The sequence below is a fragment of the Thiosocius teredinicola genome (assembly GCF_002009425.1).
GTDB lineage: Bacteria > Pseudomonadota > Gammaproteobacteria > Chromatiales > Chromatiaceae > Thiosocius > Thiosocius teredinicola.
In genome coordinates this window covers 3,528,503-3,584,000 of sequence record NZ_CP019936.1, presented here as the reverse complement: position 1 = coordinate 3,584,000, position 55,498 = coordinate 3,528,503, and the positions used below count along the sequence as shown (strand labels likewise).

Annotated in this window: 58 protein-coding genes (2 of these 58 cut by a window edge); 39 read left to right on the top strand and 19 right to left on the bottom strand. The window is 61.0% G+C overall.

What is annotated here, in order from left to right; translation table 11 throughout:
- Positions 1 to 9, bottom strand: the start of a protein-coding gene (locus B1781_RS16965; RefSeq protein ID WP_078120794.1) for a DUF3050 domain-containing protein. Its footprint begins 765 nt before the window's first position; only the first 9 of its 774 coding nucleotides appear in the window; the start codon lies at positions 7 to 9; the stop codon falls past the left edge of the window.
- A gap of 212 nt (positions 10 to 221) precedes the next feature.
- On the opposite strand from B1781_RS16965, the gene dcd reads away from it, so the two are divergent.
- Positions 222 to 818, top strand: coding sequence for a dCTP deaminase (gene dcd / locus B1781_RS16960; RefSeq protein WP_078120793.1), 597 nt, complete (start codon positions 222 to 224; stop codon positions 816 to 818).
- On the opposite strand, the gene B1781_RS16955 is transcribed toward dcd, so the two are convergent.
- The 3 genes from B1781_RS16955 to purM are packed head-to-tail and all read right to left on the bottom strand — an operon-like array spanning position 790 to position 3,250.
- The gene (locus B1781_RS16955) at positions 790 to 1,536 is read right to left on the bottom strand and encodes a DUF3108 domain-containing protein (protein WP_078120792.1); all 747 of its coding nucleotides are present in this window, start codon (positions 1,534 to 1,536) and stop codon (positions 790 to 792) included. The two genes, dcd and B1781_RS16955, sit on opposite strands and share 29 nt — an antisense overlap.
- Positions 1,530 to 2,177 (bottom strand): phosphoribosylglycinamide formyltransferase, encoded by a 648-nt coding sequence (purN, locus tag B1781_RS16950; RefSeq protein ID WP_078120791.1) that lies wholly within the window; start codon positions 2,175 to 2,177, stop codon positions 1,530 to 1,532. Before purN ends, B1781_RS16955 begins: the two co-directional genes overlap by 7 nt.
- On the bottom strand, positions 2,174 to 3,250 hold the full coding sequence (gene purM, locus B1781_RS16945; protein ID WP_078120790.1) for a phosphoribosylformylglycinamidine cyclo-ligase: 1,077 nt from the start codon (positions 3,248 to 3,250) through the stop codon (positions 2,174 to 2,176). Before purM ends, purN begins: the two co-directional genes overlap by 4 nt.
- Positions 3,251 to 3,479: 229 nt before the next feature.
- Between purM and B1781_RS16940 the strand changes: the two genes are divergently transcribed.
- The 4 genes from B1781_RS16940 to B1781_RS16925 are packed head-to-tail and all read left to right on the top strand — an operon-like array spanning position 3,480 to position 6,768.
- Positions 3,480 to 4,541, top strand: coding sequence for a DUF2066 domain-containing protein (locus tag B1781_RS16940; protein ID WP_164513438.1), 1,062 nt, complete (start codon positions 3,480 to 3,482; stop codon positions 4,539 to 4,541).
- A 27-nt stretch (positions 4,542 to 4,568) separates the two neighbouring features.
- The gene (locus B1781_RS16935) at positions 4,569 to 5,135 is read left to right on the top strand and encodes a CDP-alcohol phosphatidyltransferase family protein (protein ID WP_078120788.1); all 567 of its coding nucleotides are present in this window, start codon (positions 4,569 to 4,571) and stop codon (positions 5,133 to 5,135) included.
- The gene (locus B1781_RS16930; RefSeq protein ID WP_078122112.1) at positions 5,128 to 6,219 is read left to right on the top strand and encodes an AI-2E family transporter; all 1,092 of its coding nucleotides are present in this window, start codon (positions 5,128 to 5,130) and stop codon (positions 6,217 to 6,219) included. Before B1781_RS16935 ends, B1781_RS16930 begins: the two co-directional genes overlap by 8 nt.
- Before the next feature lie 48 nt (positions 6,220 to 6,267).
- Complete coding sequence (locus B1781_RS16925) at positions 6,268 to 6,768, top strand: NUDIX domain-containing protein (protein ID WP_164513437.1); 501 nt, start codon at positions 6,268 to 6,270, stop codon at positions 6,766 to 6,768.
- Between the two features lie 29 nt (positions 6,769 to 6,797).
- Here the strand turns inward: B1781_RS16925 and hda are convergent, their stop codons facing one another.
- The 4 genes from hda to arsC are packed head-to-tail and all read right to left on the bottom strand — an operon-like array spanning position 6,798 to position 8,786.
- Complete coding sequence (gene hda / locus B1781_RS16920; RefSeq protein ID WP_078120786.1) at positions 6,798 to 7,493, bottom strand: DnaA regulatory inactivator Hda; 696 nt, start codon at positions 7,491 to 7,493, stop codon at positions 6,798 to 6,800.
- The gene (locus tag B1781_RS16915; protein WP_078120785.1) at positions 7,490 to 7,843 is read right to left on the bottom strand and encodes a DUF2069 domain-containing protein; all 354 of its coding nucleotides are present in this window, start codon (positions 7,841 to 7,843) and stop codon (positions 7,490 to 7,492) included. Before B1781_RS16915 ends, hda begins: the two co-directional genes overlap by 4 nt.
- On the bottom strand, positions 7,840 to 8,439 hold the full coding sequence (gene wrbA, locus B1781_RS16910) for an NAD(P)H:quinone oxidoreductase (protein WP_078120784.1): 600 nt from the start codon (positions 8,437 to 8,439) through the stop codon (positions 7,840 to 7,842). Before wrbA ends, B1781_RS16915 begins: the two co-directional genes overlap by 4 nt.
- Complete coding sequence (arsC, locus tag B1781_RS16905) at positions 8,439 to 8,786, bottom strand: arsenate reductase (glutaredoxin) (protein ID WP_078120783.1); 348 nt, start codon at positions 8,784 to 8,786, stop codon at positions 8,439 to 8,441. The genes wrbA and arsC overlap by 1 nt, the downstream gene beginning before the upstream one ends.
- A gap of 65 nt (positions 8,787 to 8,851) precedes the next feature.
- Between arsC and B1781_RS16900 the strand changes: the two genes are divergently transcribed.
- Complete coding sequence (locus B1781_RS16900) at positions 8,852 to 10,141, top strand: virulence factor BrkB family protein (RefSeq protein WP_078120782.1); 1,290 nt, start codon at positions 8,852 to 8,854, stop codon at positions 10,139 to 10,141.
- Here B1781_RS16900 and B1781_RS16895 read toward each other — a convergent pair whose 3' ends face one another.
- Positions 10,142 to 11,644 carry a hypothetical protein gene (locus tag B1781_RS16895; protein ID WP_125932144.1) on the bottom strand — a complete coding sequence of 501 codons (1,503 nt, stop codon included), beginning with the start codon at positions 11,642 to 11,644 and terminating at the stop codon, positions 10,142 to 10,144.
- 201 nt (positions 11,645 to 11,845) lie between these two features.
- On the opposite strand from B1781_RS16895, the gene B1781_RS16890 reads away from it, so the two are divergent.
- Genes B1781_RS16890 through B1781_RS16870 form a run of 5 tightly spaced genes read left to right on the top strand, consistent with a single transcriptional unit; the run spans position 11,846 to position 15,213 of the window.
- On the top strand, positions 11,846 to 12,346 hold the full coding sequence (locus B1781_RS16890; RefSeq protein WP_078120780.1) for a TlpA family protein disulfide reductase: 501 nt from the start codon (positions 11,846 to 11,848) through the stop codon (positions 12,344 to 12,346).
- Positions 12,346 to 12,870, top strand: coding sequence for a thioredoxin family protein (locus tag B1781_RS16885; RefSeq protein WP_408646376.1), 525 nt, complete (start codon positions 12,346 to 12,348; stop codon positions 12,868 to 12,870). The genes B1781_RS16890 and B1781_RS16885 overlap by 1 nt, the downstream gene beginning before the upstream one ends.
- The gene (locus B1781_RS16880; RefSeq protein WP_078120778.1) at positions 12,870 to 14,168 is read left to right on the top strand and encodes a TolC family protein; all 1,299 of its coding nucleotides are present in this window, start codon (positions 12,870 to 12,872) and stop codon (positions 14,166 to 14,168) included. The genes B1781_RS16885 and B1781_RS16880 overlap by 1 nt, the downstream gene beginning before the upstream one ends.
- On the top strand, positions 14,165 to 14,944 hold the full coding sequence (locus tag B1781_RS16875; protein WP_078120777.1) for an efflux RND transporter periplasmic adaptor subunit: 780 nt from the start codon (positions 14,165 to 14,167) through the stop codon (positions 14,942 to 14,944). The genes B1781_RS16880 and B1781_RS16875 overlap by 4 nt, the downstream gene beginning before the upstream one ends.
- Positions 14,945 to 14,946: 2 nt before the next feature.
- The gene (locus B1781_RS16870; protein WP_078120776.1) at positions 14,947 to 15,213 is read left to right on the top strand and encodes an acylphosphatase; all 267 of its coding nucleotides are present in this window, start codon (positions 14,947 to 14,949) and stop codon (positions 15,211 to 15,213) included.
- A gap of 48 nt (positions 15,214 to 15,261) precedes the next feature.
- Here the strand turns inward: B1781_RS16870 and B1781_RS16865 are convergent, their stop codons facing one another.
- Both B1781_RS16865 and cpdA read right to left on the bottom strand, forming a co-directional pair.
- The gene (locus B1781_RS16865; RefSeq protein WP_164513436.1) at positions 15,262 to 16,080 is read right to left on the bottom strand and encodes a hypothetical protein; all 819 of its coding nucleotides are present in this window, start codon (positions 16,078 to 16,080) and stop codon (positions 15,262 to 15,264) included.
- Positions 16,081 to 16,263: 183 nt separating this feature from the next.
- Positions 16,264 to 17,112, bottom strand: a complete 849-nt coding sequence (gene cpdA / locus B1781_RS16860) for a 3',5'-cyclic-AMP phosphodiesterase (protein WP_078120774.1) — start codon at positions 17,110 to 17,112, stop codon at positions 16,264 to 16,266.
- 122 nt (positions 17,113 to 17,234) lie between these two features.
- Here cpdA and B1781_RS16855 point away from each other — a divergent pair, with 122 nt between their 5' ends.
- The 4 genes from B1781_RS16855 (at position 17,235) to B1781_RS16840 (ending at position 20,814) form a co-directional block, all read left to right on the top strand.
- On the top strand, positions 17,235 to 18,161 hold the full coding sequence (locus B1781_RS16855; RefSeq protein WP_078120773.1) for a hydrogen peroxide-inducible genes activator: 927 nt from the start codon (positions 17,235 to 17,237) through the stop codon (positions 18,159 to 18,161).
- Positions 18,162 to 18,360: 199 nt separating this feature from the next.
- Positions 18,361 to 18,780: a rubrerythrin family protein gene (locus tag B1781_RS16850; RefSeq protein ID WP_078120772.1), complete on the top strand. Its 420-nt coding sequence runs from the start codon at positions 18,361 to 18,363 to the stop codon at positions 18,778 to 18,780.
- Between the two features lie 89 nt (positions 18,781 to 18,869).
- Positions 18,870 to 20,198 carry a heterodisulfide reductase-related iron-sulfur binding cluster gene (locus B1781_RS16845; RefSeq protein ID WP_078120771.1) on the top strand — a complete coding sequence of 443 codons (1,329 nt, stop codon included), beginning with the start codon at positions 18,870 to 18,872 and terminating at the stop codon, positions 20,196 to 20,198.
- Positions 20,199 to 20,229: 31 nt separating this feature from the next.
- A complete protein-coding gene (locus B1781_RS16840; RefSeq protein WP_078122111.1) occupies positions 20,230 to 20,814 on the top strand; it encodes a DUF3501 family protein in 585 nt (194 codons plus the stop codon).
- 73 nt (positions 20,815 to 20,887) lie between these two features.
- Here the strand turns inward: B1781_RS16840 and fabA are convergent, their stop codons facing one another.
- Positions 20,888 to 21,403, bottom strand: coding sequence for a 3-hydroxyacyl-[acyl-carrier-protein] dehydratase FabA (gene fabA / locus B1781_RS16835; protein WP_078120770.1), 516 nt, complete (start codon positions 21,401 to 21,403; stop codon positions 20,888 to 20,890).
- A gap of 151 nt (positions 21,404 to 21,554) precedes the next feature.
- Here fabA and B1781_RS16830 point away from each other — a divergent pair, with 151 nt between their 5' ends.
- Entirely contained in the window at positions 21,555 to 22,913 is a 1,359-nt protein-coding gene (locus tag B1781_RS16830) for a PAS domain-containing sensor histidine kinase (protein WP_078120769.1), read from the top strand.
- Between the two features lie 77 nt (positions 22,914 to 22,990).
- Positions 22,991 to 23,914 carry a response regulator gene (locus tag B1781_RS16825; protein WP_078120768.1) on the top strand — a complete coding sequence of 308 codons (924 nt, stop codon included), beginning with the start codon at positions 22,991 to 22,993 and terminating at the stop codon, positions 23,912 to 23,914.
- A 33-nt stretch (positions 23,915 to 23,947) separates the two neighbouring features.
- On the opposite strand, the gene B1781_RS16820 is transcribed toward B1781_RS16825, so the two are convergent.
- Positions 23,948 to 25,678, bottom strand: coding sequence for a proline--tRNA ligase (locus tag B1781_RS16820; RefSeq protein ID WP_078120767.1), 1,731 nt, complete (start codon positions 25,676 to 25,678; stop codon positions 23,948 to 23,950).
- Positions 25,679 to 25,825: 147 nt separating this feature from the next.
- Between B1781_RS16820 and B1781_RS16815 the strand changes: the two genes are divergently transcribed.
- The 8 genes from B1781_RS16815 to phoU all read left to right on the top strand — a co-directional run bounded on the left by B1781_RS16815 (position 25,826) and on the right by phoU (position 34,880).
- Complete coding sequence (locus tag B1781_RS16815; RefSeq protein ID WP_078120766.1) at positions 25,826 to 26,521, top strand: transglutaminase-like cysteine peptidase; 696 nt, start codon at positions 25,826 to 25,828, stop codon at positions 26,519 to 26,521.
- Between the two features lie 16 nt (positions 26,522 to 26,537).
- Entirely contained in the window at positions 26,538 to 28,481 is a 1,944-nt protein-coding gene (locus B1781_RS16810; protein ID WP_078120765.1) for a bifunctional diguanylate cyclase/phosphodiesterase, read from the top strand.
- Positions 28,482 to 28,667: 186 nt separating this feature from the next.
- The gene (locus B1781_RS16805) at positions 28,668 to 29,015 is read left to right on the top strand and encodes a hypothetical protein (protein WP_125932142.1); all 348 of its coding nucleotides are present in this window, start codon (positions 28,668 to 28,670) and stop codon (positions 29,013 to 29,015) included.
- A 352-nt stretch (positions 29,016 to 29,367) separates the two neighbouring features.
- Positions 29,368 to 30,438, top strand: coding sequence for a PstS family phosphate ABC transporter substrate-binding protein (locus B1781_RS16800; protein ID WP_078120763.1), 1,071 nt, complete (start codon positions 29,368 to 29,370; stop codon positions 30,436 to 30,438).
- Between the two features lie 99 nt (positions 30,439 to 30,537).
- Entirely contained in the window at positions 30,538 to 31,926 is a 1,389-nt protein-coding gene (gene pstC / locus B1781_RS16795) for a phosphate ABC transporter permease subunit PstC (protein WP_078120762.1), read from the top strand.
- 7 nt (positions 31,927 to 31,933) lie between these two features.
- Positions 31,934 to 33,232: a phosphate ABC transporter permease PstA gene (gene pstA, locus B1781_RS16790; RefSeq protein WP_078120761.1), complete on the top strand. Its 1,299-nt coding sequence runs from the start codon at positions 31,934 to 31,936 to the stop codon at positions 33,230 to 33,232.
- A gap of 26 nt (positions 33,233 to 33,258) precedes the next feature.
- The gene (pstB, locus tag B1781_RS16785; RefSeq protein WP_078122110.1) at positions 33,259 to 34,134 is read left to right on the top strand and encodes a phosphate ABC transporter ATP-binding protein PstB; all 876 of its coding nucleotides are present in this window, start codon (positions 33,259 to 33,261) and stop codon (positions 34,132 to 34,134) included.
- A 23-nt stretch (positions 34,135 to 34,157) separates the two neighbouring features.
- Complete coding sequence (phoU, locus tag B1781_RS16780; RefSeq protein WP_164513435.1) at positions 34,158 to 34,880, top strand: phosphate signaling complex protein PhoU; 723 nt, start codon at positions 34,158 to 34,160, stop codon at positions 34,878 to 34,880.
- 72 nt (positions 34,881 to 34,952) lie between these two features.
- On the opposite strand, the gene B1781_RS16775 is transcribed toward phoU, so the two are convergent.
- A complete protein-coding gene (locus B1781_RS16775; protein ID WP_078120759.1) occupies positions 34,953 to 35,270 on the bottom strand; it encodes a hypothetical protein in 318 nt (105 codons plus the stop codon).
- A gap of 82 nt (positions 35,271 to 35,352) precedes the next feature.
- On the opposite strand from B1781_RS16775, the gene B1781_RS16770 reads away from it, so the two are divergent.
- Complete coding sequence (locus B1781_RS16770) at positions 35,353 to 35,658, top strand: hypothetical protein (protein ID WP_078120758.1); 306 nt, start codon at positions 35,353 to 35,355, stop codon at positions 35,656 to 35,658.
- Positions 35,655 to 36,467 (top strand): exodeoxyribonuclease III, encoded by an 813-nt coding sequence (gene xthA, locus B1781_RS16765; protein WP_078120757.1) that lies wholly within the window; start codon positions 35,655 to 35,657, stop codon positions 36,465 to 36,467. The genes B1781_RS16770 and xthA overlap by 4 nt, the downstream gene beginning before the upstream one ends.
- A gap of 13 nt (positions 36,468 to 36,480) precedes the next feature.
- Here xthA and mtaB read toward each other — a convergent pair whose 3' ends face one another.
- The gene (gene mtaB / locus B1781_RS16760; protein ID WP_078120756.1) at positions 36,481 to 37,767 is read right to left on the bottom strand and encodes a tRNA (N(6)-L-threonylcarbamoyladenosine(37)-C(2))-methylthiotransferase MtaB; all 1,287 of its coding nucleotides are present in this window, start codon (positions 37,765 to 37,767) and stop codon (positions 36,481 to 36,483) included.
- A 74-nt stretch (positions 37,768 to 37,841) separates the two neighbouring features.
- Here mtaB and rmuC point away from each other — a divergent pair, with 74 nt between their 5' ends.
- Positions 37,842 to 39,371 (top strand): DNA recombination protein RmuC, encoded by a 1,530-nt coding sequence (gene rmuC, locus B1781_RS16755; RefSeq protein WP_078120755.1) that lies wholly within the window; start codon positions 37,842 to 37,844, stop codon positions 39,369 to 39,371.
- A 12-nt stretch (positions 39,372 to 39,383) separates the two neighbouring features.
- Here rmuC and B1781_RS16750 read toward each other — a convergent pair whose 3' ends face one another.
- Positions 39,384 to 39,842, bottom strand: coding sequence for a DUF4124 domain-containing protein (locus tag B1781_RS16750; protein ID WP_078120754.1), 459 nt, complete (start codon positions 39,840 to 39,842; stop codon positions 39,384 to 39,386).
- A 152-nt stretch (positions 39,843 to 39,994) separates the two neighbouring features.
- Between B1781_RS16750 and B1781_RS16745 the strand changes: the two genes are divergently transcribed.
- From B1781_RS16745 to B1781_RS16705, 9 genes are all read left to right on the top strand, one after another.
- On the top strand, positions 39,995 to 41,728 hold the full coding sequence (locus B1781_RS16745; RefSeq protein WP_078122109.1) for an acetolactate synthase 3 large subunit: 1,734 nt from the start codon (positions 39,995 to 39,997) through the stop codon (positions 41,726 to 41,728).
- Positions 41,728 to 42,219 (top strand): acetolactate synthase small subunit, encoded by a 492-nt coding sequence (gene ilvN, locus B1781_RS16740; protein WP_078120753.1) that lies wholly within the window; start codon positions 41,728 to 41,730, stop codon positions 42,217 to 42,219. Before B1781_RS16745 ends, ilvN begins: the two co-directional genes overlap by 1 nt.
- A gap of 108 nt (positions 42,220 to 42,327) precedes the next feature.
- Positions 42,328 to 43,338 (top strand): ketol-acid reductoisomerase, encoded by a 1,011-nt coding sequence (gene ilvC, locus B1781_RS16735; RefSeq protein ID WP_078122108.1) that lies wholly within the window; start codon positions 42,328 to 42,330, stop codon positions 43,336 to 43,338.
- Positions 43,339 to 43,426: 88 nt separating this feature from the next.
- A complete protein-coding gene (gene pssA / locus B1781_RS16730; protein ID WP_078120752.1) occupies positions 43,427 to 44,200 on the top strand; it encodes a CDP-diacylglycerol--serine O-phosphatidyltransferase in 774 nt (257 codons plus the stop codon).
- A 175-nt stretch (positions 44,201 to 44,375) separates the two neighbouring features.
- On the top strand, positions 44,376 to 45,923 hold the full coding sequence (locus B1781_RS16725) for a 2-isopropylmalate synthase (protein ID WP_078120751.1): 1,548 nt from the start codon (positions 44,376 to 44,378) through the stop codon (positions 45,921 to 45,923).
- The gene (locus B1781_RS16720) at positions 45,920 to 46,765 is read left to right on the top strand and encodes a uracil-DNA glycosylase (protein WP_408646375.1); all 846 of its coding nucleotides are present in this window, start codon (positions 45,920 to 45,922) and stop codon (positions 46,763 to 46,765) included. The genes B1781_RS16725 and B1781_RS16720 overlap by 4 nt, the downstream gene beginning before the upstream one ends.
- Before the next feature lie 68 nt (positions 46,766 to 46,833).
- Positions 46,834 to 47,301 (top strand): ribosomal protein S18-alanine N-acetyltransferase, encoded by a 468-nt coding sequence (gene rimI / locus B1781_RS16715; protein ID WP_078120749.1) that lies wholly within the window; start codon positions 46,834 to 46,836, stop codon positions 47,299 to 47,301.
- 95 nt (positions 47,302 to 47,396) lie between these two features.
- Positions 47,397 to 48,977, top strand: a complete 1,581-nt coding sequence (locus B1781_RS16710; RefSeq protein WP_078120748.1) for a peptide chain release factor 3 — start codon at positions 47,397 to 47,399, stop codon at positions 48,975 to 48,977.
- A gap of 56 nt (positions 48,978 to 49,033) precedes the next feature.
- Positions 49,034 to 49,264: a BolA family protein gene (locus B1781_RS16705; protein ID WP_078120747.1), complete on the top strand. Its 231-nt coding sequence runs from the start codon at positions 49,034 to 49,036 to the stop codon at positions 49,262 to 49,264.
- Positions 49,265 to 49,304: 40 nt separating this feature from the next.
- Here B1781_RS16705 and B1781_RS16700 read toward each other — a convergent pair whose 3' ends face one another.
- Positions 49,305 to 50,081, bottom strand: a complete 777-nt coding sequence (locus B1781_RS16700; protein WP_078120746.1) for a hypothetical protein — start codon at positions 50,079 to 50,081, stop codon at positions 49,305 to 49,307.
- 487 nt (positions 50,082 to 50,568) lie between these two features.
- On the opposite strand from B1781_RS16700, the gene B1781_RS16695 reads away from it, so the two are divergent.
- The gene (locus B1781_RS16695; protein ID WP_164513434.1) at positions 50,569 to 51,444 is read left to right on the top strand and encodes a PEP-CTERM sorting domain-containing protein; all 876 of its coding nucleotides are present in this window, start codon (positions 50,569 to 50,571) and stop codon (positions 51,442 to 51,444) included.
- A gap of 133 nt (positions 51,445 to 51,577) precedes the next feature.
- Here B1781_RS16695 and B1781_RS16690 read toward each other — a convergent pair whose 3' ends face one another.
- Positions 51,578 to 52,438, bottom strand: a complete 861-nt coding sequence (locus B1781_RS16690) for a ThiF family adenylyltransferase (RefSeq protein ID WP_078120744.1) — start codon at positions 52,436 to 52,438, stop codon at positions 51,578 to 51,580.
- A gap of 102 nt (positions 52,439 to 52,540) precedes the next feature.
- Between B1781_RS16690 and prsT the strand changes: the two genes are divergently transcribed.
- Positions 52,541 to 55,309: an XrtA/PEP-CTERM system TPR-repeat protein PrsT gene (gene prsT, locus B1781_RS16685; RefSeq protein ID WP_078120743.1), complete on the top strand. Its 2,769-nt coding sequence runs from the start codon at positions 52,541 to 52,543 to the stop codon at positions 55,307 to 55,309.
- A 39-nt stretch (positions 55,310 to 55,348) separates the two neighbouring features.
- Here the strand turns inward: prsT and B1781_RS16680 are convergent, their stop codons facing one another.
- Positions 55,349 to 55,498: the end of a PEP-CTERM/exosortase system-associated acyltransferase gene (locus B1781_RS16680; protein WP_078120742.1), read on the bottom strand. The gene runs 582 nt beyond the window's last position; the window shows 150 of its 732 coding nt (coding positions 583–732); the start codon falls outside the window, past its right edge; the stop codon is at positions 55,349 to 55,351.

Sequence of the window (55,498 nt, the reverse complement as noted above, 5' to 3'; positions counted from 1 at the left end):
TGATGGCATGGCGGTGATACTTCTGTGCGTTGACGAATATTGGGGTGTCGGCGTCATTGTCTCCTCGGCGCGACGCCACCGGCCAGCAAAAATACTGCGATCGCAGGCGCGAAAAAAGCCGCGGATTGCGGTGTTTCCGGCGTCCGGTCGCGGCTGCGGCCGGTAAATCGCCTGCGTGGTGTACACTTTGCGCCGCGACGCCGATGGGAGGCCAAATCGACATGAGACTCTGCGACAGCGACATTATCGACGCACTGAATGCCGGTCGGATCAGTGTCGAACCGCGTCCGGACGACCGTTCGGTCAGTGGTGTCAGCATCGATCTGCGCCTTGGTCATCGCTTTCGCGTGTTCAGTTCGCACACCATTCCCTTCATCGACCTTTCCGGCAGCCGCGAGCAGGTCAACCAAGCGGTGGAGAAGGTGATGGGCGATGAAATCTACATCAGCGAGCAGGACACCTTCGTGCTGCACCCGGGAGAGCTGGCGCTCGGCATCACCTTGGAATCGCTTACCCTGCCGGATGACCTGGTCGGCTGGCTGGATGGTCGCTCGAGCCTGGCGCGGCTCGGCCTGATGGTGCATGTAACCGCGCACCGCATCGATCCGGGCTGGAGCGGCAACATCGTGCTGGAGTTTTTCAACTCCGGAAAACTGCCGCTGGCTTTGCGCCCCGGCATGGCGATCGGCGCGATGAGTTTTGAGTCGATGACCGGTCCGGCGCAACGTCCCTATACCAAGCGGCTTGATGCCAAGTACCGTGGCCAGAGCGGTCCGGTCGCAAGTCGGATCAGCGAGGATCGCTCGGAGTCGGGCTGAGCGTTTCCAACTGCATATCGATCGAGTTGCCTTCCCAGCGTTGCGAAACACGTAGCGGCAGTGCTGCGGTCGACGTATCGAACCACAGTTCGCGCGTTATGGCAGGGTCCGGCCCGCTGCGTCGGATCACGATCGCCTGAGTGCTGCCCAGCGGGGTTTCCAGCGTTTCTCGTCGTATCACTTCGAGCAGGTTGTCTTCCGTCACCTCAGGCGACGCGATTTTCAATTGCATGCTGCCTTCGCCGGCCAGGGCGAGCTGCCTGGCAGCCAGCAGGTAGCTAAGCTGATCCTGGGTGCCGGCAGCGAGGCCGACCCGGCGGAAGGCGTCGCCGCTCTTGATGTGCATGCCGCCATCGTCCCAATCGAATTCCAGATTGACCGCCTTGACCGCTTGATCGCGCATGACGCTGTAGTGAAAGCGCTGTGGCATGACACTGCCTTGCACGAATCCGCCCTCGCTGATCTCGAGGATCTCTTCGTTCTCCGCGATAGTGCTCATCTGACCGGCCGGAACGGTGAGTGCTTCGATCCGGTAGTGGCCGGCGGCGTCGACGGTGACGATAAACAACGCGTTGCCGACCCACATATCGTTGAAGGTCAGCCGGTAGGTCACCTCGGAGGATAGCGGTGCCGGCGGGCGTTGTTGTGGCTCGTCGCTACAGGCGGCGAGCAGCACGCCGATGACGGTCGCGAGAAGCCATCTCGTTCGTTTCAGCATTGTACCGGGGCCGTGATGGGTGAGCCGTGCAACCAGACGGTGTGGTCGCGCAGTTGCAGCGTACCCTCGGCGAACCAGTTGACCACCTGCGGCAACAGCTCGTGTTCGCGTTGCAGCACGCGTTCGGCCAGCACCGATTCGCTATCGTCCGCCCGCACAGCGACGCGAACCTGCGCGACAACCGGGCCGCCATCGAGTTCGTCGGTGACGAAATGCACGCTGGCGCCATGCTCGCTGACCCCGGCCTCGAGCGCACGCCGATGGGTATGCAGCCCCTGAAATGCCGGCAACAAAGACGGGTGGATGTTGATCATGCGTCCGGCATAGTGATTGACGAAGTCTGACGTCAGGATGCGCATAAAGCCCGCCAGCACGACCAGACCGGGTTCGAAGCTGTCGATTTCCCTGGCCAGGGCCTCGTCGAACGCCGCGCGGTCGGCGAACTGCGTATGTTCGATGACCCGGGTCGGGATGTGCGCATCGTTCGCGCGTGCCAGCCCGGCGGCGTCGCTGCGGTTGCTGATCACGCCGCGGATCACGAAACGGCCATCCTGCTGCGCGGCGTCGATCAACGCCTGCAGGTTACTGCCGTTGCCCGAGATCAATACGACGATGGGTAACTTACCATCGGCTTGGGTCATGAGTTGTTGGAGGCGCCCCTGTAGCGAACGCAGGGCGTCTCGCAGTCACAACGGGTGATTTCACCGATGCGGAACACCGTTTCGCCTTGCTCCTCGAGGATGCCCACGGCTTTCTCTACCGACGCCTCGGGCACACAAACCACCATGCCGATTCCGCAGTTGAAGGTCCGCAGCATCTCGGCATCGTCGATTTTGCCTGACTTCTGCAGCCATTCGAAAACCGCCGGCAGCTTCCAGCTATCGCGATGGATCATTGCGCAGCTGTGGGTCGGCAACACGCGTGGCAGGTTCTCAGTGAGACCGCCGCCGGTGATATGCGCGAACGCATGTACGTCGACCTTGGCCAGCAGCGCGAGCAGCGCTTTCACATAGATGCGGGTGGGAGCCAGCAGGGCTTCGCCGAGCGGTTTGCCGTCCAGCGTCTCATTGAGATCGGCGCCGCTGACTTCGATCACCTTGCGGATCAACGAATAGCCGTTGGAGTGCGGCCCCGAGGATGCCAGGCCCAGCAGCGCATCGCCGACCGCGACGCGATCGGGTTGCAGGATGCGTGATTTTTCGACGATGCCGACCGCGAAGCCCGCCAGGTCGTAGTCGCCTTCGGCGTACATCCCCGGCATCTCGGCCGTCTCGCCGCCGGTCAGCGCACAACCGGCCTGCTCGCAGCCGCGCGCGATACCGCTGACCACATCGGCTGCGGTATCCACGTCCAGTTTGCCGGTGGCGTAGTAGTCGAGGAAGAACAGTGGTTCGGCACCGGCCACAACGATGTCGTTGACGCACATCGCCACCAGGTCGATGCCGATCGTGTCGTGCTTGCCCAACTGCATAGCCAGTTTGAGCTTGGTGCCGACGCCGTCGGTGCCCGAGACCAGCACCGGTTCCTTGTAGCGGTCGACCGGCAGTTCGAACAGCGCGCCGAATCCGCCGATACTCGAAAGTACCCCCGGTCTGAAGGTGTTCTTGACGATCGGCTTGATGCGCTCGACCAGCGCATTGCCGGCGTCGATATCGACACCCGCCTGGGCGTAGCTGAGACCGTCGTTCGGCGGGGTGGGGGAATGGTCGCTCAAGGGGGGGCTCCGCGCTGCAACTGCAAAACGCGCATTTTACCCTGTGCCGATCTGGTCGACCACGTCACATGTGGCGCCAACGCTCGGTCCGCGATCGGGCCGCGCAAACAGCCTCGACCGGGCCCGGCGCACTTGCTGCAGGTTATCGAATGCAGATCGCTCGCCGGCCCTTTCGGCTGGTACACTGCGCGCCATGCAAATCTCAGTAAAGCATTGTGTTGCGGTCATATTGTTGATTTTGCTCCCGCTTTCGGCGATCGCCGCCGAAGAGTGGTACAGCGCCGAGATGCCGGTCGCCGACGAGGGCAACGAGGCGCGGAACACCGCATTGGGGCAGCTGTTGCTGCAGGTCATGCAGCGCGTCAGCGGCAGGCTGGACATCGGCGAGGCGCCCGGTGCCCAGGCGGTGATTGCGGCCGCCCCGTCGCTGGTGCAGCAGTACCGCTATCGCAGCGACGAGCAAGACGGCCAGATGCTGCGTTACCTGTGGGCGCGTTTTGACCCGAGTGCGGTCGACCGACGGATGCGCGAACAGCAACTGCCGGTCTGGTCGCGTCGGCCACGTGTGCTGATGTGGGTGGCGATGCAGCAGGGCAACGAACGCAGCCTGCTGAACTTCGACAACGACACGCGTGCGCGCGAAGCGGTTCTGGCGCAGGCAAAACTGCGTGGCATGCCGTTGCAGTTGCCGCTGATGGACCTGCAGGACCAGGCGGCGATGAGCACAGCGGATCTATGGTCAATGTTCGCCGACGGCATCCAGAAAGCATCGGAACGCTATCCCTACGACGCCATTCTGATCGGTCGTCTGCGCTCGACCGGGCGCGACCAATGGGCCGGTGACTGGTCGCTGTGGGACGAGGCCGGCATTCACCCCTTCGATGCGCGCCCCGGTGAGCTGGGCGAGGCGCTCGCCGATGCCGTGACCAAGACGATTGACCTGCACGCCAGTCGCTTCGTACCTGCGGTGAGCGCCGGTGGCGGTAGTGTGGTTACGGTACAGTTCATGGGGGTTACGGAATTGGCGAGCTACGGCCGTTTGCTTGCCTACCTCGAAAGCCTCGACAGCGTTGCGCGCGTCTCGCTGCGGTCGGTCGACAACGACAGCTATACCTTCGAGTTCGCCTTGCGCGACAGCGTTCAAAGCCTGGTCGACGCGCTCGGCGATGCGCCGAACCTGGCCGCCGAAATCGGGCCACTGGAACAGGTTCCCAGCGCGACCGGTGAGACGGCCGAAGCCGGCAAGCCTCCCGCCACGAGGGCCGATTATTACTATCGCCTGTTAAACTGACCCGCCTGCAGCGACACAAGGAACCTGATGAACGCTTACCTGCGCCATTTGCCGAACGCGATCAGCGTGGCGCGCATCATTCTGGTTGGGCCGATCGTACTCGCGTTGCTCGAGCGCAAGTTCGAGACGGCGATCTGGCTGTTTCTGGTGGCCGGCGCGTCGGACGGACTCGACGGGTTTCTTGCCAAGCGTTTCGGTTGGAGTTCGCGTCTCGGCGGCATTCTCGATGCCCTGGCCGACAAGTTGCTGCTGATCTCGACATTCATCTGTCTGTGGTGGCTGGAGGTGTTCCCTTGGTGGCTGGTCGCCAGCGTGCTGGCGCGGGATCTGATCATCGTGGTCGGCGCCACCGTGTACAACTTCCGTGTCGAGACGGTGCAGCCCGAGCCGAGTGTGGTCAGCAAGTTGAACACCTTTCTGCAGATCGCATTGGCGGCGGTGGGTGTAGTGCAACTGGGTTTTGGTGGCATTCCCGGCGTCGTGATTCAGTTGTTGATTGCGGCGGTGATGGTCACGATCGTGCTCAGCGGCGCCGGGTATGTACGGGAATGGAGCCGCCGCGCGCGCGAGGGAGGAACGCATGGCCATGAGTGATTCGCAGAAACTGTGGTTTATGGGCTGGTTGCTGCTCAGCGCAGTGCTGCTGTACCTGTTGTCGCCGATCCTGATGCCGTTCGTGATCTCTGCGCTGCTCGCCTATCTCGGCGATCCGCTGGTCGATCGCCTAGAAGAACGCGGCGTGAAACGCACACCGGGCGTCGCGCTGGTGTTCGTCGTACTGTTTATTTTGTTGACGGTTCTGCTGTTGCTGTTGATACCGCGGATCGAGGCGCAGATCAGCCAGTTGATACAGAAGCTTCCCGGGTATGTCGATTGGATTCGCGGCAACGTGGTGCCGCATCTGCAGGGCCTGTTGCCCGAGGAATCGGCAACGCTGGATTTCGCCACCATCCAGAAGGCATTGGGCAAGCACTGGCGTGAAGCCGGCGGGATCGTCGCCAACGTGTGGGGATCCATCTCGGGATCGGGCATGGCGTTGTTGGGCTGGATCGCCAATCTGGTCCTGATCCCGGTGCTCACCTTTTACCTGCTGCGTGACTGGGATCCGCTGGTGGCCGGGGTGCGCACCTTGCTGCCGCGCAGCAGCGAGCCGACGATCGTCAAGCTGGCCAAGGAATCCGACGAGGTGCTCGGTGCGTTCCTGCGTGGCCAGGTGCTGGTGATGTTTGCACTCGGGGTGATCTATACCACCGGGTTGTGGTTCGTCGGCCTCGAACTCGCACTGCTGATCGGTATGTTCGCCGGTCTGGTCAGTTTTGTCCCTTACCTGGGCTTGATCGTCGGTATCCTGATCGCGGGCGTCGCGTCGATTCTGCAAGCGCGTGGGTTCGGCGATCTGCCGTGGGTCGTGCTGGTGTTCGTCGTCGGGCAGATGCTCGAAGGCATGGTGCTGACGCCGCGTCTCGTCGGCGAACGTATCGGGCTGCATCCGGTGGCGGTTATCTTTGCCGTCATGGCCGGCGGCCAACTCTATGGCTTCTTCGGCATTCTGCTGGCGCTGCCGGTCGCCGCCGTGGCGATGGTGTTGGTCAGGCATGTGGTCGAACAGTATCGCAACAGCGATTGGTACGGCCCCGAAGAGTACGGCGGTGAACGCGAGGATGCAGACGCGCAATAGCCGTCAGGTATGGCATTCAGTCGCTGTCGGTGCGTTACGGTCCATCGCATGAATGATCACTCCCCGCTCAAGCCGCCGCCCGGTGCGCGCATCCAGACACCGATCCGCAATACCGTGCGCGCCTTGCTGATTCATCAGAATCGCGTGTTGCTGTTGCGTAAACGATGGCCGGATGGCAGCGAACGATTCAGCCTGCCGGGTGGTGGTCAGGAAATCGGCGAGGCGCTGCACGAAACCCTGCTGCGCGAATGTTTCGAGGAGATCGGTGCACAGGTCGAGATCGTTGGCCTGGCGCATGTCGCGAACAGCTACCGTTTGCGTGATGCCAAGGAATCGCTGTATCGACAGCACGTCGAGTTCATCTTTCGTTGCAAACTGCCGGCCGCCTACCAGCCGACAACCGGCAGCCAACCCGATAAGTACCAGGTAGGTGTCGAATGGGTTGGCCTGCACCGGCTGGACGATATCGAGCTGCGACCCGGCGGTCTGAAACGCGTTATCCGCGGTGCGGCGCTGGGCAATATGCAGACCTATCTGCCGGCGCTCTGAGCCAAGTCAGCCCTCCGGTCAACACCTGGTCAGCCCATAGCAAGGTTTTGTTTGACGAACGGAATCGTCAGCCGTCGCTGTTCGGCCAACGACGCCCGGTCGAGCCGGTTGACCATTTCGACCAGGTCCTTGGGATGGCGTGATCCGCGTTCGACGATGAAGCGTGCGACGTCGTCCGACATCTTCAGCGCCCGGCGCGAGGCCAGATGTTGCAGCAACTGGCGCCGACCATCGTCATCCAGCGGTTGGATCGATAGCGTCAGGCCCCACGCCAGGCGGCTTTGCAGGTCGGGGAGCGTTAGCGGTAGCGCGGCCGGTCCGCAGTCGGCACTGAATAGCAGCCGGTTGCCCAGGTCGCGCGTGCGGTTGAACAGGGCGAACAAGGACTCTTCCCAATCGCGTTTGCCGGCGATCTTGTGCACATCGTCGACCGCGAGCAAGTCGAAGCTCTCCAGGCCTTCGAGCATCTGCGGCGCCAATGTGGCGTGGTCGGTCAGCGGCAGATAGATACTGCGCATGCCGATGGCTTCGGCACTGGCGCATTGGCCGAGCAACAGGTGGCTGCGACCGCAACCGCTCGGGCCGAACAGATATACCAGCTTCTCGCCGTCGGGCTGTAACGATGCGCGCAAGGCATCGAGCACGGGTCGGTTGCCGCCGACCACGAAGTCATCGAGCCCGGGCGCATGCTCAAGCTTCAGCGCAAGCGGCAGCTGCTGGATCATTGCACACGCGCGGCGGCACGCCAGCGGATGAAGTAACTGGCGCTGAACAGAAAGCCCAGGCTCAGCGCGGCTTCGGTCAGGCCAAGCCAGCGTTGCGTTTCGTCAGTCCAGGCGACCATGCTGCCGTGCAGTGCGTACAGCAGTGTTACCAACACCGCCCACACCAGGGTCTTGTCGCGTGCTGCCAACACGCCGCGCAGCGGGATCAGCAACGGCGTGACGAACAGCAGCAGCCAGATCGATTTGTGCTGTGGGTCGACTTCGCCGAGGAAGATGATCCAGGCCATGACCCAGGCGATCAGGCCGACGTAGGTCAACAGCGACAACCAGCGGACCAGCTGCGTCTTCACAGTTTGCCCTTGAGTGCCTTTGCCAGGTGCGCCAAGCGGCGACCCAAGGCTTGGCACAGGTTCTTCTCGACCTGCGTAAGCGGCAGTTTGCCGTCGATGCCGGCGACATGCGACGGGCCGTAGGGTGTGCCGCCGTCGCGTGTCTGCGCCAGGTCGGGTTCGGAGTAGGGCAGGCCGGAGATCAGCATGCCGTGATGCAACAACGGCAGCATCATCGACAGCAGGGTGGTTTCCTGTCCGCCGTGCATGCTGCCGGTCGAGGTGAACACGCCGGCGGGTTTGCCGCTCAGCGCGCCTTTCATCCACAGGCCGCTGCTGTTGTCGAAGAAGTATTTGAGCGGCGCCGCCATGTTGCCGAAGCGCGTCGGGCTGCCCAGGGCGAGTGCGGCGCAGTTGGCCAGGTCGTCCATCGTGGCATACGGTGCGCCAGCTTCAGGCACGGCCGGACCGGTCGCCTCGCAGTCTGCAGAGACCGGCGGCACGGTGCGCAGGCGTGCCTCGAGTCCGCCTTCCTCGGCACCGCGTGCGACCAGCCGGGCCATCTCGGCGGTGGCGCCGTCGCGGCTGAAATACAGAACCAGCAGGTAGTCGCTCATCACAGGATATCGAGTACGCGTTCTGGCGGACGGCCGATGACCGCTTTGCCGTTGTTGACCACGATCGGGCGTTCAATCAACTTGGGGTATTCGATCATCAAGGCGATCAGTTGATCGCGGCTCAAGTCGGGATTGTCGGCGCCGCTTTCCTTGTATTCGGTTTCTTTTTTGCGCATCAGGTCGCGCGGTTGCAGCCCGAGCATATCGAGCAGCTTGCCGAGCGTCTTGGCATCCGGTGGCGTCTTGAGGTATTCGACGATTTCCGCAGACGCATTGTTGTCCTCGATGAGCTTGAGTGTCTGCCGCGACTTGCTACATCGCGGGTTGTGGTAAATCCTTACAGTCATGGCTATTACTTTCAGCAGCGAACAGATGTGCGCGGATTTTATCAGGCCTGCGCGAGGAGCGTGGTATGGGTGACCAGTCAAACGCACCGAAATTCAGTTTGGCGCGGGCGCTGTCACGGCTGCGCGAATTCCTGATCCTGGTCGCCGAGCATTTCGTGTCGCACGGCGGGCCGCGCAACGCCTCGGCGTTGACCTACACCACGCTGTTGTCGCTGGTGCCGCTGATGACCGTATCGTTTGCGATCTTTTCCGCCTTTCCGGTGGCCGACAAGGTCAACGAACTGATCCAGGGTTTCGTCTTCGAAAATTTCGTGCCGACGTCGGGCGTGCAGCTGCAGCAGTACCTGTCGGATTTCAGTGCCAAGGCATCCCAGCTGACCGGTGCCGGATCGGTCTTTCTGGTGATCGTTGCGCTGTTGATGATGTCGACGATCGACGAATCGCTGAACAACATCTGGGAGGTCAAGTCGACGCGCAGTTTCGGCAGCAAGTTTCTGATCTATTGGACGGTGCTGTCACTCGGCCCGATCCTGATCGGCGTCAGCCTGCTGGTCACGTCTTACGCGGTGTCGTTGCCGATATTGTCCGAGGCGGCCAGCAGCGGGGTCGGCCGCCGCCTGCTGGGATTGACGCCGGTGCTGACCTCGGCTGCCGCGTTCACCTTGATGTACGCCGTCATTCCGAACCGGCGGGTCAGGCTCGAACATGCACTGGTCGGAGGTGTTTTTGCTGCCTGTCTGTTCGAAGTGGCGAAACACGCCTTTGCCTATTACATCACCCAGTTTCCGACCTACGAGGCGATCTACGGCGCCTTGGCTGTTATCCCGATCTTCCTGGTCTGGGTTTACCTGTCGTGGATGATCGTGCTGCTCGGCGCCGAGGTCACGCATGCCATGGGCATCTTCAACTGGTTGGGCAACGATGGCACCTGCAAGCGCCTCGGCATGGGGGATGCGGTCAATGTGATCCTGGCGCTGGATGAGGCGGCGGCCGCCGGCGAGGCGCCGACCACGGCGCAGTTGGCGCGCTTGCGCGCGCGCTGGCGCGAGCCGCGCCTGGACGATCTGCTGAGCGAGCTGGCGGCCCACCATTGGGTCCACCTGACCCGCGAGGGGGGCTGGACGTTGGCGCGTCGCCTGGACGATTCCACCTTGATGGGGCTGTTCGAAAGCCGCATGTTCTCCCTGCCCCGGGAAGGCGACAGCGACTGGCCGGCAAATGAGCGGCTGGCGGACGCGTTGCGCGCCGCCAACACCGGCATTCATGGCGCGCTCGACGTGCCGCTGGGCGAATTCCGCCTGCGTCGCGCCGAATCCATCCCCTTACAACGCAGTGCCCAGTCCGAACGCGATTGATCAGCCGCCGGCCAGTTCGACCTCGATGAACACGGTCGATTGCGAGCGTCCGAGCAGGCTGCGCATGCGGACGTCGTAGCGCACCGTCGCACTCTCCATCGCCAGGGTGTTGCCCTCCCGGTACACGCCGTGACCGGCGAGCAGGGTCAGCTTGCCGGTGGTCGGCGATTGCTGCAGCAGGGCATGGTTATCGAGCCGCCCGCGTTCGCCGGCGGTGGGGATCAATTGCACCGGAACCAGACGCCCCAGCAGTTTTTCCACGCCGATCTCGATGTGCGTGCCGCCATCGTTGACCAAGCGCTTGATGACACCGGCGAAACCGACCGGTGCACCGTTCGGCCCGACTCCTTCGGCTTGCACAAGCACCGGTTCGCCGACGCATAGCGGGGGCGAGACCGGGCCGCTGAGGCGAAACGCCGCGCCGGATTTCGATTGATCGGTCAACAGGCAGGCCAAGGCGCCGCGCGCGACGTCGCGCCCGGCCAGACCTTGGGTCAGCGCACTGAGCTGTTCGTGGATCACGCGCAGTCCATGCAGCAGGTGATAGGGCTGACTGCGCGGTTGGCGCGGAAAGGCGCGACGCTCAGGGCTTTTGCGCCCCTTGATCAGGTTGCTCAACGCCTCCAACAGGCGCGGCGGTGCATCGTCATCTTCCTCGATCGCCTGCAGCAACGGGTCGATATCGAGATAACGGATCTCGGGGCCCGGTTTGGCGGCGTGGACGCACGACAGTGGCGGTTTGGCGCCGCTGATGTCGACCGGAATGGTGAAGGCACCCTGCGGCAAGACACTGAGCGACAGCAATACGGCGTGTTTGCCGATCCAGTGGTGCCACGCAAGCACATCGGTCGGCACCTGGTGATTGGGATCGCAGGCACAAACGATCAGGGCACGGAAGAACAGGCCGTTGATCGTGTTCGGGTCGTCCGGCTGGCGCAGCGGCGCCTCCATCGGCAGGTTGCCCACCTGCTGCCTGTCCGCATGGCGGAAGATGGTCAGCAGCAGCAGCCAGAACTTCGGTGCCAAGCGGTAGTAGTGCAGACGTTCGATGCTCAGCGCCAGATCCAGGGCGGTCATCGCGCGCATCAGTGTTTCCGGCTCCGGTTGCCGGCCGACGATGATTTGATCATTCGCCATGCGCAGATGGGCGTTGGCGAACTCGGTCAGCAACTCGATGGTGGTGTGCTCCATCTGGTCGAGGGGTATGGCCGAGTCCGAGCTGTGCTCCAATCGCTCGTTGATCAGTGCAAGCACCTTCTCGAGTGGTTCCTCGAACAACTCGATCAACTGCGCAAAGCGGTTGCCCGGCTGCGGATCGCGCACCACCATGCGCAGTTGCTGCAATAACATCGCTGCCGATTTCTGCGGATTGGCGAGCGGCAGATCGTCGATCCATCGTCCGAGCGCGCGTGGATTCAGCAGCGCGTCCGGATGCCGCGCCACCGCCGTGCCCGGTATGTTGAACATGCCGGGGTTGGGTGCTGGGTTGGGAGCGTTTACCATGCGCGACTACCGTCGTTGTTGCGGCACCCGGCTCGCTGCACTTTCGGCTCGATCCGCTGTCTACTTTTTGATGTGGGCATGCAGGTGAATGACGTCCGTTCTTAATGTAAGTATATGAGTGGCGCGGAATACATGGGATATGTGACGCGTCTCACTCTTGGCGCACAACTCTATTAGGGGTTTTGGTTGATGTCACGACCAATGAGGAAATTACTTCCAGTCGGGCTGCTGATCGGCATGCTGGCGGCGACGATTTCATGGGCGAATGCGCCGGATACGGATTTCTCCCTGCCCGGGCTGGACGGCAAAACGTACAGCCTGTCGGACTACCGCGGCAAATGGGTGTTGGTCAATTATTGGGCGACCTGGTGTCCGCCGTGCCTGGAGGAGTTGCCGGAACTCGAGGTCTTTCATAGCAACGCCGAGGGCAAGGCCGTGGTGCTCGGGGTCAACATGGAGGAGATCGACGAAAAGAGTCTGCGCGAATTCGTCGACGAACAGTTTTTGTCTTTCCCGATTCTGGTGGCGACTGCCCGCCCGAGCAGGGATCAGCTGATTGGTCCGATCGAGGGTTTACCGACTTCCTATTTGATCACCCCCGAAGGCGAGGTGGTGGCGCGACAGGTGGGGCAGATCACCGCAGAGGCACTTCGCAAATTCATCGAACGGTACGAGAACGAACATAAGAAGGAGAGTGAATGATGGTGCGTTTGGGCATGATGTTGATGCTGATGGCATCGAGCGTGGCGTTCGCTGCCGACAAGCCGCGCGACCCGGAACAATTTTTCTTCAACGAGAGTTTCGGCGATTTTTCTGAAGAGTTGCAGACCGCCCGCGACGGGGGCAAGAAAGGCATTCTGATCATGTTCGAGATGGACGAATGCCCATTCTGTCACCGGATGAAAACCACGATCCTGAACCAGCCCGACGTGCAGGCATACTTCCGCGAGAACTTCCTGATCTTTCCGGTCGACATTGAAGGCGACGTCGAAATCACCGATTTCCAGGGCAACGCGACGACGATGAAGGACTTCGCCTTCAAGCAATATCGGGTGCGCGCTACGCCGGTGTTCGCCTTTTACGATCTGGACGGCAACTACATCAAACGCGCGCGTTTCACCGGAGCGACTCGCGACAAGGAAGAGTTCATGTTGCTGGGCCAATACGTGGTCGACGGGGCCTACAAAGACCAGACCTTTACCCGTTACAAGCGCTCGGCACGCTGATGTTTCGCCAGTTCGGCGGAAAGCTGGGCGCATTGCTGCTCCTGGTCGGCGGCACCGCGTGGGCGGCCGACGAGCTACAGCCCTTACCGGAACCGTTGGCACTCGAAGATGCCTTGCAACTGGCCGACGTGGCGCTGCCGGCGGTCGAACTTGCATTGGCCGAGCGCGAAGCGAGCGATGCGGCGTTGGCGCAGGCCGAATCACTCAGCGGCACGCGTTTGACTGCGACCGCCAAGCTGCGTGCCATCGAACCGTCCTATAAGTCAGACGACCCCGACAACAACGACAGCAGTGCACGCTTGGCGTTGACCAAGCGCATCTACGATTTCGGCTACAGCGATGCACTCGAATCGGCGGCGCGCATGGCTGGCCAGGGCAGCGAGTGGCGTTATCTGGATGCGCGCCAACAGGCGCACCTGAACATCATGCGCAGTTTCCTCGATGTGGTGCTGGCCGACTTGCAGTTTGCGCGCGACAACGAGGCCATGGCCGGGGCGTTCATCTCTGCCGATCGGGCGCGCGACCGGCACGAGCTGGGGCGCCTGTCGGACGTGGATCTGTTGCGTACCGAGGCCGAGTACCAGGAAGCGCTGCAGCTGCGCAACGCGAGCCAGACGCTGCAGCGCGCAGCACGTTCACGTCTGGCACTTGCCATGGGCCGGCCGGGTGACCTGGTGTCGAACGTGGTGCGACCGACGCCGCCCGATTATTCGTCGCCCCCACCGCCGTTTGACGAGTTGCTCGAACAGGTGCAGCAGTACAATCCGGAGATCCTGGCGTTGCGCGCCGAGGTCGATGCTGCGTTGGCGGGTGTCGAAGCGGCGCGCTCCGGGCATGGTCCGGTACTGCGTGGCGAGCTCGAAGCGAATGCCTACAACCGCAACACCAGTTCGACCCATCCGCTGGGCGCGGCGCTGGTGTTCGAGATGCCGTTGCTGACCGGCGGCGCCAAGGATGCCGCGATCGCCGAGGCGCGGGCACAACTGCGTGGCAGTCGTGCCAAGCTGACGGCAGCACAACACCGGTTGCGCCAGGAGGTATTGGATCTGTGGCTCAAGCTGGAGAATCTACGTGTTCAGCTCGAGGGTCTCGCCGTTCGTGGTGACTATCGCGAACTCTATCTCGACCGCAGCCGCGCCTTGTATGAGCTGGAAGTCAAAACCGACCTGGGTGACGCGATGACCGAGATCTCGGCGGTGCGGCTGGACGTGGCGCGTGCCGAGTTCGATTGGATGATGACGCAGGCGCGCCTGCAGGCGTTGAGCGGAAAGCTGTTGGCCGAGGAGTCCGACAAATGAGCAAGACATTGATGAAGGCCGTGTTGTGTTTGGGCGCGCTGGGTGTTTCGGTTGCCGCATCGGCCGCTGACGTGACGGCGAAGATAGCTTGGTCGCAGCGTGCCGAACTCGGCACCTTGGTATCCGGCGTGATCAGCGAGGTGCATGTCAGTCCCGGCCAATCCGTCAAGCAAGGCGCCAAGCTGGTAAGCCTCGACCAACGCGGATTCAACAGCGAGGTTGCCCGGCGCAATGCCGAAGTGAGTCACACCCAGGCACTGCTGCAAGAGGCGAAGCGCGACGATGATCGGGCCATCGAGCTGTACGACCGAACCGTGCTGTCGGATTTCGAACGCAACCAGGCCGCGGTCGCATTGAAATCGGCGCGGGCGTCTGCCGAGGCGGCGCGCGCTGCACTGGTGGCTGCCAAGCTCGATCTGGAACGCAGCGTGGTGACCGCACCATTCGATGCCATGGTGCTCGCGGTCAATGCCGTGCCGGGCGAGAGTGTCGTCAGCGAGTTGCAGAGCCGACCGTTGGTGACGGTCGCGGATAACCGGCGATACCACGCGACCGCCGTCGTCGACGCCGATACGGCGGCACGCCTGCAGCCGGGCCAGGCACTCAAAGCGACCGTGCGTGGCGAAACGCGCGATGCCAAGGTGGCCTTTGTCGGCTTCGAACCCGTCGGCGACGCGGCCGCAGCGGCGCCGGGCTATGAATTGGTTGCAGAGATCGGCGCCGATCCCGAGCAACCGCTGCGGGTCGGCGAGTCCGTTACCTTGCACCTGGAGTAGTTGTGGCCTGTAGACGGTTTTTGGTCAGCGGCAAGGTGCAGGGGGTTTGGTTTCGCGCGTCGACGCGGGACGAGGCCGGCCGCCTGGGTCTGCAGGGGCATGCAATCAATCTGGCCGACGGCCGTGTCGAGGTAGTCGCCTGCGGAGATCCGGCTGCCCTCGAGTTGCTCGAACGCTGGCTATGGCGTGGGCCGGAACTGGCGAAGGTCGACGGTGTTAGCGCCGAAGACGCCTCCGAGCAGGCATTCGACGGATTTCGCACCGGTTGAATCTACCGTGACTGTGCAGCATCGCGCTGCCTGCTCACCTATTGCCCATCACCAGGTAGGTTGTTCGCTACGCGGGCGAAACAAGACGCTCGACCCGGGTGGTTCGCGTTGTTGTCTTGTGTCGCTCGCGCTTGGTTTGGCTGGACGGTTTGACTTGCGCCAGACCGGTGCATCGGGGTCGCCGTTTCCGCCTCCATCGGCGCTCGAGCTATCGAAGCGACCGGCAGCGTCGGCTGGTGAGGTATAGCCATAACCGTAGCCGTACGGTGAGTAGGTGCCTGCGTATCCGTAGCCGGGCATGCCCCAGCCGCCGGGCGATGCATACGGTTGATAGCCGGTGTAGGGATCTGTCTGCGGGTAGCTCTGTCCCGGGTAGGCGTAATAGCTGGGTGCCGGGCTCGGTGTGCTGTGGCGTACCGAGGTGTCTGCAGTAACGGTGCTGCGCCAGCTGGGTTCCTCGTGTTCGCTCTGTTGCGGTGAGACTACCGACTCATCGCGGGCTTGTTTTCGCCAGGTGTGATCGCTGGGTGGCGCAGGGGCCTGAGCGTCGTCAGCCGAACCGAACAGGCGCGACCCACGCGCGGCATCAGTGGCCCGCGAACTGCGCAGCGGCAGCGGCGCGGGTATCCCGCTGGACGGCAGCACGCTGTTGTCTTCCCGCTGTGGCGGTGCGTCCTGGGTGGTGACATCGGGCTGTTCGGGAAACGCACCCGGCAACGCCGCAGATTCGCTCTGGTACGGCCCAGGTGGCGGCGGATAGCCGCTTTCGTCTGCCGTGGCGGAAGTCACAGCGATCAGACATACCGCGATGCAGTTTGCGAAGACGTACAGGGCGCGACGGCGCATGGTAAGGCTGAGAGCGTGCATTCGGGTCTCGCGGTTGAGCCGGCTGATTCAGCTGACGGTTTCGACCCCAGCCTGCAGAGTTTGCCGATGGCGCACGTTGCAGGGGTGCGCGGGATCTTCGTTCAGCGGTGAAAATAGCAGAGCAGGGTCGTAAACCCAATGCCGCGGCCAGGGCAACAGCGGTTGCCGCGGGCGGGTTGCAGGTCAATATCCGGACGAGGCGAGCTCGAGGCCTTGCGGTACGTCGTCGATGCGTACCACTTCGCTGCGGATGGTGCCGTCCGGCAACAGGGCGAGCAGACGGAAACCGGGGGGTTCCTCGTCGACCTTGAAGTTGTCGAATGCGGGGGCGAATTGCACGCAGGTCGATGGCGAGGCCATCAGCCGAACGTTGCGATGCCGGCCTTCGAACGTCTGGTGAATGTGGCCCCACAAGATACCGCGCACGTGGCTGTAGCGGTCGATGATCTCGAACAGCGGATCCGGGTTGTCGATCGCCATCGTGTCGATCCAGGCGCTGCCGACATTGACCGGCTGGTGATGCATGCACACCAGGGTGTGACGGTCGGCGCCGGCCAATGCCTTGTCGAGCAGGTCGAGTTCGTGATCGGACAGGTGACCGCCCTCGGCGCCGGGTTTGACCGAATCGAGCATGATGAAGCGCCATTCGCCATGGTCGATGATGCTGTCGGTGTGAACGCCGTCGTTGCGCAGGTGCTTGCGCATGATGTTCGGTACATCATGATTGCCGGGCAGGCAGAATACCGGCACGTCGAATCGCGCGAGCATCTCGCCCACGCGGCGGTAGCCTTCGGGGCTGGCGTCGTGAACCAAGTCGCCGGTGGCGAGCAACAGGTCGAGCGGCCAATGGCAGTTGCGAAAATGGTCGATGACACGCTGGAAGGAGTCGAGCGTGTTGATGCCGAGGAGGGTGCCGACCGGGTTGGCGTACAAATGGGTATCGGTCAACTGCAGTACCCGCAGGGTCCCGGCCGGGAACTCCGCGCTACGCAGATTGCTGTCCGACCCGGTGCCGGTAAAGCTTGACGTCATTGCCCCATAGAACCTCGTGGGTCCTCGTGCCTCTTATTCAGGTTATAGTAGCTTATACGTCGCTCGGCACAAATGTTGCGATCGACGCAGAACAGCGAATTTGTGAGCGAATTCCCGCAGTTATGACGTTGAACGAACTCAAGTACATCGTCGCCGTGGCACGTGAGCGACACTTTGGACGTGCAGCCGAAGCCTGTTTCATCAGCCAACCGACACTCAGCGTGGCGGTCAAGAAGCTGGAAGACGAGCTTGGCCTGAGCCTGTTCGAGCGTCGCAAAGGCGAGGTCAGCATCACGCCGATCGGCGAACAGATCGTGGCGCAGGCGCAGCGGGTGCTCGAAGAGGCCAGTGCGATCCGCCAGATCGCGCGCCAGGGCCAGGACCAGCTCGACGGCGCGCTGCGCTTGGGTGCGATCTACACGATCGGCCCTTACCTGCTGCCGCACCTGATCCCGCAGCTGGCGGAGCGGGCGCCCAAGATGCCGTTGATGATCGAAGAGAACTACACGGCCGTGCTCTCGGAAAAACTCAAGAACGGCGAGCTCGACGTGATCCTGTTGTCGCTGCCGTTCGACGAGCCGGGCGTGCTGACCATGCCGCTGTATCGCGAGCCGTTCGTGCTGTTGTTACCGAGCAGCCACCCGCTGAATCAGAAGCCGGGCTTCGATATCCACGACCTGCGCAACGAAGATGTGCTGCTGCTCGGCGCCGGGCACTGCTTCCGTGACCAGGTGTTGCAGGTGTGTCCGGATTGCATGCATCAGCGCGGCAGCGAGGGCAGCCCGGCGCAGACGCTCGAAGGCGGCTCGCTGGAAACCATCCGCTACATGGTGGCGAGTGGGCTCGGGGTTACGATCCTGCCGTGTTCGGCGGCCGGGGCAGAGCGCTTTTCGGAGCGTCTGCTGAGCATACGCCGGTTCGATAGCCATGCGCCGTCGAGGGTCGTGGCGTTGGCGTGGCGCAAGAGTTTTCCGCGCCCTGAGGCGATTACCGCTCTGCGCGATGCGGTGCTAAGCTGCGACCTGTCGTGCGTCGAACCCGTCCATTGAAGCGTCGCGAACCGTCCCCATCTAAATAAAGTTCGACCTGGCCGCGATCGGGCCGCCCGTTGAAAAATCACTCTGATAGAAATTCTCTATCGGCTGAATTGCCAGAAACAATTTCATTAGAAAATCAACGGCTACTATATTGCATCCGCAACCCGCCGGTTGGACCCGGCACATCCCAAAAAGACTGGAGGATTCCTACATGTCTCTCAAAGGCTCCAAGACTGAAGAAAACCTGAAGGCCGCATTCGCTGGCGAGTCGCAGGCAAACCGTCGCTACCTCTACTTTGCTGCCAAGGCTGACGTCGAGGGCTACAACGATGTCGCAGCTGTCTTCCGTTCGACTGCTGAAGGCGAAACCGGTCATGCGCACGGCCACCTCGAGTACCTCGAGCAATGTGGCGACCCGGCTACCGGCCTGCCGTTCGGTGGCACCTCGGAAAACCTGAAGACCGCTATCGCCGGTGAAACCCACGAGTACACCGATATGTACCCGGGCATGGCCAAGACTGCGCGCGACGAAGGTCACGACGAGATTGCCGATTGGTTTGAAACGCTGGCCAAAGCCGAGCGTTCGCACGCCAACCGCTTCCAGAAGGCACTGGATCAGCTCAACGACTGATCGCGGCTTTCCAAAGAGGGGAGGGCAACCTCCCCTTTTTGTATGTACCGGTAACCAATTCACTCACTCGACGAACGAAGGACGTACAAATGGCTGGCGCACGCGAAGGCAGTCTGGAAGCACCTACACGGCATAATCTCGACTGGAAGAACCCCGATTTCTACGATGAAGGCAAGTTGTTCGCCGAGATGGAGCGGGTGTTCGACATCTGTCATGGGTGCCGACGCTGCATAAGTCTGTGCCACAGTTTCCCGGTACTGTTCGACCTCGTCGACGAATCCGAATCGATGGAAGTCGATGGCGTCAAGAAAGAGGACTACTGGAAGGTTGTCGACCAGTGTTACCTCTGCGATCTGTGCTTCCTGACCAAATGTCCCTACGTGCCGCCGCACGAATGGGATCTCGACTTCCCGCACCTGATGCTTCAGGCGAAGGCGGTGAAGTTCAAGAAAGAGGGTGCCTCGACGCGCGACAAGACGCTGACCAGCACCGATAAGGTCGGCTCATTGGCCGGCATCCCGGTGGTCAGTGGCATCGTCAACGCGCTGAACAAGAACAAGACGTTCCGCGGCATCCTCGAAGACGGCTTCGGTGTGCATCGCGACGCCAAGCTGCCTGAATACCACAGCAAGTCATTGCGCGCCCGCATCAGCCCCGATTCGGGCACGGGTGCGGAAGAAGCGGGCCCGACCAAGGGCAAGGTGGCGTTGTTCACCACCTGCTACGGCAACCGCAACGATCCGAAGAGCGGTGAAGATCTGGTCGCCGTGTTCCGCCACAACGACATCCCGGTGACGATCGCCGACAAAGAAAAATGCTGCGGCATGCCCAAGCTCGAACTGGGCGATCTCGAGGCGGTAGCCAACGCCAAAGACGTCAACATCCCGGCTCTCGCCAGACTGGTCGATGAGGGTTGGGACATCGTTGCACCGGTGCCGTCCTGCGTGTTGATGTTCAAGCAGGAGCTGCCGTTGATGTTCCCCGATGATCCGCAGGTCGCCAAGGTGCGTGACGCGATCTTCGATCCGTTCGAATACCTGATGCTGCGCCACAAGTACGGCAAGCTCAAAACCGATTTCAAGAAACCGCTGGGCAAGGTGTCGTACCACGCTGCCTGTCACCAACGTGTACAGCGCATTGGCCCGAAGACCAAAGAGGCGCTGCAACTCGTACCCGACACCGAGATCGAGATCATCGAGCGTTGTTCAGGTCACGACGGCACCTATGCGGTGAAAAAAGAGACGCACGGGCTGTCGATGAAGATAGCGCGCCCGGTGGTCAACAAGGTGAAACAGAATGCGCCGGATCACTACAGCAGTGACTGTGCGATGGCCGGTCATCAGATCGCCAACGGCCTCGATGACGGTAGCGAACCGGAACACCCGATTTCCTTGCTGCGTCTGGCCTATGGCATCTGAACGCGGCAACTGAAAGAACGAGGACGACATGATGAGCAAACTCACTCGCGACGATCTGTTCAGTTTGGAAAAGTACGCCGAGGTGCGGCCCGATTTCCGTGCGCGTGTCATGGCGCACAAGAAGAACCGTCAGCTGCCGATCGGCCCGAACGCCACGCTGTACTTCGAAGATGCGTTGACCATGCAGTACCAGATCCAGGAAATGCTGCGTATCGAACGGATTTTCGAGGCGGCAGGCATCCAGGACGAGCTGGACGCCTACAATCCGCTGATTCCGGACGGTACCAACTGGAAGGCGACGTTCATGATGGAGTATCCGGACGAGGCCGAGCGTCGCGTGCAGCTGACCAAGTTGCTCGGTATCGAGAAGCACATCTGGGCTCAGGTCGCCGATTTCGCCCGGGTTACGCCGATCGCGGACGAGGATCTGGAGCGCGAAGACGAGGAGAAGACCTCGTCGGTGCATTTTCTGCGGTTCGAGTTGTCGCCGGAGATGATCGCGGCGGTGAAAGAGGGTGCGGCGATCAGCATGGGCATCGACCACCCTGCTTACACTTACGCTGCAGAACCTATCTCGCAGGCCATTCGCGACTCACTCGCTGAGGATCTCGGTTGATCGGCTGGCGTGGCCGGCGAAACAAAAAACCGGGCCAAGGCCCGGTTTTTTCTTGGCGGCGCCGCGAGCGCCGTCAGAAACCTTCAGTCGAGGTGAACAGCCCGACGCGCAGGTCTTTCGCGGTGTAGATCTCGCGTCCGTCGACCTCCATGCGGCCGTCGGCGATACCCAGAATCAGTTTGCGCGTGATCACGCGTTTCACGTCGATGTGATAGGTGACTTTCTTGGCGGTCGGCAGCACCTGGCCGGTGAATTTCACCTCACCGACACCGAGGGCGCGGCCGTGACCGGGGTTGCCGAGCCAGGCGAGAAAGAAACCGACGGATTGCCACATGGCGTCGAGCCCGAGGCAGCCCGGCATGACCGGATCGCCCGGAAAATGGCAGTCGAAGAACCACAGGTCGGGGTGGATATCGAGCTCGGCGACGATTTCGCCTTTGCCGTGGTTGCCGCCTTCGTCCGCGATGCGCGTGATGCGGTCCATCATCAGCATGTTTGGCACCGGAAGCTGCGCGTTGCCCGGACCGAACATCTCACCGCGGCCGCACCGCAGCAGGTCTTCGCGCTCGAAAGCGTCCACTTTGGCCATCAAATCTCGTCCTCAATTGCGAAGCCGGCGAGTTTCCCGGCTCCAGCAAGGCTTGTCAACCGAACTCAAGGGCGGCTGGGGCGTGCCGCTAGCACCAGAATAAGCCGAACAGGCGCGGTCCGGTTGGGGTCCGCACAGCACCAGATACCTGATGACGACCATTCAATTGACAGTCGCTGACGACCATGCCGAGTTGCCCGAGGCGCTACGCGCCGAAGTGGCTTCGCTGCGCGCGCAGGTCGCGCATCTGACCGAGGCCGGTCACGATGTCATCGCCACGCAGACCCGCCTGCAATCGCTGTTGCACCAGGCGACTGACGCGGTCATTCAGTTCGAATCGGATGGCACCATCAGCAGCTTCAACAGCGCGGCCGAGCGCATCTTCGATTACCCGGAGATCACCATGCTCTACCAGCATGGCAACGAGTTGTTCGATCTGCCTGACAAGTACCGGGACAACGTGCCGGCATTCCTTGTTAATTATGTCGACACCACGAGCGACCAGGATGCCAATCCGCTGATCGGCCTGCGCAGCGATGGCCAGCCAGTGCTGCTCGAGGTGTCGGTTGCCAAGATCGAAGCCAACGATCTGGTGTTGTTCAACGATTACAGCGACGCGGATCAGTCTGAAGATGCTGCGTACGAAGCCGTGCTGTGCATCTTGCGTGATATCACCGAGCGCAAACGTGTGGCCGAGGAACTTCGTCGACATCGTGAGGAACTCGAGAACCTGGTCGAAGAGCAGGTGGCTGAGATCCGTGCGGCGAAAGAAGCGGCGGAACGTGCGAACCAGGCGAAGTCGGAATTTCTCGCCAATATGTCGCATGAGCTGCGCACACCGATGCACGCCATATTGAGTTACTCGGATTTCGGCGTGAAACGCACCGATTCGGCGGCGCCCGAGAAGATTCGCCAGTACTTCGGGCGCATTAAAGAGGCGGGAAACCGACTGCTGGATATGATCAACGATCTGTTGGATCTGGCCAAGGCGGAATCAGGCACCGCCATCTGTCGGCTGCAGACATCGTCGGTAGGCGTGATGATGACCGAGGTACTCAACGAGTTCGAGGCCCTGGCGCATAAGAAAAGCATCAATTTCGACTATCAGCTAAAGATGAACGACGACATGATCGATATGGACTCGCAACGCATGGGGCAGGTTGTACGCAACCTGTTGTCGAATGCGATCAAGTTTTCGCCGGAGTCCGGGGTGATCAGCCTGGTGGCTGAAGATAGTGACATGATGCTGGAAAATGCACAGATCGAGGCGACCAAGATCACGGTAAGTGATCAAGGGTGTGGTATTCCGCACACCGAGCTTGAGATAGTGTTTGACAAGTTCGTACAGAGCACGCGAAATCATGCAAAAAAAGGCGGGACCGGTCTGGGCCTCGCCATATCGCGCGAAATCGTGTTCGCCCACAAAGGGACTATCGAGGCAAGCAACAATCCGGATGGCGGTGCTTGTTTCGAGGTGCTGATACCACGTCACAAACCTGCCGAGTCCTGACGCGGCTTTCACCGGAAGACCCGGTGCAATTGTTTACTTTGAACCCTACACAGCAACGAGGCTTGGTTAGTTAACTCGTGGACAGTACACCCACCGTACTCATCGTCGATGATGAGCCGTTCAACGTCGAGATACTGCTCGAGTATCTTGAGTACACCGGTTACCACTTTGAGACTGCTGAAGACGGGCAGGAAGCCTGGGAGAAGCTCGAGGCCGATCCCGAGAAGTTTGATGTGGTCATCCTCGATCGGATGATGCCGCGGATGAACGGCCTGGAGGTGTTGAGCCGCATCAAGGAACACCCAGTCCTACAGAGCGTGCCCGTTATCCTGCAAACTGCGCTGGCGGCGGAGAATGAAATCCTCGAAGGCATGCAGGCAGGGGCTTACTACTACCTGACCAAGCCGTTCAATGAAGCCATGCTGCTCAGCGTGGTGTCGACGGCCATTGAGGATCGCAAGCGCTACCGGCACGCCATTGAAGACAGCGACCTGGTGGTGCGCACCTTTGGCCTCATGCGCGAGGGCGCTTTCAGCTTCAAGACGCTGTCGTCGGCGCGCGATCTGGCGACCTTTCTGGCGAATGCCTGCCCTGATCCGCGGCGTGTCGTCATCGGCCTGTCGGAGCTGCTGGTCAATGCCGTCGAACACGGCAATCTTCAGATCACCTATGACGAAAAATCCAAGTTGCGTGAAGAGAACCGCTGGGAAGAAGAGGTAGAGGCGCGTCTCGCCGATCCGGCGCACGCAGATAAAGAGGTCTCGGTGCGTTATCTGCGCGACGACAACGCAATTCGCGTTGTCATCAAGGATCAGGGCGAAGGATTCGATTGGGAGCAATACCTGGAGATCGATCCGTCGCGCGCATTCGATACGCATGGCCGAGGCATCGCCATGTCACGCATGATCAGCTTCGACAACATGGAGTTTCGCGGCAACGGCAGCGAGGTCGAGGTGACGATCAACCTCAACGGCGCCGACCAACCGCAGGCGGAATCCTAGCTGCCCGGCCGGCGCCGAACGAGGCGCACGCGATTATCCCGCGATTTCCTGCCGGATCTTGTCGCCGATATAGTCGACGAAACCGTCCAAAGGCAGCATCTGGTTGTCTTCGTCGATGCGACCGCGATATTCGACACTGCCTTGATCGAGACCACGCTCACCGATGACCACGCGATGCGGGATGCCGATCAGTTCCATGTCGGCGAACATCACGCCCGGACGGGCATCACGGTCGTCGAACAGGACATCGATGCCGGCCGCACGCAGGTCGTCGTAGAGTTTCTCGGCTGCCTCGCGTACACGCTCGGATTTCTTCATCTGCATCGGGATCAGCACCAGGGTGAACGGTGCAATCGCGGTCGGCCAGACGATCCCCTGATCATCGTTATGCTGTTCGATGGCCGCGCCGACGACGCGCGACACCCCGATCCCGTAGCAGCCCATCGTCATCGTAATCTGCTTGCCGTTCTCGTCGAGCACGGTAGCGTTCAAGGCGTCGCTGTACTTCTGGCCGAGCTGAAAGATGTGGCCGACCTCGATACCGCGTGCAATCGTTAGCGAACCTTTGCCATCGGGGCTGGGGTCGCCCTCGACGACGTTGCGGATGTCGGCGACCTCCGGCAGGGCCACGTCGCGTCCCCAATTGATGCCGAAATAGTGTTTCCCGTCGACATTCGCGCCCGCGCTGAAATCGGCGGCCACCGCAACCGCGCGATCGACCACCATCGGTAGTTTCAGATTGACCGGACCCAGCGAACCTGGTCCGGCGCCCACGGCATCGCGAATCTGCTGCTCGCTGGCCATCTGCAGCGGCGACGCAACCATCGACAGCTTTTCGGCCTTGATCTCGTTCAGTTCGTGGTCGCCACGCACCAGCAACGCAACCAGCCCGCCCTCGACACCTTCGGCTGCGACGACGATCAGCGTTTTGACCGTGCTTTCAATCGGCACACCAAACTGCTCGACCAACTCGGCGATGGTCTTGGCATTGGGCGTATCGACGAGTTCCATCGGCTTGCCCGGTGCCGGCGTAGCGTCGGCAGGTGCGACCGCTTCGGCCAATTCGACGTTGGCGGCATAGTCGCTATCGGTCGAAAAGGCGATGGCATCTTCGCCCGAATCTGCCAGCACGTGAAATTCGTGCGACCCGCTGCCGCCGATACTGCCGGTATCCGCGGCCACCGGGCGAAAATCGAGCCCGCAGCGCTGAAAGATCCGGCAATAGGTCGCGTGCATCACGTCGTAGGTCTGTTGCAGCGAGGCCTGATCCGTATGGAACGAATAGGCGTCCTTCATCAGGAACTCGCGTGCCCGCATGACGCCGAAGCGCGGGCGGATCTCGTCGCGGAACTTGGTCTGGATCTGGTAGTAGTTGATCGGCAGCTGGCGGTAGCTGCGCAACTCATTGCGCGCCAGGTCGGTAATGATCTCTTCGTGCGTCGGGCCGAAGCAGAATTCGCGGTGATGTCGATCTTTCAGGCGCAGCAGCTCCGCGCCGTATTTCTCCCACCGTCCCGATTCCTGCCACAGCTCGGCCGGTTGCACCGCCGGCATCAGTACCTCGAGCGCCCCGGCGCGATCCATCTCTTCGCGCACGATGGTCTCGACCTTGCGCAGCACCCGCAAACCGAGCGGCAGCCAGGTGTACAGGCCGGCGGCGAGCTTGCGGATCAGCCCGGCGCGCAGCATCAGGCGATGGCTGGCGATCTCTGCATCGGCCGGGACTTCTTTGAGGGTCTGCAGGGGGAAGTTGGAGGTACGCATGTCGATCCGAATGTCTGTTGGAAAGGGGATTCTAACGGCGGCCGTACAGCCCGCCAAGGCGTCAAGTTTCAAGCGTTTTCGCCGCCATAAAGGCGGTAGCGCCCGTCAACCCGGTGGTTACCGGCGCGATGGGAGCACTTGCCAGTCATGTCCGAACTTTTTCTCGTCAACCCGTTCGCCAACCTTGCGTTGCGCCGATTGACCGCTGTCGTCCTGCTGGCGATGGTGTTGGCGAGTTGGGTCTCGGCCCAGGGGCTGGCCTTTTCCGAAGCGCTGTTCGAGTGGATGGAGCGCGAATACGGCGTCGAGGCCAAACAGCGGGTGCTCGCCTTGCAGGCGTTGGTCGAAGAGGGCATGGATTGGCCGGAATTGACCAAGCTGAAGCGGGTGAACGCCTTTTTCAACCGCATTCACTATGACTCGGACTCCGCGTTGTGGGACCAGAAGGACTATTGGGCGACGCCGTTCGAGGTGCTGGGTATCAACTCGGCGGATTGCGAGGACTACGCGATCTCCAAGTACTTTACCCTGATCACCATGGGTATCGACGAAGATCACCTGCGAATCACCTACGTCAAATCCATCGAGCTCAACGAAGCGCACATGGTGCTGGCCTATTACCCGAGCCCGGACGCCGAGCCGTGGATTCTCGACAATCTGACAGCACGTATTCAACCAGCCGGCGAACGCAACGACCTGGTGCCCGTATACAGTTTCAACGGTGCGGACCTGTGGTTGGCGGTGAACCGGCTGGAAGGCAAAAAAGTAGGCGACGCAGATCGCTTGTCGCGTTGGCAGGCCTATCAGGCCAAGCTGATGCAACAGATGGCCGTAGGCCAATGAAGGGGAGCTTAGAACAATGACCTTATCCCGCCAGCTGATACTTCTCGTCGCGTCGTTGGTGACCCTGTTGTTTCTGGGAACCGTCGCGATCAGCGTGTACAACACGCGCGACTACCTCGAATCGCAACTCGGTTCGCACGCACAGGATGCCGCGACCTCGCTGGGGCTGTCGGCGACCGCGCATGTCGAGCACGAAGACCGCGCCATGGTGACCGCGATGGTGAACGCGATGTTCCACCGCGGCGATTACCTCAGCATCCGGCTCGAAAACCTCAACGGCGAGGCATGGATCGAGCGCAAGAACGAACTCAATGCCGAAAACGTGCCGGCCTGGTTCGTCAATCTGTTTACGCTGCATCCGCCACAGCGTTCGGCGACCATGATGTCCGGCTGGAAACAGGTCGGAAAAGTCTGGGTGACCAGTCACCCGGAGCTCGCCTATCAGAAGCTGTGGCAGACGGCGATGCAAACCCTGAATCTATTCCTGATCAGCGCGCTGGTCGTCATGTTGGTCGGGCTGATCGTGTTGCGCGTGCTGTTGTACCCACTGCGCGAAGTGGAATGGCAGGCCGAGGCGATCTGCAATCGTGAGTTTCCGGTGGTCGAAAGCCGGCCGTTCACACTCGAGTTCCGGCGTGTGGTCGAGGCGATGAACCGCTTGTCGTCGAAGGTCGCGCGCATGCTGTCGGATTCCGAACGCATGGCAGCGCACCTGCGGCAGCAGGCGTTCCAGGATCCGGTGACCGGTCTGGCCAATCGTCGACAGTTCATGGACGTGCTGGAACACCGCGTGTCTGAGTCCGAGATGTTCAAGTCGGGCGGCCTGCTGATGTTGCAGATCCGCGATTTCAAGGGATTCAATCAAACGCAGGGATACGCTGCCGGCGACAGCCTGCTGGCCGAAGTGGCGGAAGCCGTAGCCGCGGTACTGGAGAAGCAGCCGAGCGCAACTTTCGCCCGTCTGTCGGGCGCCGATTTTGCCATCCTGCTGGAAGGTATGGACGAAGCGGAACTGCGCGATATCGCATCGCATATCGTCGGCGCCGTCGCCGGTCTGTATGGCCGCTTCGCGATGGCATCGTCGGACGTCGCACACGTGGGCGGGGTCGTGTACACCGGGCAGTCGGCCAGCGATCTGTTGGCGGATGCCGATCTGGCGTTGCGTGAAGCGCAGCGTGAGGGCGCCAATGCCTGGGTGGTGCAGCGACATGCGGCCGAGGGGGAAACGACGCGCACCCACAGTGCGTGGCGCAGCCTGATCGAAGACGCATTGCGCAACCGCCATTTCTCGCTGCTCAAGCAGGTCGTGCTGCGCTGCAGCGACGGCGAACTGCTACACCACGAGGTTTACCTGCGATTGCAGGATCCCGATGCGCCGGGTAACGATATCGCAGCCGCGGTGTTCATGCCGATGGCCGAGAGCAGCGGCCTCAGCGGGATGATCGACAAGGCGGTGATCGATCGTGTCATCGATGCGATTCATGCCGGTGAGTTTCCCGCCAAGGTGGCGGTCAACCTGAACGCGGGCAGCTTGTTCGAAGAGGGGCTGCTCGAATGGGTGGTGGCGAAGCTGCGTCAGTACCCGGGTGCGGCCGGCCGGCTGATCCTCGAACTGCCGGAATACGGCGCCTCGGCCAATACCGATCACCTGAGCCTGTGGATCGATACGCTCACGCCACTGGGCGTGGAGTTCTCGCTGGATCACTTCGGCAAGGGCTTTTCGTCGTTTACCTACCTGCGCTCGATTAAGGCGCACTACGTCAAAGTCGATGGCAGCTTCGTGCGCAATCTCGATCAGCAGGAGGATAACCAGTTCTTCCTGCGCTCGATCGCCGACATCGCGCATGGCCTGGACATGCAGGTCATCGCCGAGTCGGTTGAAACCGAAGAGGCCTGGAAGGTCCTTAAGGGATTGGCAATCGATGGCGGGCGCGGCTACTGGTTGGGCCTTCCTGAGTAGCGATATTCTCGCCAACGACAGATGTCGTGTCGCAAGCGCCGGCATGTCAGCTTTTTTGTCACCGCCATATGTAAAGATATGCTAAGTTGCTGATCTCTGGCGCCATCGGCGAGTGGATCAGGTCTTGCTTGATTCACCGCAACTTAATGGTTTGGGCGCGTTCCTGTTTTGCCGGTGATCACTGCATTGACGAAGGTAGTCCGATCGGCGTTGCGTCCTCGTGCAACGCGTAAGCACCTGTTGGCGGCTATTACGGTCGGCAGCGTGATTTCTCACGCCGCTTGCGCGACCACGGTGGAGGAGTTCCTCGTCGCCGCTGACAGCGGGCAGTGCATCGAAAGCGTCACCTACAAGCACATCGAATCGCGCGACAAGTCAGAGGCGGGAGCGATTGTCGCCAACGCGCTGGCGGCCTTGTCGCGACGTGCCGAGCAACAGCGCGCCCTCGGTTGCGACGGTGACGTGGCCGCACAGGCGATTGCCGCCGGCGCTGATCCCAACGAGGTGCTGGACGCGACGGCAGCCGGTCTCTGAGCAAGCGGTAGCGACGCCGCGATGTTCGTCGTTTCGTAGACGAACGGCCTTCCTCGATTATGACAGCCGCAAAACCCTTCAATTCGTCGCTACTGGACGAAAACCGGGGTGACTCAGCGACTTATGAAATCGAGCGAAAGAATCTTCTGAAAATTATTCACTGAACGCACCAATTTGTGACACGAAACTGTCACATTCCGGATTCACAATTCCGGCCGAATTTCAGCAAACGATGAAATTCGCCGTATTGATTACGCAGCCACACCCAGACGTGGCCGTGAACTGAACCGAGACCGCCCTGGAGGCTTCTGTGTTTAAAAAGACTTTGGCAATCGCTGCTATTTCGGCTGCGATGGTAACCGGCGCCGCACACGCTGCGGCCGCACGTGACTACATCAGCATTGTCGGCTCTTCGACCGTCTACCCGTTCTCTACCGTGGTTGCTGAGCAGTTCGGTAAGACCACCAAGTTCAAGACCCCGAAAGTCGAGTCCACCGGTTCCGGCGGTGGTTTAAAGCTGTTCTGCGCCGGTGTCGGTGTAGAGCATCCCGACATCACCAACGCCTCGCGTCGCATCAAGAAATCCGAGCAGGAACTGTGCGCGAAGAACGGCGTGAAAGACATCATTGAAGTGAAGGTCGGTTACGACGGCATTGTCCTCGGCCAGTCGAAGGCTGCGCCGACCCTGGAACTGTCGCGTCAAGACATCTTCCTGGCACTGGCCAAGATGATCCCGGGCCCTGACGGCAAGCTGATCGCCAACCCGAACAAGACCTGGAAAGACGTCAATGCCTCGTTGCCGGCAACCAAGATCGAAGTGCTCGGCCCACCGCCGACGTCGGGTACCCGCGATGCCTTCGTTGAACTGGCGATGGAAGCCGGTGCCAAGAAGTACGACGACCTCGCCAAGTTGCGCGGCTCCAAGGACGAAGCTGAAATCAAGGAACTGATGGCCAAGCTCGGCATCCCCGAGAGCGCCTTCGATAAGAAAGGCAAGAAGGTCTTCCAGGCGGTCGCCCATGCGATCCGTGAAGACGGCGCCTTCATCGAAGCCGGCGAGAACGACAACCTGATCGTGCAGAAGCTCGAAGCCAACCCGCAGGCGCTGGGTATCTTCGGTTTCTCGTTCCTCGACCAGAACGCCGACAAGATCAAAGGTGCTGTTGTCGACGGCAAGCAGCCGACCTTCGACGCCATCGCTGAAGGCGATTATCCGGTTTCGCGTCCGCTGTACTTCTACGTGAAGAAGGCGCATGTTGGTGCCGTTCCGGGTATCCAGGAATACTTGGCCGAGTTCACCTCGGACAAGGCCTACGGTGAAGAAGGCTACCTCTCAGAGAAAGGCCTGATCCCGATGCCGGAAGCCGAGCGCGATCAGTTCCGCAAGGACTCTGAGTCGCTGAACCCGATGGAAGCGCTCTGATCGAGCTGTCTGTTTGACAGTTTGACGCATGGTTGACGGCAGCCCCATCGGGCTGCCGTCACTGTCTCCAAACGAAGTAGATCTGCGGTAACAAGAACAATGCAAGGTCCGATACTGATCCTGGTGATACTCGCGGTGATGGCATTTGCCTATCATTTCGGGCGCCGTCGTTCGCTGGCCACCGCGGGTGGTGCCACCGGTATCCGCAACCTGCATTCCTTGCCCGCTTATTACGGTTTCTACACAGCGTTGTGGGCGGGCATTCCTGCCTTGTTCATCGCAGCGATGTGGCTGTTTTTCGAAGACTCGGTGATCACCTCGATGGTCATTGAGGCATTGCCGGCCGACATGCGCAATCTGCCACCGGCGCAGTTGGGCCTGCTGGTCAACGACATCACCAACCTGGCCAATGGCAACATCGTGTCCGGTACGGTCGACCAGCCGATGCAGCAGGCCGCCGATCATATGAACGAACTGCGTGGCATCGGTCGTACGGCGCTCGCGGTCGTTGCATTGAGCATTGCGTTGGGGCTTGGATCTTTGGCCTGGCGCACCATCGGGCCGAAGATGCGCGCGCGCAACCGTGTCGAGACCATCGTCAGCGGTCTGCTGATCCTGTGCTCGATGATCGCGATCTTCACCACCGTCGGCATCGTGTTGTCGGTGTTGTTCGAATCGTTCCGCTTCTTTCAGAAGGTGCCGATCACCGAGTTCCTGTTCGGCTTGGAATGGAGTCCGCAGGTGGCGCTGCGTTCCGATCAGGTCGGCGCGAGCGGCGCATTCGGTGCGATTCCGTTGTTCACCGGCACCTTGTTGATCTCGTTCATCGCATTGCTGGTGGCGGTGCCGATCGGTCTGATGTCGGCGATCTATCTGGCCGACTATGCCGGCCCCAAGCTGCGTTCCTACGCCAAGCCGGTGCTCGAAGTGCTGGCCGGTGTACCGACCGTCGTCTACGGCTTTTTCGCGGCCCTGACGCTGGCCCCGGGTATCCGCCAGGTCGGTGAGGCGATGGGGCTGACGGTCTCGTCGGAGAGTGCGTTGGCCGCCGGTCTTGTCATGGGTGTCATGATCATTCCGTTCGTGTCATCGCTGTCGGACGACGTGATCAATGCCGTGCCGCAGTCGTTGCGCGATGCCGCGTACGCGCTCGGCGCGACCCGTTCAGAAACCATTCGCCAGGTGATCCTGCCCGCGGCCTTGCCGGGCATCATGGGCGGCATCCTGCTGGCCGCGTCGCGTGCCATCGGCGAGACCATGATCGTGGTCATGGCCGCCGGCTTGAGCGCGAACCTGACCGCCAACCCGCTCGACAGCGTGACCACGGTAACCGTGCAGATCGTTACGCTGTTGGTCGGCGACCAGGAGTTCGACAGCGCCAAAACGCTGGCCGCCTTCGCGCTCGGTCTGCTGCTGTTCGTCGTGACACTGGGGTTGAACATCATCGCCTTGCACATCGTGCGCAAGTATCGCGAGCAGTACGAGTGATCCAACAATGAACGATCAACAAACATCACGCGCCCGTGCCATCGATAAAGTCAACGCGTCGCTGAAAAAGCGCTACGCGAGGGAAAAGCGTTTCAAGGTGCTCGGCCTCGGTGCCGTGCTGCTGGGCCTGTTTTTCGTATCGGTGCTGTTCATCGACATCGTCGGCAAGGGCTACACCGCGTTCGTTCAGACGCATCTCGAACTCGAGGTGTATTTCGATCCCGAGGTCATCGATCCCGAGGGCACACGCGATCCGCAGGTAATCGCACGCGCGGACTACCGCAAGATCGCGCGTCAGCCGCTTAAGGAGCTGTTTCCCGATGTGAGCGGGCGCAGGGACAAGCGCGCCTTGAATAGCATCTTGAGTTCCGGTGCGCCTTATCAGCTGCTCAACATGGTCAAGGCCAATCCCGACCTGATCGGCACCCGGCAGACGATCGCGCTGATCGCCGACGACGACGTCGATATGCTGGTCAAAGGCCATATCGACCGCAATGCGCCGCCGGAAGACCGCCGGGTGAATGACCAGATGATTGCGTGGATCGACAAGCTCGAGCAGCAGGGGATTGTCGTCAAGAAGTTCAACACACGCTTCTTCACCAACGGCGACTCGCGTGAGCCGGAACTGGCCGGTATCGGCGGGGCGGTGGCCGGTTCGTTCTATACCTTGTTGGTCACCCTGGCGCTGTCGTTCCCGATCGGTGTCGCGGCTGCCGTCTACCTCGAAGAGTTCGCCCCGAAAAACCGCTGGACCGATCTCATCGAGGTCAACATCAACAACCTTGCTGCCGTGCCGTCCATCGTGTTCGGTCTGCTCGGCCTGGCGATGTTCATCAACCTGTTCGGCCTGCCGCGTTCGGCCCCGTTGGTCGGTGGGTTGGTGCTCACCTTGATGACGCTACCTACCATCATCATCGCGTCGCGTGCCGCATTGAAGTCGGTGCCGCCGTCGATCCGCGAGGCCGCACTCGGTGTCGGGGCGTCGAAGATGCAGACGGTGTTTCATCACGTCGTGCCGCTGGCGATGCCCGGTATGTTGACCGGTACGATCATCGGCATGGCTCAGGCGCTGGGTGAAACCGCGCCGCTGCTGATGATCGGCATGGTCGCCTTTATTGTGGATATTCCCGGTGGCCCGCTGGACCCTTCCTCGGTGCTGCCCGTGCAGGTGTACCTGTGGGCCGACAGCCCCGAGCGCGCCTTTGTTGAGCGTACCTCAGCCGCGATCATCGTGTTGCTGTCGTTCCTGATTGCCATGAATACTTTTGCGGTTATCATGCGCCGACGCTTTGAACGTCGGTGGTGATATCCGTGAGTGATGAGGAAAAAGAAATGACCACCGCCGAATCTGTAGCCACCCAAGTCGGTGCAAAAGAAGTCGCAACCGCCGGAAAGGCGAGTTCGCGTCCACTCGATAGCGATTTCGTCACGGTTGGAAACGTTCGCGTCAAAGACCCGCGGATGACATGTACCGATGTCAACGTTTATTACGGTGACAAGCACGCGATCAAGAACGTCAGCCTGGATATCGGCAACAACCAGGTCATCGCGATGATCGGTCCGTCGGGCTGCGGTAAGTCGACCTTCCTGCGTTGTCTTAACCGTATGAACGACACGATCGACATCTGCCGGGTAACCGGCGAGATCAAGCTCGATCAGCAGGACATCTACGATCGCAAACTCGACGTTGTGCCGCTGCGTGCTCAGGTCGGCATGGTGTTCCAGAAACCGAACCCGTTTCCGAAGTCGATCTACGACAACATCGCCTACGGTCCGCGCATTCACGGTCTGGCTTCCAGTCGCGCTGAACTCGACGAGATCGTCGAGACCAGCCTGATGAAGGCCGGCCTGTGGGAAGAGGTCAAAGATCGTCTCGATCAGCCCGGCACCGGTCTGTCGGGCGGTCAGCAGCAACGCCTGTGTATTGCCCGTACCATCGCCGTCGAGCCGGAGGTCATCCTGATGGATGAACCTTGCTCGGCGCTGGACCCGATCGCCACCGCCAAGGTCGAGGAGTTGATTGACGAACTGCGTGAGAACTACACGATCGCCATCGTTACGCACTCGATGCAGCAGGCGGCGCGCGTCTCGCAGCGCACAGCCTATTTCCACCTGGGGAATCTGGTCGAAGTCGGTGAAACCACGGATATCTTCACCAACCCGCGGCACAAACTGACCGAAGACTACATCACGGGACGTTTCGGCTGAGCCGATCAGCCGAAGCAAACAAGGTGCAGGATCGCGTCAAACCCGCCAACCCGCACATCCTGTCGCGATTCGACGGCGATCTGGGATATTTTCGCGGCCTGGTGCTGGATATGGGCACCAAGGTTCGCAACCAGGTCGTTCTCGCCAGCGAAGCGTTGGGCGCCTGCGATGTCGGCAAGGCGCGCAAGGTGATCCACGATCATCGTCTGGTGCGCGACCTCGATATCCAGGCGCTCGAAGCCAATACCAAGTTGTTCGCCATCCACCAGCCGGTCGCCAGCGATCTGCGTTTCGTGCTGACTCTGTCGCGTGCCGTTTACGACCTGGAGCGCATCGGCGGTGAAGCGGTGCGTATGGCCGACATCGCCGAGGGCCTGTACGAGTACCAACCGCACGTGCGTGAGTGCGCGATCTTCGAAGACGTCGGCCGCATGGCCAAGCCCGCTGTGGTCTTGCTGAACAACAGTCTGCAGGCGCTGGCTGACGAAAACGTGCGCATCGCCGCCGAGGTGGCGTTCGACACCAAAGACCTCGAAGAACTGTTCAAGGGCTCGATCCGCCGTTTGGCGACCTACCTGATGGAAGACCCGCGCAACATCCGTTGGGTGATCGACGCAACGTTGGGCATCAAGGCGCTGGAGCGCATCGGCGACCATGCCGGCAGCATCGCGCGCAACCTGATCTTTTCAGTAACTGGCAAAGACGTGCGCCATGTGCATGTCGCCAGCCTGGCCGCCGATATCTGAGCAAACCGCCTTTCGCCCCGGGCTAGGACCCGTCGCGCAGAATGCTAAGGCGGAGATAGATTCTCGCGTTCGCTAGAGCTGCATGAGGGTACGGAAATAGGTGCCCCAGACGACGACTATGCCGCCGGCCGCGGCCAGGTCGAGCCACATGCGTTGGCGTTTCACCTGTTGGATCTCGGGCGGTTGCTCGATCATGAACACCCGGTTCATCAGGGCATCGAGCATCAGCACAAAGAAAAACAGCACGACCAGCGCGGGCACGATATAGGCGGTGAGCACGCCAATGCCTTCCGGCTCCATGTCGGCAAACACCACCAGGGGCAGGCTCAGCACGACCAGCGTCAGCAGGACCAGGCGCATCGCGCCGATGTTCGTCAGGTTCAGTTTCATTGATACGGTTCAAGCACAGGTTTGGATGGACGGCGCGCAACTGTTAGTCTCGTGCGCCATCCGACAGAGTGTGCATTCTACTATGGCCGAGTTGGCAGATGATCTGCTTAGTCAGCTTGTCGAGCTGATCGACCGACTGCGCGATGAAAGCGCGGATTTTCTCGATCAGCCGGGCGATCAGCAGGCATGGTACAACCGCGGATACGCGAACGGCATGCTGACCGCGCTCGTCGCCATCGGCGTCGCCGGCCGGCTCGGCACACGCACCCCCGACGATGTCGATGCCATACAGGCCCATGAGACGATGCCGTGGGGCAAGGCCTACCGGCATGGCGAACAGGTCGGCAGTCGGGAGACCTACGAAATTACAGGAAATCAACCATCATGACCCGAGTTGTATCGTTCAACATCAACGGCGTGCGTGCGCGCCCGCATCAACTGCAGGCGCTCAAGGAGATCTACGATCCGGACATCATCGGCCTGCAGGAAACCAAGGTGCAGGATCCCGATTTTCCGCGCGACATGATCGAGGAGCTGGGTTACCACGTGGCCTTTTATGGTCAGAAGAGTCACTACGGCGTCGCCCTGTTGTCGAAGCAGCCACCGGTGTCGGTGGCGTACGGTCTGCCGAACGATGATGACGTCGCGCAGCGCCGCCTGATCGGCGGCACCTACGATACCGGCGGGCGCCAGTTGACGGTGCTCAACGGTTACTTTCCGCAAGGCGAGAGCCGCAGCCATCCGGTCAAGTTTCCGCACAAACAGCAGTTCTACGCGGACCTGCTTACGCTGTTGAACGAGCAGTATTCACCCGATCAGGATCTGATGGTGGTCGGCGATATGAATGTGGCACCGGTCGACAACGACATCGGCATCGGCCCGGACAATGCAAAGCGTTGGCTGCGCGATGGTAAGTGCAGCTTTCTGCCGGAAGAGCGCGAGTGGCTGGCCAAGCTGCAGGACTGGGGGCTGAGCGATACCTTCCGTGTGCGCTTCCCGGAAGTCGATGACCGCTTCAGTTGGTTCGACTACCGTAGTCGCGGCTTCGAGCGCGAGCCCAAGCGCGGTCTGCGCATCGACCTGATGCTGGCCACGCCGAGCGTGCAGTCGCGCGTCAAAGACGCCGGCATTGCGTACGACATCCGCGCGATGGAAAAGCCATCGGACCATTGCCCGATCTGGGTCGATCTGGACTGATGCGACATTCAGGCTAGGCGAGGGTGCCGATCAGGCGGTCGCCCTCGTCGGCAACGTTCGTCAGCTGCACGCGAACGATCCGGTTCTCCAGGTCGGCGGTTGTCTCCGCTGTTACCTCAACGCGCAGGAAATTGGGCGTGTAGCCCGACCAGCGTGTTATGCCCTCTTCATCGCGCCGACCTTCAATCAAAACCTCGACCGATTGGCCGACGGCCTCGGCAAGTCGGCGTTGGCGGCCTTGCTCGGCCAAGGCATGCAGCACCTGGCTGCGTTCGCGCTTGATCTCGCGTGACACCGGGTCGGGCATCGTCGCAGCCTTGGTGCCGGCGCGTGGCGAATAGGCAAAGATGTGGATGTGGCCGAACGCCAGCTCGTCGGCGAAGGTCAGCGTCTGCTGCCATTCCTCTTCGGTCTCGCCGGGAAAACCGACAATCACATCGGTGGTGATGTTGAAACCGTGCACGGCCGCGCGCGCCTGCTGTACCAACTCGCGAAACTCGGTGGTGCGGCAGCGTCGCGACATGCGCCGCAGCACGCTGTCGGCGCCGCTCTGGATCGGCAGATGCAGGTGCGGCATCAGGCGCGGGTTGTCGAACAGCGACCAGAACCCGTCGGACAGCTCCCAGGGTTCGAGTGAGCCAAGCCGTACCCGCGGTATGTCGGTTTCGCGCAGCACCGCCTCGACCAGTGTCTTGAGATCGCAGCCGAGATCGCTACCGTAGCCACCAAGGTGTACGCCGGCCAGCACGACCTCTTGGACGCCGCTGGCGTGCAGCACATTGACTTCATCGACCACGTCGGCGATCGCCCGACTGCGCTCGTCACCGCGCGCCTTGGTCACGATGCAGAAGGCGCAGCGATAACGGCAGCCGTCCTGCACCTTGATGAAGGCGCGGTGCCGGCCGCGTCCGAGCAGGGCGTTTTCGCCGGGCTCGGTCGCCGCTTCCGGCATCGCCGGCAGGTTCAGGCGCTCGGCGGCGATGGCGATCAGGCGGTCCTTATCCGGATTGGGCACGACCAGGTCGATGCCGAGTTCGGCGCCGTTGTCGTTCGGCGACAGCGAGGTGTAGCAGCCGCTGACGACCAACTTGGCGGTGGGATTGCTGCGATGGGCTCGGCGAATCAGCTGGCGCGATTTGCGCACCGATTCGCCGGTCACCGCGCAGGTGTTGATCACGACCATGTCTGCCTGCTCGGCACTGTCGGCCAGCACATAGCCGCGCTCGCGGCAATCGCGCGACCAGGTCTCGAGCTCGGCCTCGTTCAGGCGACAACCGAGAGCTTGCAGGAAAACGCGCATGGTGGATCTGTGTTAGCTTGCTGTTCGAGGACAGGCCGCGCATTCTACCGGCATTGACAGATCTCGCCCAACCCATGCAAGCCATTGAAAATCTGCTGAATCTCGTCACCCCCTATGTACCCTTGATGGTGCTTGCCGGGCTGCTGCTCGGGGGTGTGCTGCTGTTGTGGACGCTGCTCGCGCTGTATGGCCTGCGCCGCCGTCAGCGCGACGAGCTCAGCGACCAGCGCGCCTTGCTGCGGGAGCTGCGCGAGGAGATCGGTGAAGACGTCGCCCACAGCCGGCAGCAGGTACAGGAATCGCTCAACGCCGGGCTGATGCGCCTGCAGGACCTGCTCGACCAGCGCATGAGCGGCCTGCAGCGGCAGATGCTGCAGGATGCCGGCAACCTGAAGACGGAGTTGATCGAGCGTTTCGAGGCGCAACGCAAGGCAATCGGCGACAGCCTGGCGGATGGTCGCCTGGCCCAGCAGCGCGAGTCGGCCGAGCTGCGCAGTGCACTGGAGGCTGCGCTGACCCGGCACCGTGAGGTCGCCGAGCAGCACCAGCGCGAGGCGCTGAAGAGTCAGCAGGAGTCGCTGACCTCGGGTATGACGGCGATGGCCAAGCAGGTCAGCGATGCGTTCCGCCTGTCGTCCGACGAATTGGGCAAGCGTGTCGAAGGGCTGACCCAGACCACCGACGGCCGGCTCAAGGAGATCAGTGGACAGGTCGAGAAGCGCCTGACCGAGGGTTTCGAGAAGACCACCGAGACATTCACCAAGGTGCTCGAACACCTGACACGCATCGACGAGGCGCAAAAGCGGATTACCGAGCTGTCGACCAACGTCGTGAGTCTGCAGGAGGTGCTGACCGACAAGCGCTCGCGCGGCGCGTTCGGTGAGGTGCAGCTGGCCGCGCTGGTGCGCAACGTGATGCCCGAGGGCAGCTTCACCTTCCAGGCCACGCTGAGCAACGGCACGCGGGTCGATTGTCTGCTGACCCTGCCGGAGCCGACGGGCAATGTGCCGATCGATGCCAAGTTTCCGCTCGAAAGCTTCCAGACGATGATGGACAACGACCTGCCTGAGACCGACCGTGCCCGCGCGTCGCGTCAGTTCAGGCAGGACATCCGCAAGCACATCAAGGATATCTCGGAGAAGTACCTGATCGGCGGTGAGACGGCCGACGGCGCGGTGATGTTCCTGCCGGCCGAGGCGATCTTTGCCGAGATCCATGCGCATTTCCCCGATCTGGTCGAGGAGGCGCAGCGGGCGCGCGTGTGGCTGGTGTCACCGACCACGTTGATGGCGGTGTTGACCACGGCCCGCGCGGTGCTCAAGGACGAGGCCACGCGCAAGCAGGTGCATATCATTCAGGATCATCTGCGCAAGCTGTCGGAAGACTTCGGTCGCTTCCAGCTGCGTATGGACAAGCTGGCGACCCACATCCGCCAGGCGCACGACGACGTGAAACAGGTGAACACGTCGGCGAAGAAGATCAGCTCACGCTTTCAGGATATCGACCAGGTGCAATTGCCCGAGCCGGAAGAGGAGGGCGACGACGAGTCCCCGGCGCTGTCGTCCGAGTCCGGCGGCGGCGTCCTGCCACCGCACGGTCAGTAGGGCGGGTTTGGACTATTTGCAGTCCTCGGCGATGATCTTTTCTGCCTCGGCGCGCTGCTTCTGGCGTTCCTCATCGGTCAGCCGGCTGTAGCTGCCGTCGCTGTTGCGGAACAGCCGGCGCGCATTGCCGCTCAGGTTCTCCAGATTCTGGCGTGCCGCCTCGCAGTTCTTCGCCGCACGTTCCGTTTCCTGATCCTGCTCGGCCTGCTTGTCGGCGGCGAGCTGGCGGTCTTCGCGCGCGTCTTCGAGCAACTGCTGGCGATCGAGCAGACGTTGGCGTGCCTCTTCCGGCGTCTCGGCGGGCGGGGGCGGCGGCTTTACCGTGCGGCTCTCGGTGCCGGCGGGCGGCGGGAATTGGGAATAAACCTTGTTGCCGTCTTTGTCGGTATAAACGTAGGTGCCATTGGCGGCGACGGCAGGGAGAGTGAAAGCCAACAGGGCCAACAGGGCCAGAACACGGTTAAGGGGCATGCAATGTCCTTGATCGGTTGAAAATTCAATAGGTACGGTATTGACCTCTCAGGCCAATATTAGTAGTTTGGCCGGTTCCTATAAGCCTAGCTATTTGTGGCACTCTTCGCGACCTCGCGGAGAGATTATTCCAGGTTTTGGAGGTCATCAAGGTGGAACTCAGTGGTGCCGAGATCGTCGTTCAGGCACTGAAAGACGAGGGCGTGGAGTACGTTTGGGGTTACCCGGGCGGCGCTGTGCTGCATATCTACGACGCGATATTCAACCAGGACGCGGTACGTCATATCCTGGTGCGCCACGAACAGGCCGCTACGCATGCCGCCGACGGCTATGCGCGTGCCACCGGCAAAGTCGGCGTCGTACTGGTTACATCCGGCCCGGGCGCGACCAACGCCGTCACCGGCATCGCCACCGCTTACATGGACTCGATCCCCATGGTCATCCTGACGGGTCAGGTGCCCACCCCGGTGATCGGCTCCGACGCCTTCCAGGAAGTCGACACGGTCGGCATCACGCGTCCGTGCGTAAAACACAACTTCCTGGTCAAGCGCGTCGAAGACCTCGCCGACACGATCAAGAAGGCGTTCTACATCGCCGCCTCGGGGCGTCCCGGTCCAGTGGTCGTCGATATCCCGAAGGACGTGACCGATCCGAACATCCGCATCCCGTACTTCTACCCTGAGAAGGTCGAGATGCGCTCGTACAACCCGGTCGATAAAGGCCACCTCGGCCAGATCCGCAAGGCGGTCGAGATGATGCTCGATGCCGAGCGCCCGGTGATCTACACCGGCGGCGGCGTGGTGCTGGGTGAGGCGTCCGAGCAGCTGACCGAGCTTGTGCGTATGACCGGCTTCCCGATCACCGAGACGCTGATGGGCCTGGGTGCCTATCCGTCGACCGATCGCCAGTTCATCGGCATGCTCGGCATGCACGGCACCTACGAAGCCAATATGGCGATGCACGAAACCGATGTGTTGATCGCCATCGGCGCGCGTTTCGACGACCGTGTCACCGGCAAGATCGCGCATTTCTGCCCGAACGCACGCATCATCCATATCGATGTCGATCCGGCGTCGATCTCGAAAACCGTGCGCGTCGATGTGCCGATCGTCGGCCAGGTCAACAGCGTGCTCAAAGACATGCTGCGCGTGTTCAAAGAACATCCGCGCAAGCCCGATGCCGACAAGCTCAAGTCTTGGTGGGAGCGCATCGAAGGCTGGCGTGGCGTGAAGTGCCTGAGCTACGAGCAGGGTCCGGATGCGATCAAGCCGCAGTATGCCGTCGAGGCGATGTACAAAGTCACCAAAGACAGCGACTTTTACCTGACCTCCGACGTCGGCCAGCACCAGATGTTCGCCGCGCAGTTCTACCCGTTCGACAAGCCGCGTCGCTGGATCAACTCCGGTGGCCTGGGCACGATGGGCTTCGGCCTGCCGGCGGCGATGGGTGTGCAGCAGGCGTTCCCGGATGCGACGGTCGCCTGTGTGACCGGCGAGGCCAGCATCCAGATGTGTATCCAGGAACTGGCGACGTGCAAGCAATACGGCCTGCCGATCAAGATCGTGCTGCTGAACAACGGCTACATGGGCATGGTGCGCCAGTGGCAGGAGTTCTTCTACGATGGCCGTTATTCGCATTCGTACGTCGACGCCTTGCCGAACTTCAAGATGCTGGCCGAGAGCTTCGGTCACGTCGGTATGCGCGTCGAGAGCCCGGCCGATCTGGAAGCGGCCTACCAGGAAGCGTTCGCGATGAAAGATCGCTGCGTGTTCATGGACATCATCGTCGACCCGTCAGAGAACGTTTACCCGATGATCGAAGCTGGCAAGGGGCATCACGAGATGCACCTCTCTCCCCATCTGTCGTCTGACCGGGAGCTTGCCTGATGCGTCATATCATCTCTGTCCTGATGGAAAACGAGGCGGGTGCCCTGTCGCGCGTTGCCGGCCTGTTCAGTGCGCGCGGCTACAACATCGAATCGCTGACGGTCGCGCCGACCGAAGACCCGACCCTGTCGCGCATGACGCTGGTCACCTCGGGTGACGAAGCAATCATCGAGCAGATCACCAAGCAGCTGAACAAGCTGGTCGACGTGGTCAAGCTGGTCGATCTGTCGGAAGGTGCACACATCGAGCGCGAGCTGATGATGATCAAGGTGCGTGCCGACCAGGGGATGCGCGACGAACTCAAGCGTCTGTCGGACATCTTCCGCGGCAACATCATCGATGTCACCGATGTCTCTTACACCATCGAGATGACCGGCGACGGGGCCAAGTTGGATGCGTTCATCCGCACCCTCGATCCCGAGCTGATCATCGAGACTGTCCGTTCCGGCCCGCTCGGCATCGCGCGGGGCGGTAAACGTTTGTCACTCTGAGCGCTTGTCGAGGCAGCGCTCCATGCGGCACGGATCGGTGAGCAAGCCGCCCCGTGCCGTTGCGTCTTTACTGTATAAATTCATCTGTTAAGGAATCTCGCCATGGCGATCAACATCTACTACGACAAAGACTGCGACCTCTCCATCATCCAGGGTATGAAGGTGGCAGTAATCGGTTACGGTTCGCAGGGTCACGCGCACGCGAACAACCTCAAGGATTCCGGTGTCGACGTACGTGTTGCGTTGCGTCCCGGTTCGGCGTCGGCACAGAAGGCCGAGGCCTCGGGTCTCGCGGTCAAGAGCGTGCCGGACGCGGTCGCCGAGTCGGATCTGGTCATGGTGCTGACGCCCGACGAGTTCCAGTCGCAGCTGTACAAGGCCGAGATCGAGCCGAATCTGAAGCAGGGCGCGGTGCTGGCTTTCGCCCACGGCTTTGCCATCCACTACAACCAGATCGTGCCGCGTGCCGACCTCGATGTGGTCATGATCGCGCCGAAGGCGCCGGGTCATACCGTGCGTAACGAGTTCACCCGTGGCGGCGGTATCCCCGACCTGGTCGCTATCGCTCAGGATGCATCGGGTCGCGCCAAGGACATCGCGCTGTCGTATGCCTCGGCCATCGGCGGTGGTCGCACCGGCATCATCGAGACCTCGTTCAAAGACGAGACCGAAACCGACCTGTTCGGTGAGCAGGCGGTGCTGTGCGGTGGTGCGGTCGAGCTGGTCAAAGCCGGTTTCGAGACCCTGGTCGAGGCAGGTTACGCACCGGAGATGGCGTATTTCGAGTGTCTGCACGAACTCAAGCTGATCGTCGACCTGATGTACGAAGGCGGCATCGCCAATATGAACTACTCGATCTCGAACAACGCCGAGTACGGCGAGTACGTCACCGGCCCGAAGGTGATCAACGAGGAGAGCCGCTGGGCGATGCGCGAAGCATTGAAAGACATCCAGACCGGCGTGTATGCGAAGAAATTCATCCTCGAAGGTCAGTCGGGCTATCCGGAGATGACCGCACAGCGTCGCAACAACGCGGCGCACGACATCGAAGTGGTCGGTGAGCGTCTGCGCGGCATGATGCCGTGGATTCAGAAGCTGGTCGACAAGTCGAAGAACTGATCGATCGTGATTGAAGTCGGGCGGCCCACCGTGGCCGCCCGCAGTCCTCCCTGCAAACGTCCACATGGGATTGCTTTATACTCGTCCCATGGAACCTGAACCCTCCGCAGAACCCACCAAAGTGGCAGATATCGAGCACGGGCGCCCGAAGCGCGCGCGTGGCATCTACCTGTTGCCCAATCTGTTCACCACGGCCGCGCTGTTTGCCGGGTTTTTCGGCGTGCTGGCGGCGATGAATGACCAATTCGAGAAGGCCGCGATCGCGATCTTCGTCGCCATGGTGCTCGATGGCCTGGACGGCCGGGTGGCACGTCTGACCAATACCCAATCGGCCTTCGGTGCTGAATACGACAGCCTGTCGGATATGGTGGCCTTCGGCCTTGCGCCGTCGCTGGTGATGTACGAATGGACGTTATCGAACCTCGGCAAGCTGGGGTGGCTGGCGGCCTTCATCTACACCGCCGGCGCTGCACTGCGTCTGGCGCGCTTCAACTCACAACTGGATACTGCAGACAAACGCTTTTTCACCGGTCTGCCGAGTCCGTCGGCCGCGGCGATTCTCGCCGGTGCCGTCTGGGTCGGGGTGGATAACGATCTGCCGAGCGAGCCGTTGGCGTGGGTTGCCGTGTTCCTGACCGGCGGTGCCGGTCTGCTGATGGTCAGCAACATCCTGTTCCACAGCTTCAAGCAGATCGATTTCAAGGGCAAGGTGCCGTTTATTTCGATCGTCGCAGTCATGCTGGGCTTCGCCGTGATCCTGTGGGATCCGCCGATCGTGCTGTTCGCGGTATTCCTGCTGTACACCCTTTCCGGGCCGTTGCTGGCGTTGCGGCGACTCGCCAGGAAACGCCGGGCAAAGTGAGAGTTGGCAGCCTTCGGGCGCTGCACTAAAGTCGGGCGTCGACCACTGTTTATGTGGGGCGCATTCCTTGACGCCTTGCAGATACAACTGGTCATGGGTGTTTTTGGAATCAATCCTTTTTCTCGTTGATGGCAACGATCGATAGGCGCTGGGAGTGATCCCGGCCGGAGCACAGATGAGCCAGGACAGACTGATAATCTTCGATACCACCTTGCGCGACGGTGAGCAGAGCCCGGGCGCATCGATGACCAAGGACGAGAAGGTCCGCATCGCACGTGCGCTCGAGAAGATGCGCGTCGACGTGATCGAAGCGGGTTTCCCGATCGCCAGTGTTGGCGATTTCGAGGCGGTCAAGGCGGTGGCCGACACGATCAAGGAGTCGCGTGTCTGCGGTCTGGCGCGTGCACTCGAGGCCGATATCGATCGTGCCGGCGAGGCGCTGAAGGAAGCCAACGCGGCGCGCATCCATACGTTTATCGCGACATCGCCGGTGCATATGGAGCGCAAGCTGCGGATGTCGCCGGATCAGGTCGTCGAGCAGGCGGTGTGGGCGGTCAAACGTGCACGCAAATTCACCGACGACGTCGAGTTTTCGGCCGAAGATGCCGGCCGCTCCGAATTGGATTTTCTGTGCCGCATCTTCGAGGCGGTCATCGATGCCGGTGCAACTACGATTAACGTGCCGGATACGGTTGGCTACAACCTGCCGAGCCAGTTCGGCGACACCATGCGCCATCTGCTCGAGCGCATCCCGAATGCCGACAAGGCGATCTTCTCCGTGCACTGTCACAACGATCTGGGATTGGCCGTCGCCAACTCGCTGTCGGCTGTCATGAACGGTGCGCGTCAGGTCGAATGTACGATCAACGGGTTGGGCGAGCGTGCCGGCAACGCCGCGCTCGAAGAGATCGTCATGGCGGTACGCACACGTCAGGACAAGTTCCCCTGCGACACCACGCTCGACACCACGCAGATCGTCAACTGCTCCAAGCTGGTGTCGAATATCACCGGCTTCCCGGTGCAGCCGAACAAAGCGATCGTCGGTGCCAATGCCTTCGCCCATGAATCGGGCATCCATCAGGATGGCGTGCTCAAACACCGCGAGACCTACGAGATCATGCGTGCCGAGGATGTCGGCTGGACGCAGAACCGCATGGTGCTGGGCAAGCATTCGGGTCGCAATGCGTTTCGCAGCCGTCTCGAAGAACTGGGTATCGACCTGGGCAGCGAGGCCGAGCTCAACGCTGCATTCGCGCGGTTCAAAGATCTCGCCGATAAGAAGCACGAGGTGTTCGACGACGATCTGCAGGCCTTGGTGACCGAGAAGGGCATCGAGGCGGAGAACGAACGCATCCGCCTGGTGGCATTGCGCGTGGTCTCGGAAACCGGCGAGGTTCCGAACGCCGATGTCACGCTGAGTATCGACGGCCAAGAGCGGTCGGTGTCGGCCGAAGGCAGCGGGCCGGTCGATGCCGCCTATCGGGCGATCGAGGCCCTGGTCGAGTCGGGCGCCGATCTGAAACTGTATTCAGTCAATAACATCACCAGCGGCACCGACAGCCAGGGTGAGGTGACCGTGCGCCTGGAAAAAGGCGGCCGCCTGGTGAACGGGCAGGGTGCGGATACCGATATCGTGATCGCATCGGCCAAGGCCTACATCAATGGCTGCAACAAACTGCTTGCCCCCGCCGAACGCGCACACCCGCAGGTAGGCGACGTCTGATGCTGGATGCGCGCCGGCGCGTTTGTCTGCAGGCGATGGGCATCGAGCTGTGGTGTCGCAACGGCGAGGCCGCGGCGCAACCGGCAATCGAAGCCACGGTACCGCGATCCGAACCCCCGCCCAAGGTGGCCGAGCCGCCAATTGCATTCGAACCACGACAGGATGTCCGCGAAACCGATAGCGTCGAGCAAGCGGCGTCTTCCCCGACGGCGGTCGAGCCGGTTGCCGTAGCTGACGATGCCTTGCCGTTGGGCGCCCCGGGCAAGATCCTGCGCACCGATCAGTTGGACTGGCCGGCCCTCGAACAGGCGGTCGCGTCTTGCAAGGCATGCGAACTGCACGCGACGCGCACCCAGACCGTGTTCGGTGTCGGCGATCGAAACGCCAGTCTGCTGATCATCGGCGAGGCGCCGGGGGCGGATGAGGACCGCCAGGGCGAACCGTTTGTCGGTCGTGCCGGCCAGCTGTTGAATGCGATGCTGGCGGCGATCGGCCTGCAACGTGAGCAGGTATATATCGCCAACATCATCAAGTGCCGCCCACCGGGGAACCGCGATCCTCATACGGAAGAAGCGGCGGCCTGCCAGGCTTTTCTGCATCGCCAGATCGCGTTGATCCAGCCGCGCCTGATCCTGTCGATCGGGCGCGTCTCGGCGCACAACCTGCTGGGAACCGAAGAGTCCGTCGGCCGGCTGCGCGGGCGCACCCACCGTTTCGATCCCGGCGACATCCCGCTGATCGTCAGTTACCACCCGGCCTATCTGCTGCGTCGACCGCAGGAGAAGGCCAAGGCCTGGCAGGACCTGCAAGCCGTCTATCGGCTACTCCATACCGCACAGTAAGCCGGCGGCGGTCTGCTGCGGCCGGCTGTCTATAATCGCCAACACCTTTTTGCTGCCTTTCGTCTGCCATGAGCGCCGTTCTGAACGATCCCATACCGCTGATCCGCCCCATGGGTGCGGAAGACCTCGATGCGGTGCTGGTCGTCGAACACAATGCCTATACGCACCCCTGGTCGGTCGGCATCATGCGCGACTGCCTGCGCGTCGGTTACAGCTGCTGGGTGTGCGAGGTCGGCAACGAGCTGGTCGGGCATGCAGTGATGTCGGTGGCAATCGGCGAGGCCCATTTGCTCAATATCTGCGTCGATCCACAGTGGCAGGGACGCGGTGTCGGACGGCGCCTGTTGCGACGGATGTTCCGTATCGCCCGCGAGCGCGACGCCGACACCATGTTCCTCGAGGTGCGCGATACCAATCTCGGTGCCCGCGGGCTGTATGAGTCCGAAGGGTTTGGCGAGATCGGCCGACGTCGCGATTACTATCCGGCGATTCGCGGTCGCGAGGATGCCATCGTCTACGCCAAGGCGATTCTTTGAATCCGCGGTTTGCGCCGATTACCAAAGGTTGAGCAGGGTTCTTTGCCGGCCGGCGCACGGCGTATAATGCCGGGTTTTCGCAGCTGCAGACTTCGATGGCCGACCTCGACAAAGAGCGCGCAAAACGGCGCACCTTCGCGATCATTTCGCACCCCGACGCGGGTAAAACCACGCTGACCGAAAAGCTGTTGTTGTTCGGCGGCGCGATCCAGCTGGCCGGCACCGTCAAAGGCCGCAAGGCGGCACGTCACGCCACGTCCGACTGGATGGAGATGGAGAAGCAACGCGGTATCTCGGTGACCTCTTCGGTCATGCAGTTCCCGTACAAGAATACCGTCGTCAACCTTCTCGATACGCCTGGGCACGAAGACTTCTCTGAAGACACCTACCGCACGCTGACGGCGGTGGATTCGGCGCTGATGGTGATCGACGTCGCCAAGGGCGTCGAGGACCGCACGATCAAGCTGATGGAGGTCTGCCGGCTGCGCGATACGCCGATTCTGACCTTCATCAACAAGCTCGACCGTGAAGGTCGCGATCCGATCGAACTGCTCGACGAGGTCGAAGAGGTGCTGAAGATCCAGTGCGCGCCGATCACCTGGCCGATCGGTATGGGCAAGCGTCTGAAGGGCGTGATCGATCTGCGCGACGAAACCGTGCATTTCTACGATCCGCATCACGGTGGCCGCATCGCCGTGGGCGAGAAAGTAAAGGGACTCGACAACCCGCGGCTGGATGAACTGCTCGGCGATATGGCCGACGAATTGCGCGAAGAGGTCGAACTGGTGCGCGGCGCGAGCCACGAACTCGACCTCGATGCCTACCTGCGTGGCGAGCAGACACCGGTGTTCTTCGGTTCGGCAATCAACAACTTCGGTGTTGAGGAACTGCTCGATGCCTTCGCCGAATATGCCCCGCCGCCCCGCGCGCGCCAGGCCGAGCAGCGTGTCGTCGAGCCGGGCGAAGGCAAGTTCAGCGGATTCGTGTTCAAGATCCAGGCGAACATGGACCCGGCGCATCGCGACCGCGTGGCTTTCCTGCGGGTCTGCTCCGGTAGCTATAAGAAAGGCATGAAGATGCAGCACGTGCGCATCGGCAAGACGGTGCAGGTGTCCAACGCGATCACCTTCCAGGCCGATGAGCGCGCGCATGTCGAGGAGGCCTGGCCGGGTGACATCATCGGTCTGCACAACCACGGTACGATCCAGATCGGCGATACCTTTACCGAGGGCGAAGACCTGAAGTACACCGGTATCCCTTACTTCGCGCCGGAGCTGTTCCGCCGGGTCGTATTGAAGGACCCGATGAAGATGAAGCAGTTGCAGAAAGGGGTGCTTCAGCTCAGTGAGGAAGGTGCTACCCAGGCATTCCGCCCGTTGCGCAACAACGACCTGATTCTGGGTGCCGTCGGCATCCTCCAGTTCGACGTTGCCGCGCATCGCCTGAAGGGGGAATACGGCGTGGATGCCGTGGTCGAGCCCGTCGGGGTGCAGGCGGCGCGCTGGGTTGTCTGCAAAGATGACAAGGAGCTTAAGCGGTTTCGCGAAAAAGCCTACGAAAACCTCGCCGAAGACGGCGACGGCCAGCTTGTCTACCTGGCGCCGACCCGCGTCAATCTCAATCTGACGATGGAACGCTGGCCGGATGTGCAGTTTCTGGCAACGCGGGAACTGTAAAAAAACTAAACGCCTATCGCTTTTTGCGGTTAACTGATTGATTGTTAGGAGATTTTATGGAGACCGAACGCGTCAAGGCGCTGATCGAGGCCGGCATGCCCGGTGCCCAGGTGGAGGTGAACGGTGATGGCCGGCATTTCGAGGCCACGGTGATCAGCAGCGACTTCGAAGGTAAGTCGTTGATTCAGCGTCACCGGATGGTCATGGCGACAGTCAGTGAGCAGATCGCCAGCGACGAGTTGCATGCCCTGAGCATTACCGCGAAGACGCCGGAGCAGGCCGGCTGACCGCTACCTGGGCGAACCGAGGCCGAAAACCGCGGCAATATCAGCCTTTCGGCCAGATGTGCACCGCCGTGACACCGGCCGGGTAGAGCAGATTGCGTTTTACGTATCCACTCACGTCGGCTTGAGTGCCGGATGCCGCAACGATCTTTTGCAGCGCCTGCGGGCTGTACATCCGCGCGCAAGACACGATCCCATCCCAGAAGAACATCAACGGAAAGATCGGCAGCAGATAGGTGAATACCAGCAGCGGCAGCAAATCCTTGCGGCTGACAACAAAGGGGACTGTAAGGATCAGCACGAGCGGGCCGGTCAGCATCGACAGGAAGCCCAGAGGTGTATTGCGCACGTATTCGAGCACCAGCATGGGCTGGTTTTGCGCGATGCTCGATTCCACGACCTTAGCGACCTGCTCGGGCGTGAAGTGGTGGAAGGAGTTGATGAAAATCCGCGGATGCGCCAGTTCGGCCGGGATCGCGGTGGCATCCACCGGCGTCGGGTGATACTCAAAAGGTGATGCCGCGTCACCGTTTATGCGATCGACAAACTCTGCTACTGGATTGATATCGCTCAGAATAAATCGTTTGCCCGACACCTTGTCGTCGGGAATCTCCGAAACCACGAGCGCCAGCGGCTCTCCGCCGCCGGAACCCAGTTCGATAAAGGTATCGCTGTTGCTCTTGTCGATGAAATCGACGGTGGAGGGGATCCAAAGCTTGAAGTACCCGAAGGCTTTATAAAAGAAAATCAGGTATTTACGTAGGTTGACGTGATACCACTCGGGTACCCAGTCGAGATCGCCAAATTCAAAAAGCCTCACGGCAGAGTTCCCGTTGGTGGGTTATCGGAATGTCGTTGACAGCAACGATAGCCTATCAGAGCCAAATTTAGACGTGACGCACGGCAGGCAGATTCCTCAGCGCCAGGGTCAGGCTGGGCTGAATTCATGAATAAGGTAGTTGAAACAGGGTGTTGGTCCACCTGCCAGCCCTTGCTTCGGGGGCTCGGCGGTCGTGCCCATAGCTTGGTCGCGGCCCGATGAAAGGCGTATCCTATTGCATCAGGCCTTACGTGCCTCGACCGACATTGCAAAGGCGCGTTGCAGCACCCAGGTTCGCGTCGCTCGATCACTGTCAGCATTGTTTACAGCCAGGGCATTCCGGGCCTCGAGCAGGGCAGTGAAGCGATACTAAATGGCCAATAAAACAATAACTTAACAAACCTGGCACGATGGCTGCTTTGTTATACGCGAGCCAAGATGGTAGGCACCTTTTTGGACGATCTACTAAAGATTTATGGAGATTAAAATGAAACGATCAGTTCTTGCGGCGGCAGTTCTGGCAATTAGCGGAAGCAGCTACGCTGCTCCCTTCTACCTGGATGTCGGCACGAATTACGACGGTATCAGCGCTCCGGCTGGAGACAAAGTCTGCGATACCTGTACTTCTGTTAAAGACGAACTTCTGTTCACGTACCAGTCTTCGACCACGATCATCGACGCCAACGACGACGATGTTATCGGCGCAGGCGACACGATTATCACCGATGGTGGTTTGGCCGTTGGCGGTATCGCCAACAACCTGGTGACGGGCTTCACTCCGAACCAAACCGCTTTCGGCGAAAGCAACAATGGTCTGAACAACCTCGGTGCAGGCTACTCGATTAGCTTCTCGATCACCGGTTTGGCCGGCGTTGTCACCGGTGTTTCCGGAAGCGGCGTTCCGCTGTTCACCTACGGCCCGGGTTTGATCGAAATGTTCGTAACTTTCGACGGTGGCCCGCTGGTTAACTTCATGGATATCGCCGTTGCCGGCGGTGGCGCTACCGGCGTCAGCACCATCCTCGAAGGTACGGTTGACTTCACCAACACCGATGGTCTTTACAACGACCTGTTCCACTCTGCGCACGCAAGCTGCAATGGCGATGACAGCTTCTTCGCCATCTGGACCAACTGTGGTGAAGGTGCAGGCGAAGCGTTGGCGATCGATTTCTTCGCGAGCTTCGACACCAACATCTTCGTGTCGGACTTCACGCCGGACGATGCGAACAGCCCGAACGTGTTCACCCTGACCTCGAACCACGACGGTAGTGCTACCTTCGCGGTTCCGGAGCCCAGCACTGTGCTGCTGCTTGGCGGCGCTGCAATGCTCGGCGGTCTGGCTCGTCGCAAAAAGAAAGCATAATTTCCGCTGTCGCGGCAAATAACTTTCGTCCAACGGGCGCTCCTAGAGCGCCCGTTTTTTATTGTGCGAAGAGCACGCTGCAAATGCCGCTGCGCACAACGCGAGTTGCAACAGCGGCTCGGCGGATATCTCCTCAGTTGTTCTTCAATAGACGTTTCACGTACCAGAACATAAACCGCTGCATGGGCCCGTTATTGCCGAAAGGTCGCCAGGTCTTGATCATGCGGTTGCGGTAGGCATCGAAATGCAGCCCCCAGGGGGCGTGAATGATCGGGCCACGATTCAACAGCAGTTTGACGGCGTTGCTGCACGCCACGCCGGCAGCGATCTCGATGCCCATGGCAGTCGAAGGTACCTTCTTTTTCAGGAAATTGACCGACGAGCGGTCGACCAGGTAGTGGCGCTGCTGTACCGACGGTGATACCCCGATAACGAACTTGATGATCTGGTCTTCGAACTCAAAACCGTCCAGCTTGAAGTACTGCTCGAAACTCATTTTGCCGGGCAGAAAGATCAGAAATGCGGTACCCATACCCATCGGGGCAGCGGTGATGGTCGGAATGCCCTTGTCGTAGCACGCCTGGAAGACCTTGCGCCGGATATCGAGGGCGAAGATATCCAGGCTATCCATATAGAGATCGCAGTCGGCGAGAAAGTCATCCAGATTCTCGTCCGAGACACCTTGATCGAATATCCGGATATCGCCATCGGGATTGATATCGCGAATGACGTCCCCCATCGTCGTGACTTTCGGCTGCCCGAGCGTCGACATCGACGCGCCGTGCTGGCGGTTGAAGTTCGCCAACTCGAATTCGTCGAGATCCGAAATGTTGAAGTTGCCGATGCCCATGCGGGCCAGTGTCACGAGGTGGCTTCCGCCGACACCTCCCATGCCACCGACAGCGACACGCATGGTCTTCAAGCGTGCCTGTTCTTCACGGGTGACCCAGCCGATGTTGCGTGAGAACGCCACATCGTAGTCAAAGTTGGGCATTGGGCTCTCCCTGGATGGCCTGTTGTGCTCGTTGTTCATTCTAGGACGTGTCCCGGCGTTTGGGGTTAAACTCCAACGTTCGGAATCGAAACGGATTGAAAAATGTCACGATACGTTGTGCTGCTTTTAGTAATGGTTAGTGGTTTGTTGGCCGGTTGCGATCGCGTCACGCCCGACATGTTGGTTACTCGGGCAGAAACGGCATATCTGAACAAAGACTATCGCAAGGCTGTGATCGACCTCAAAGCAGCGTTGAGCGAAGACGGTAACAACGCACGCGCCCGCTGGTTGCTCGGCGAGGTCTACCTGATCATAGGTGATGGCCCGTCCGCTGAAAAAGAATTCCGTCATGCCGGCACTCTTGGCGTAGGGGATGAAAGCGTCATGCCCGCCTTGATGCGCGCGCTGCTGGCGCAAGAAAAGTACGACGAGATCGTCACTACCGAGGTCGCGCCCGGCATGCCGCCGAAGGCGACCGCCGAGATTGCGGCCCTGCAGGCGCTGGCGTACCTGGAAAACAATCAGCTTGAAGAGGCCAAGCAATCGTATGCCAAGGCTGTTGCCAATGCGCCGGAGCTGCCCGACGTACGTTTTGCACAGGCAAAGATTCTGACGGCCGAGAACCAGCGCGATCAGGCGATGGCGATCGTCGACGAGATCACCAAGCAGTCTCCGGATTATGTCCCTGCGTGGGTGCTGCTGGGTGATTTGTTGGGCCGCAACCATAAATTCGCCGAAGCTGAGGCAGCGTATTCAAAGGCGCTCGCGAATCAGGTAAACCCACGCAACGAACTCGTCAAACGGGCCTTCGCGCGCTTGGCGCAGAGCAAATTGGAAGAGGCAGGTCAGGACGCCGACGTGTTGATCAAGACCTCTCCCAAGTACCAGCCGGGCTTTTACTTGTCGGGCCTGGTGGCGTTTCAACAGGGTCAGCTCGAGCAGGCCGGTGAGCATCTCGAACGGGCCGTTGAACTGTCGCCCAACCATCTCCAGTCGGTCTTCCTGTTGGGCGTTGTCGAGACGCGGATGGATCACGCCAACCAGGCGCAACGCAATCTCGAGCAAGTCGTCCATATGCAGCCGGGTTTTGCACCTGCCCGCAAACTACTGGCGTATTGGTATCTGCGCGACAAGAAAGCGCGCGAAGTCGAAAGTCTCGTCCGTCCCATCGTCGCCGCTCGTCCGAAAGACCTGGAGGCAAAGAACCTTCTGGCGAGCGCATTGGTGCTGAGAGGCCGTTCCGAGGAAGCGGCGAGACTGCTGCTGGAGATTGCACAATCGGAAGAAAAGTCGCCCGAAGCGCAATTGCGTGCCGGCATCGGCATGATGTCCGCCGGCGATGCAGAAACCGGTCTGTCCTTGATGAAGAAGGCAGCCGACCTGGCGCCTCAGGACGAAGTCACGGCTACCGCATTGATCTCGGCCTACATCGAACAAAAAACGGGCAACGAGGCGTTGGCAATCGCCGAACGCTATCTGGCGCAAAAGCCAAACGATCATGCGGCTATGAACCTGATGGCTGCCACGCACTATGCGACCGGCGACCAGGCGCAGGCTGTCGCAGGCTACAAGGAGGTCTTGCAGAAGGATCCGGCCAACCTCAAAGCGCTGCAGATGCTGGCGACAATCGCCTTGCAGGATGAAGACTATGGCGGCGCGCTGGCGTACGCCAAACAAGGACTCGAAGCCCATCCGGGAGACGTTGACTTGTTGCTGGTCCGTGCTCAGGTTGCGGCCAAGAACGGCAATGATGCCGAGGTTGAATCGACTTTGCGCAAAGCTGTGGAAGACAATCCCAGTGCACCCCTGCCCAGGGCTAATCTAGCGCGCATCTATATGTTGCGGGGTGAAAACCAAAAAGCACTGGAATTGCTTTCCGACCCGGCGATGGACGCCCATGTCGAACTGGTGCGCATGCGCGGTGAGGTCAACTATCGCCTCCAGCGCTTTGACGAAGCGCAAACGGATTTTGAGGCTGTCGCTGCAAAGTCGCCCGAAGACATCGATCTCTACCGCATGTTGGCCCTCATATACGATGCCCAGCAAGATCAGGCCGGGTTACGTCGGGTACTGGACGCCATGATGCGCCTGCAGCCGGATGATGATCAGGCTTTTCTGGCCAAAGCCAGGCTGTTGGTTCTATCCGGCGATACCGTGGGTGCCGAGCGTCTGCTGGCTACCCGCGAAAATCTCGATCAATCGTCGCCACTGGTGCTGGCGACCCGTTATGCCATAGCAAGACGTAGCAAGGATGTTGAAGCTGAAGTCAGCTACGCAAAGCAGATGTTCGATCAGAATCCCATTGCCTATCACGCGGCTTTGTTGAACCGATCTTATCTGCGTGCCGGAGACGCCGAATCGGCCAAGCAGGTGCTTGTGTCTTGGCTCGATGGCCATCCGAGCGACGTCAAACTGCGCGTCGAACTGGCCAACCTTCTGCTGCAGAAGAACGAGATCCAGCAGGCTGTCGCCCATCTGCGCAAGGTGCTGGAGGTTGACGAAGCCAACCTGTTCGCGCTCAACAACCTGGCATGGATACTGACCGACCAGTCGCCGACAGAGGCACTGGGATATGCGAAGAAGGCCTACGAACTCGAGCCGGAGTCAGCCCCGGTTATGGATACCTTGGCCTTGGCCTACGCCCAGAACGATGATCGCCAGAACGCCCTGCGCATGATCGCCAGGGCGGTCGACCGGGCGCCGGACGATCCCACCTATCGCCTGCACCGCGCACAGATACGCTTTCAGTATGGCGATGTTCCGGGTGCCCGTTCGGACGTCGACGGCGTGTTGCGGCAGCGCAACCTCGCTGACTCGCTCAGGGCCGAAGCGAGTACTTTGCAGCAGCAGATCGAACAGGCGTCGAACTGACGATCGAGTAAACGGTTACGGTGTCGTGGTCGACGGGGTTTAGACTTCTAGCTGCATATCGTCGGCGATAGCAAACAGCAGTCTGCGCAGCGGTCGGCTCAGATAGCGCATCAGCGCTTTGCGCGAGATGTAGTAGGGCGCCCTCAGGCCGCGAAAGCTGATCGGCTCACCCACCTGCTCGAAGCGGAT

Bases quoted from the DNA above. Each gene is read 5' to 3' on its own strand.
- cpdA (WP_078120774.1), bottom strand. From the start codon at position 17,112: ATGACGTCAAGCTTTACCGGCACCGGGTCGGACAGCAATCTGCGTAGC.
- B1781_RS16775 (WP_078120759.1), bottom strand. From the start codon at position 35,270: ATGAAACTGAACCTGACGAACATCGGCGCGATGCGCCTGGTCCTGCTG.
- wrbA (WP_078120784.1), bottom strand. From the start codon at position 8,439: ATGAGCGACTACCTGCTGGTTCTGTATTTCAGCCGCGACGGCGCCACC.
- B1781_RS16800 (WP_078120763.1), top strand. From the start codon at position 29,368: ATGGTAACCGGCGCCGCACACGCTGCGGCCGCACGTGACTACATCAGC.
- B1781_RS16855 (WP_078120773.1), top strand. From the start codon at position 17,235: ATGACGTTGAACGAACTCAAGTACATCGTCGCCGTGGCACGTGAGCGA.
- B1781_RS16865 (WP_164513436.1), bottom strand. From the start codon at position 16,080: ATGCACGCTCTCAGCCTTACCATGCGCCGTCGCGCCCTGTACGTCTTC.
- mtaB (WP_078120756.1), bottom strand. From the start codon at position 37,767: ATGCGCGTTTTCCTGCAAGCTCTCGGTTGTCGCCTGAACGAGGCCGAG.
- rimI (WP_078120749.1), top strand. From the start codon at position 46,834: ATGAGCGCCGTTCTGAACGATCCCATACCGCTGATCCGCCCCATGGGT.
- pssA (WP_078120752.1), top strand. From the start codon at position 43,427: ATGGAACCTGAACCCTCCGCAGAACCCACCAAAGTGGCAGATATCGAG.
- B1781_RS16885 (WP_408646376.1), top strand. From the start codon at position 12,346: ATGGTGCGTTTGGGCATGATGTTGATGCTGATGGCATCGAGCGTGGCG.
- B1781_RS16930 (WP_078122112.1), top strand. From the start codon at position 5,128: ATGAGTGATTCGCAGAAACTGTGGTTTATGGGCTGGTTGCTGCTCAGC.
- B1781_RS16955 (WP_078120792.1), bottom strand. From the start codon at position 1,536: ATGCTGAAACGAACGAGATGGCTTCTCGCGACCGTCATCGGCGTGCTG.
- purN (WP_078120791.1), bottom strand. From the start codon at position 2,177: ATGACCCAAGCCGATGGTAAGTTACCCATCGTCGTATTGATCTCGGGC.
- B1781_RS16705 (WP_078120747.1), top strand. From the start codon at position 49,034: ATGGAGACCGAACGCGTCAAGGCGCTGATCGAGGCCGGCATGCCCGGT.
- B1781_RS16875 (WP_078120777.1), top strand. From the start codon at position 14,165: ATGAGCAAGACATTGATGAAGGCCGTGTTGTGTTTGGGCGCGCTGGGT.
- ilvN (WP_078120753.1), top strand. From the start codon at position 41,728: ATGCGTCATATCATCTCTGTCCTGATGGAAAACGAGGCGGGTGCCCTG.
- hda (WP_078120786.1), bottom strand. From the start codon at position 7,493: ATGATCCAGCAGCTGCCGCTTGCGCTGAAGCTTGAGCATGCGCCCGGG.
- pstA (WP_078120761.1), top strand. From the start codon at position 31,934: ATGAACGATCAACAAACATCACGCGCCCGTGCCATCGATAAAGTCAAC.
- B1781_RS16690 (WP_078120744.1), bottom strand. From the start codon at position 52,438: ATGCCCAACTTTGACTACGATGTGGCGTTCTCACGCAACATCGGCTGG.
- B1781_RS16815 (WP_078120766.1), top strand. From the start codon at position 25,826: ATGTCCGAACTTTTTCTCGTCAACCCGTTCGCCAACCTTGCGTTGCGC.
- xthA (WP_078120757.1), top strand. From the start codon at position 35,655: ATGACCCGAGTTGTATCGTTCAACATCAACGGCGTGCGTGCGCGCCCG.
- B1781_RS16890 (WP_078120780.1), top strand. From the start codon at position 11,846: ATGAGGAAATTACTTCCAGTCGGGCTGCTGATCGGCATGCTGGCGGCG.
- B1781_RS16895 (WP_125932144.1), bottom strand. From the start codon at position 11,644: ATGGTAAACGCTCCCAACCCAGCACCCAACCCCGGCATGTTCAACATA.
- B1781_RS16880 (WP_078120778.1), top strand. From the start codon at position 12,870: ATGTTTCGCCAGTTCGGCGGAAAGCTGGGCGCATTGCTGCTCCTGGTC.
- B1781_RS16710 (WP_078120748.1), top strand. From the start codon at position 47,397: ATGGCCGACCTCGACAAAGAGCGCGCAAAACGGCGCACCTTCGCGATC.
- pstB (WP_078122110.1), top strand. From the start codon at position 33,259: ATGACCACCGCCGAATCTGTAGCCACCCAAGTCGGTGCAAAAGAAGTC.
- rmuC (WP_078120755.1), top strand. From the start codon at position 37,842: ATGCAAGCCATTGAAAATCTGCTGAATCTCGTCACCCCCTATGTACCC.
- prsT (WP_078120743.1), top strand. From the start codon at position 52,541: ATGTCACGATACGTTGTGCTGCTTTTAGTAATGGTTAGTGGTTTGTTG.
- pstC (WP_078120762.1), top strand. From the start codon at position 30,538: ATGCAAGGTCCGATACTGATCCTGGTGATACTCGCGGTGATGGCATTT.
- B1781_RS16925 (WP_164513437.1), top strand. From the start codon at position 6,268: ATGAATGATCACTCCCCGCTCAAGCCGCCGCCCGGTGCGCGCATCCAG.
- B1781_RS16900 (WP_078120782.1), top strand. From the start codon at position 8,852: ATGGGTGACCAGTCAAACGCACCGAAATTCAGTTTGGCGCGGGCGCTG.
- B1781_RS16820 (WP_078120767.1), bottom strand. From the start codon at position 25,678: ATGCGTACCTCCAACTTCCCCCTGCAGACCCTCAAAGAAGTCCCGGCC.
- B1781_RS16840 (WP_078122111.1), top strand. From the start codon at position 20,230: ATGAGCAAACTCACTCGCGACGATCTGTTCAGTTTGGAAAAGTACGCC.
- dcd (WP_078120793.1), top strand. From the start codon at position 222: ATGAGACTCTGCGACAGCGACATTATCGACGCACTGAATGCCGGTCGG.
- B1781_RS16750 (WP_078120754.1), bottom strand. From the start codon at position 39,842: ATGCCCCTTAACCGTGTTCTGGCCCTGTTGGCCCTGTTGGCTTTCACT.
- B1781_RS16725 (WP_078120751.1), top strand. From the start codon at position 44,376: ATGAGCCAGGACAGACTGATAATCTTCGATACCACCTTGCGCGACGGT.
- B1781_RS16845 (WP_078120771.1), top strand. From the start codon at position 18,870: ATGGCTGGCGCACGCGAAGGCAGTCTGGAAGCACCTACACGGCATAAT.
- B1781_RS16830 (WP_078120769.1), top strand. From the start codon at position 21,555: ATGACGACCATTCAATTGACAGTCGCTGACGACCATGCCGAGTTGCCC.
- B1781_RS16935 (WP_078120788.1), top strand. From the start codon at position 4,569: ATGAACGCTTACCTGCGCCATTTGCCGAACGCGATCAGCGTGGCGCGC.
- fabA (WP_078120770.1), bottom strand. From the start codon at position 21,403: ATGGCCAAAGTGGACGCTTTCGAGCGCGAAGACCTGCTGCGGTGCGGC.
- B1781_RS16695 (WP_164513434.1), top strand. From the start codon at position 50,569: ATGAAACGATCAGTTCTTGCGGCGGCAGTTCTGGCAATTAGCGGAAGC.
- B1781_RS16810 (WP_078120765.1), top strand. From the start codon at position 26,538: ATGACCTTATCCCGCCAGCTGATACTTCTCGTCGCGTCGTTGGTGACC.
- B1781_RS16770 (WP_078120758.1), top strand. From the start codon at position 35,353: ATGGCCGAGTTGGCAGATGATCTGCTTAGTCAGCTTGTCGAGCTGATC.
- B1781_RS16850 (WP_078120772.1), top strand. From the start codon at position 18,361: ATGTCTCTCAAAGGCTCCAAGACTGAAGAAAACCTGAAGGCCGCATTC.
- arsC (WP_078120783.1), bottom strand. From the start codon at position 8,786: ATGACTGTAAGGATTTACCACAACCCGCGATGTAGCAAGTCGCGGCAG.